Below are 57272 nucleotides of genomic sequence, written 5' to 3' on the forward strand. Positions count from 1 at the left end.
TTGATGCATGCGCACGCCTGAATCCCGGTAAAGGAGATGATCGAAGTGGAGGCAAAAAAGCTTTTGCGGGATAATTTTCCCTTGCTTGAAACGGAACGCTTGCGGTTGAGAAAAATCGAAGCCGATGATACCGAGGCGTTGTATTGCTGCATTACCGATCCCCTCGTTCGCCGCCATACGTCCTTCCAAAAAGGAACGCTGATGTTTCCTTCCCGACTGTTCCGGTACTTTGACGATACGTATTTCAGCTTGCGCGACCTTCATTTTGCCGTCGAACGGAAGGAACAGAAAGGGTTGATCGGGTTATGCTCCTTGCAATTTTGGGTACCCGAGACCGGAAAAGCCAGACTCGGCTATTTGATCTCCCCGGAATTTTGGAACAGAGGCTTTGCGACCGAAGCGGCCGGATCGGTCATCTCGTTCGGATTCGGCACGCTGGAACTGGAACGGATCGAAGCGAGATGCGCGATCGGGAATCCGGCCTCGGAGCAAGTGCTCCGGAAATGCGGTTTTCGCTTGAACGGGGAAGTCGGCGACCGGCTGAACAGCTACATGTTAAGCCGGAAGGACGCCCGTCCCCTAGTAGAGGGGCATTTGTTACACAAATGAAATATACTTGTGATCAATCCCTAATAGAGAGAGGGTACACTTATTACATGACCCCCTTTTGAATATATTTGTCTCTTTGGAATCCGGCATTTTGCTCGGGTTCCCTTTTTTTTCATCCCGGTTTTATAACGGGACGGCAACCCTTTGTTTATTTTTGTAATAAACCCATTCGGAAAATCCGATTTCCTTCAGGCGTTTGGCAACCTCGTCCCATTCGTCGGCTACGCGCTGCGGCGTATGAGCATCGGAGCCGAAGGTGACATCGACGCCGAAATGCAGCGCCCGCTCCAAAATGGCGTCGGAAGGGTACCATCCCCCGGAAAGCTTCGTCTTGCCCGAAGTGTTGATTTCAATCGCCACTTTATGATCGGCAATCGTCCGAAGCGTCTCGTCGATGGCTGCGTCTGCAGGAATATCGGAGAAAGCCGGGTAATTCCCCTTCATGGCGTCAATGTGCCCGAGAATCTGGAACATGCCGCTGCGGGCCGATTCCCGGATCAGCGCATAGTAGGTTTCTTTATCGGCAATCCGCTGCGCTTCGCTAAGCTTCTTCCAGCGGTTTTTATTGAAAATGCTGACTTCGTTTACGCTGTGTACGGAGCCGATGACGTAATCAAACGGATACTGGGACAACACCTCGCGGTAAGTTTCGGCGTGATCCGGAAAATAATCCGACTCGATTCCGAGCAGGACGTCGATTTTACCGGCGTATTCCTGCTTCAGCTTAAGCACTTCTTCCACATAACCCGCAAAATCTTTTTTTGCCATGGCGATGTGAGGAAAAGGATGATCTTCCGGATTTCCGAAATACGGGGTATGGTCGCTGATGCCGATGACCGATAATCCCGCGGCGATACCTGCCTCGACATAGTCGCGGATATTGCCGTCGGCATGGCCGCAGCGAAAGTGGTGCGTATGCAAATCAAATTTCATGCTGTCGCTCCTTCTTTCTGTTGGTTTTTTACTCGGAACTGATAAAATGGGTTTCCGGCATTCCTTTCAAATCGCCGAGAAACTGCTGCATGGCGGAGTTAACGTATCTGCTGGATTTGTAAATGACGCCGACAGGGTGCGTGACCTCCAGTTCTGGGATGGATACAACTTTGAGAGAGCCCTGTCTAAGCTCCCGAAGAATGGACTGTCTGGATATGATGGCGGCGCCGAGGTTGATCTCCACCATTCGTTTCACTTCTTCGCTGCTGGTGAGTTCCATGACGATATGAGGCTCGATTTGATGCGTTTTGAACACTTCGTCCACAAACCTGCGGCCGACCGTGTCGGGGGACAGCATGATTAACGGAACGTCCCGCAAGGAATCCAGCGTCGGGATCGCTTGGGCGGCCAGGGGATGGTTCGGGGCCACAACGAGTTCGAACGTATCGTAATACAACACGCTGGATAGCACCTGAGGATTGTTTTCAATCAGGTAACCGATGCCGATATCGACCAATCCTTGCTCCACGTTTTGATAAATGAGGCTGGAGGGCATCGATTGAATGGTCGTTTTGATCAGCGGGAACTGATCTTGAAAATAAGACAAGATCCTCGGCAAAATCTGGATCGCGATGGATGTCGTTGTACCTAGGACGATATGCCCTTGCGGCGTGTGATCCAGGTCGGACAATTGTTGTCTCAATTCTTCGACAATATCCAGTATTTGCTCCGCCTTTTCAAGAAATACTTGCCCGCGGTCGGTCAAAGTGACGGGTTGATTGCGGTCAACGAGCACGGTCCGAAATTCGTCCTCCAGGCTTTTGATCTGGGCGGAAACGGCGGGCTGGGTCAAATTAAGCAATTCTCCGGCCTTGCGAAAGCTCTTCGTTTTGGAGATGGTAATGAGCGTTTCCAATTGGCTGATGTTCACCCGGCATCCTCCTTTCCTAGGAATTTCATATTAATATTTAATTATAGAGGATTTTTCCCGGCTAAGGCAATGAGACCGAAAACGGCATGATTCGATTTTTGATGACTTATTTCTGGGAATAAAGTATAATATATTTCATCATATTACGGGACTTTCGTAGCGGGTTATGCTACTACTTCGAGATGAAAAGAGGCGTAATTGTGAAAGCAGAAGTAATTAATCCTTTTCTGGAATCTGCACGATCGGTAATTGAACAGGTAATTCAGGTCTCTCCGGCAACCGGGAACCTGGGTGTGAAGGATATTACTCCGGTTCAGGATCATATTTGGATCGAGATCGATATGACTGGCCATTTCAGCGGCATGGTTGTTTTCGGATTAAAAGAAACGGTAGCTCTGCAGATCGCATCCTCGATGATGGGAGGGTTCGTGCTGACCGAAATGAACGAAATCGGCCAGAGCGCCATCTCCGAATTGGGCAATATGATCAGCGGTAACGCCAGTACGATTTTGTCGAATCAAGGGTACGCCGTCGATATCACCCCGCCTCGAGTCATCAAACCGGAACAATCGGGCGGCGCGCCGCGAAAAGCGCTCTGCATCCCTTTGCTTATGGATGGAATCGGCGAGTTGGATATCCAAGTGATGATCTCATAAAAATACTGAAGGGCGGGACTTAGGGCGATGGCGCTTAACGATAAAGTGATCGTCGTAACCGGAGCTTCCAGCGGAATCGGGGCTTTGGCCGCGCAAATGCTGTCCGAACAAGGAGCCACCGTCGTCATTGCGGCAAGAACTGCGGATAAGCTTCAAGCCGTCAGTTCAGGGATGATGGGGCCTTGCCTGCAGGTGGAAATGGACGTAGGCAGCGACGCTTCGGTCGAAGCCGGTTTCGAGCGAATTTACGCCGAATTCGGCCGGGTCGATGTCCTCGTCAACAATGCGGGTTACGGCAAATTTACCTATTTTGACGAGATGCCGCTGCAGGAATTTAACGATATGATGAATGTCAATTACATGGGGATGGTGCGCTGCACCAAAGCCGTGCTTCCCGGCATGAAGAAAGCGCGCTCGGGTCGAATCGTGAACATTGCCTCCATCGCGGGCAAGATCGGCACCTCGAAATCGACGGCGTATACGGCGACGAAGCATGCGGTGCTCGGTTTCAGCAGCGCGTTGCGGCAGGAACTGCGGGAGTACGGGATTACCGTCTCCACCGTCAATCCGGGACCGATCGATACGCCTTTCTTCGATGTCGCCGACCCGGAAGGACATTATGTCGCCAATGTGGGATGGTTTATGATGAAGCCGGAAAAAGTGGCCAAAGCGATCGTATCCGCGGTTCGCTCCGGAACGACCGAAATCAACCTACCGTGGATTGCGGGAGCGGGAGCCAAGCTGTATCAGCTGTTTCCGCGTTTGGCGGACCGGCTCAGTTATCGTTTGTTAAACAAAAAGTAACGAAGCGGCTGATGATCAGCCGTTTTTTTAATTCCGGAAGCATGCTTCCATATACATATATCTATCGAAAAGTAAACAAAAACGGGGGAAAGATCATCATGAAATGGCTGAAAATGTTAACGGTGTTGTTGGCGGTAACTATGGCAGGCACGGGCTGCGGCAAGGGAGGAACGGTGAAGCAAGCGGATAACGAGCCTGCCCTTCAAGAGACGGTTTCGGACAATGAAGGGGAAGACACCGCAAAAACGGAGAGCTTAAAAGACAAGGATATACATTATGTAAAAAATGCCGTACCTTATCAGGCACAGCTTTTGAACGATGTCCTAAAGGAGATCAAACTGCCTGCGATGGAAGAAGGGTGGCATAACTATCCGGTTTCCACGGCGTCCATCGACGGACAGGCTTTGACCATGCTGGAATTAAAGCTGGAGAACCGGAAAGACGGTCAAAGCAAATCCGGCGGCATTCCGCTGAACATCCGCATTGAGCCGAACGACGGCAAGGTCTACGAACAATATAAAGAGCAAGGATTTACGAGCATGACGGAAGGCGGAAAAGAATATCTGGCCGCCCCGGACGGCCGGAAACAAATCGTTTTTATCGACGGAGATTACGTTTACGGCATGGACTCGGTTTCGCTGGTCATGAATTTCTCGGGATCGACCTATTCTTTGGATGAACTGATCGATATCGCGGAACGAATGACGACGGATTCGGAGTATAAGTCCTATTTTGAGCTTCATTTGGACAATTACCGGGTACCGGACTATTTTGTGAATGACGGAAAGGAAACGTTCCGGATCATGGTCAGCTATCATGACGATGCCGATTCGCAGTCTTTCCGCCCTGAAAGCCAATCTCTCCTGATTGCGAATAAATCGGCGAGGTTCGAGCAATGGACGCCGAAGACCGAGTTGGACAGGGATGTCTACGGGGAAGAAGTCACGCTGGCCGGCCGGCAGGCGGTGATGGATCCGAACTCCTACATTGTTCATTTGTTTAACGGGGATCGGCTTTATGAATTTTATCCTCCGACCGAGGTCAGTGAAACGTCAGGAGCCGTGATGTATGAGCAACCATCGAACTGGCAGGATGAAATCGCGAAAATGATCGAGTCTTTGAATCTGCCTCCTCAGGAAGATGCAGCGGGTACGGCTACGACGGAGGAAAAGAAGGGTGGCGCCGCATCCGTTACCCCGGATAAGGAGAGCGAAATGCGGAGAAACGCCGTAAACGAAGTGTATTCGGACGCGCTGCTCGACGACAGTGTTTTTGAAGAAACCGCGTTCGGCTTCATGTCCATAGGCCCGGAAATCAGCATCTCGGAAATGCAGGACGAGCTGTTTTCCAGGTATGTGGCGCTTGGGAAAGATTTGGACAAGCTGAAGCTTAACGATGCGGGCAAAGCGCTGCTCCCGGCCGAAGTGGCCGGGAAGATGGACGAACTCGTCAAGTTCGGCGGATACGACGAGAGCCGGGTCTTTTATTTGAAGGATGAAATCAAAGGAAAACCGACGCTGTATTGGGCTTTGGCGATGGTCCAATCTTATGAGGGTTACAAAGTAATTAACGTATACGACGCGGAGAATGCTCTCTTTTTGACGGACTTATAATTGTAATGTAATGGATCAAGCGCCCGTTCCGACAAGGGAGGGGCGCTTTTTTACTGCCCGTATGAACGGGTGCGGCGAAGACGGATTTGGTTGGATCGGGTTTTTCGCATATAATGGAAATAATTGATTTTTTAACGACAAAGGATGAACTTACAATGACGAAAACGACTTTTCCCGGACTCGGCATCACAGAACAGCTTGCGGCAAGACTGGCGGACTTCGGAATTACGGAGCCGTCCCCCGTACAGGCCGAATGCATACCCGCCGCGCTGAAGGGACGTGATGTGCTGGCCCAGTCGCAGACGGGAACCGGCAAAACGCTGGCCTATCTGCTTCCGTTGCTGCAAAATACCGATCCCGCGGCCAAATCATTGCAAGGCCTCGTGCTTGCTCCTACGCAGGAGCTGGCGATGCAAATCGTGCGCGAAGCGGAGAAGTACGGGGAGCCGCTCGGCATCCGGGTACAGGCTCTCATCGGCGGAGCGGCCATCAAACGGCAGCTTGAACGTTTAAAGCAGCATCCCCAGCTTATCGTCGGGACCCCCGGCCGGATTCGCGAGGTCGTCGCTTTGCGAAAGCTGAAGCTGCATACGGTACGGACGGTCGTCGTCGATGAAGTCGACCAGATGTTCCAATTGGGCGGCACGGCCGATTTGGAGCAGGTGTTGCGCGGAACGCTGCGCGAACGGCAGCTGATGTTCCTTTCCGCCACGATTAATCCGGAAATCCGGGCGCTGGCCGGCAAGGAAATGCGGGACGCCGTGGAAGTGGGAATCGAACCGGAAATGCGGACCTCGAAAAGCATTGAGCATCTGTATTTTATCAGCGACCGGGACAAGATCGATATGGTTCGCCGGGTAATCAGGCACTTTGATCCGGCAAGATCGATCGTGTTCATCAACAACACGGCGGATATCGCGGAGGTTGAAGCCAAGATGAACTATGTCGGTTTAAGCGCGGGCGCATTGTATGGAGATGCGGACAAAACGACCCGCAGCGTGACGCTCCGCAAATTCCGCGAAGGGAAAATCCGCGTGCTCGTAGCTACGGATGTGGCGGCCCGCGGCCTCGATATCGAAGATCTGTCGCTTGTCGTCAACCTGGATCCGCCGATCGATTCGGAGCACTACGTGCATCGGGTCGGACGTACCGGAAGGATGGGCCGCAACGGACTGGCCGTTTCGATACTCGCGCCGAAGGAACAGTTTATCATCCGTAAATTCGCCCGGGAGCTCGGCATTGAAATTGCCGAGAAGGCTTTATACGGCGGGGAATTGGTGGATCCGGAAGCGCCGGCGGCCCCTCGCAAAGGCGGACGTCCGTCCCCGGGAACCGAACGGGGAGATGAAGAAGCCCGTCGCGGAAGCTCTGCGGGAGTTTCCGGTAAACGCGGACCGTCCCTGAGCAGCATGATCCTCCGGGGAGCCGAAAAGGACGATGAAACCGGCCGGCGTCCGGGTGGGAGCAGCCAAGGGGCTTCCCGGAATGCCTCGCCTGCGGGAGCGCGGAAGAACGACCGCAAACCGAAGCAAGGCGGCGAGCAGAATCGCAAGAATAAAGGGGCGCCGAAGTGGCTGAAAGAGAAGCAAAACCGAAAGTAAAGAAAATGTTGGGGGGAGCCGATTTTGAGTGAGACGCCGGTATTGCAAATTGAAGAGCTGACCGGGGGTTATAGCCTGGGACGCCCGGTACTCCATGATCTTAACTTTGAAGTGCGGCCCGGGGAAATGGTCGGTCTGATCGGTCTGAACGGGGCCGGTAAAAGCACGACGATGAAGCATATTCTCGGGCTGATGACTCCGCATCGGGGCGGAGTGGCCGTCCGGGGGAAAACGCGGGAGGAGGATCCGGAGGCTTACCAATCCTCCCTGGCCTTCGTCCCGGAATCCCCGCTTCTTTACGAGGAGCTGACGGTTAGGGAGCATTTGGAATTCGCCGCGAGGGCTTACGGAGTGGGGGCCGATGATTACCGGACTCGCACGGAACGCCTGTTGAAGCTGTTTCACATGGAGGAAAAGGCGGACAGCTTGTCCATCCATTTGTCCAAGGGGATGAAGCAGAAGGTGATGATTATGTGCGCCTTCGTTGCCCGTCCTCCGCTGTACATCATCGACGAGCCGTTCCTGGGGCTGGATCCACTCGGCATCAGGTCCTTGCTTGACTTTATGGTGGAAATGAAAGCGGAAGGCGCGTCGATTTTGTTGAGCTCTCACATCTTGTCGACGATCGAAAATTATTGCGACCGTTTCATCGTTCTTCACCGCGGAGCCGTAATCGCCCAAGGAACGCTGAACGATATTGCCCGGCAGGCAGGGATGCCGGATGCCCCGCTTGAAGATATTTTCTACACTTTGGTCAAAGGCGGAGAGTAATGATGGAGCTTCGTGAGCTGCGCAGCCGGCGCAAAGCGTCCTTTTGGGGCAAAGTGCTTCCCTTTTTGCCGTATGTCTTCCAGAGCGGAGTAGCGGTTCTCTCTCTGCTGTTGTTGATCGTTTTTTCCGCATGGTATACGTCTTTTCTGCAAAATATCCCGCCCGGTTTGCCGATACAGTGGATCATGCTCGTTCTGCTGGGCCCTCTGACGGTTTATTCCGGATTCCGGACTTACATGCAGCCGGCGGACGTGATTTTTTTGCTGCCGCAGGAAACGGGAATGAAGCAATATTTCATGCCCGCCTATCGCAGCGGGATCATTTACAAAATGATCGGCCTTTATATCCTGTTATTGATTTTGTGGCCGCTATATATCCGTAGCGAGGCCGGCGTGCACCAGCCTTTATGGCTGATGATGCTCGTGCTGCTGCTGCTCAAACTCCTCAGCGGATACGGGGCGTGGCAGGAGCTTCGCATTTCCGTGTCGCGCGCCAGAACGGGTTACCGGTTGCTTCGGTGGTGTTTCATCCTGCTGATTCTGGCGGCCTGGTTGTGGCAGCCGGCGTGGAAGAGCGCTTTATTCATGCTGCTCGTCGGCATCAATTATATCCTTGCATTGAGGTTCCCGATGAAGCATGCGGTGCCGTGGGAAAACCTGATCGCAGCCGAAAAGGCCGGGGCCGCCCGGGTGATGCTGCTGCTCGGCTGGTTCGTGGACGTGCCTGCAGAAGGGCAGAAAGTCATCCGCAGACGCTGGCTGTCGGGGCTCGGAAACGGCATCTCATGGTCGCGCGAGGGCGCTTACCGCTTTCTGTTGACGAAGACGTTCATCCGCAGCGAGCTGCTCGGCATTCTTGTCCGGCTGGCCGTGCTGGGGATGCTGCTCGTCGCTTGGAACGGCAAAACCTGGCTGGGCGCCGGGATCTACCTGTTCTTTGTTTTTCTCGCGGGGACTCAGTTGTCCGTGCTACGGCATGTTCACCATGATACTCCGGCGGATTCCTACTATCCGATTCCGGCAGGCTCCCGCTTGCATGAGATTGTCAGATTGGCTTCGCGGGTGCTGCTGGCGATCGCCCTGCTGATGTGGCTTCCGATGTTCATCAGACCCGAAGGAAACTTGGCGCTGCTGTTCGGCAGCTTGATTGTGGGACTGATTCTTGTGTTCGGGATGAAATCGTCCTGGAAGCGCAAGTGGCAGGAGGAAGAGGAGTAACAGAGTTGTTGAGGGGCATTTTCCAAATGAATTAACGGGAAAACCTCCTTCTATTTAGTCAAAAAAGCGTGTGATCCTGAATTTAGAAGGAAAACCTCCCGCTAATTCGGCTCGTAACGCTCCATGAGTGCCAAAAGTGTCATAATAGCAGGAAAAATTCCCGTTAAATCACGCGTAACTACTAATTCGGATAGGTTAGCAGGAGAATTTCCCGCTAATTCGTCCAATGGGTCGGCGGTTTCGGACTTGGCACGTCCAAATGAATTAACGGGAGAACCTCCTTCTATTTAGTCAAAAAAGCGTGTGATTCTGAATTTAGAAGGAAAACCTCCCGCTAATTCGGCTCGTAACGCTCCAACAGTGCCAAAAGTGTCAAAATAGCAGGAGAAATTACCGTTAAATCCCGCGTAACTACTAATTCGGATAAGTTAGCAGGAGGTATTCCCACTAATTTATGTCAAAGGGTCGGCGGTTTCGGACTTGGCACATCCAATTGAATTAACGGGAAAACTTACTTCTATTTAGTCAAAAAAGCGTGTGATCCTGAATTTAGAAGGAAAACCTCCCGCTAATTCGGCTCGTAACGCTCCAACAGTGCCAAAAGTGTCAAAATAGCAGGAGAAGTTCCCGTTAAATTACGCGTAACTACTAATTTGGATAAGTTAGAAGGAGAATTCCCACTAATTCATCCAATGGGTCGGCGGTTTCGGACTTGGCAGGATATAGATATATGCACCACAAAAAATGACGGCGGCAGGGAGCAACCCTGGGCGCCGTCATTCTTATTTGTTCGTTAAAGCTTACAGAAATACCGTACGGGTGATAATAACCAGCAAGATAAAGAGTACGAGGATTACGCCTGTGCTGGTCCAGAGGCCACCGCCTCTTACTTCTTCAACTCCGCTCATCGTTCAAATCCCCTTTCCCACAGGATATATCGTTCTTACAAAGTTATCCTATGAGAGGATTGCGGCGAGCGCTTGGGCTGGTATAACCGTTTTTCCGAAAAAGGTTTATGCCTGCAAGTCCTGAACGCCACGGTAAATGAGATCGAACATGTCCTCCAGGTTTTCTTCGGCGATGCAGGAGAAGGCGATCCGAAGATCGGTATCTCCCAGTGCGATCGTCCCTACGCCGTATTCGCGGATCAAGTGCTGGCGAAGGGATTCGGCGTTTACGGTTTTCAGCTTGAGGCACATAAAGTAGCCCGAGTTAAACGGATAGTATTCCCAGACATCGCCGTATTTGCCGCTGTCCAGCAGCGCCTTGACCTTGTTCGCCCGGCCTTTCATTACGCCAAACTTTTGTTCTTTTTGCGCTTCGAATTCCGGGGATTTCAAGGCTTGAAGCACAAAAGTTTGGGACGGGTGCGCGCCGCTGGAGACCGTGGCCCGGATGATGCCGATCGTTTTTTGCTCAAGAGCGGCCAGCACGCCGGCATCTTCGGAAGCGTAAGTGATGAACCCGACGCGGAAGCCCCATACGTATTCCTCTTTCGTCGCCCCGTCCACCTTGACCGGCAAAATGCGCGGATGGCGTCCGGCCAGCTTGCCGAACAGCGATTCGGACATGGAATCCTCGAAGAACAGACCAAAATAGGCGTCATCGGTCACGGCGACGACATTGATCCCCGCTTCGGCGGCTTCCGTAATCACGGAAACGATTTCTTCGCCTTCCTTGCCTCCTGGCGTATATCCTGTCGGATTGTTCGGGAAGTTCAAAATGACGATAGCCTTCCCTTTGTCCTTCTGGGCGAACAGCGCCTCGCGCAGCCCTTGGCTGTTAAACTTCATATCCTCCGTAAAAAGAGGGAAGTTAACAATCTCGCCGTGACGGCGGATGCCGAAGGTCAGCTCATAGTTTTCCCAGTTTTTATCCGGATAAATGACGACATCGCCTTCATCCACAAACAGGTCCGCAACAATGCTTAGACCGTGCGTCAGCGCATTGGTAACGACAGGATTGCCGAATTTATGGCCTGCGACCGAAGGGTTCTCACGGATCATTTTTTCGCGCCATACCGTGCGCAATTCCGGCTTGCCTGCCGGAGGGGCATAAGGATACAAATCTTGCGGTTTATAGGCCGACAGGGTGTCCTGGATCGCCGGCAGGTGCATCGGAATGCCGTTTTCGGTGGCGATGCCGATCGTGGCGTTGTACTTCTTCGCATTCGCCGACGCTTCGGCGGACTGGCTTAAAATGCCTTCCTTAGGGAAATAGATTTCCTTGCCCAAGGTGGACAGCATTTCATACACATGGACATTGCCGGATTTCAGATTCTCGTTTAATTGCTCCGCGAGTGGGTTCATCACGTTTCATCCTTCCAATCGGTTTTGATAGGGAACATTCTGGCGTTTTGACTGCCTAACATTATACCATCTTCGTCCCATGACCGTCACCGCCCAATCGCGCATCCGCCCATTAATTTCCTTGATGCCGGGGGCAAAATTTTTTCATCAGCTCCACGGTTTCCGGATCAAGCTCCGCATCCCGTTTCTCCAAACCCTCGACCACCTTCGTAAATTTGTCTTCATTCATGTTTTGACCGAATTTGAATTTGGCGCTTAGCGCTTCCGGCACGATTTTGACGAGAGCGACGGCTTTCAACTGTCCCGTATACTGCGGATCATCGGCTCTTATAGGGTCATAACCGCCTTCCGGCTGAAGCTTCTCCATAAACAGGGACAAGGCGGCAGCCTTTTCCACCGGATCCTCCACTCTTTCGGCGTACCCGCGAATCATCACGCTTTTAAAAAAAGCCGAGGCCGGACAAGCCAAATGGGGATCGGTAAAATAGGAAGGGATAATCGCATACTCCTTCGCAACGGTAAAGCTGACCCTGGGGTCGCGCGCCAAATGCTTCATCTTTTCGCCCGCCAGGCTGCCGTGAAAATAAACGTTCTGTCCGTCGTATACAAAGTTTAGCGGCGTCACGCGGCTCCAGCCGTCCTCGCCGACGCTTCCGAGAAAGCCGAAGCTCATTTCCCGCAAAAACTCCGTAACCTCTTGCTCGTTTTCGATTGCAAACTCTTTTCTCCTCATGGGATGATTGTCCTCCTGTTCCGTATGTCCGGATACATAAACTTTTCGTTTGCCTTCCAGTCTATTTCTTCAATTGACATATAAAAAGAACCAATTTAGATTATTTTTAATAGTCCACTTTTGGAAGAGCGATAGAAGGAGGCCCGCAGAGCCATGCATTTTCCCATCCCGTTCAACGAGTTCAGCGAGCAGTATAAATACAAATATTTGGCGCTGTATCATGCCATTCGCGCGGCGGTGCGGGACGGCATTCTGCCCGCAGGATCCCGCCTGCCTTCCTCGCGGGAGCTTGCGGAAGCGTACGGCATGTCCCGGGGAAGCGTTGCCCACGCTTACGATCTGCTGCTTGCGGAAGGGTATGTGCATTCCGCCGTCGGAAGCGGGACCTTCGTGGCTCAGATCGCCCCGGTCGGGTCCGACCACGCCCCCAACAAGGCTGCGGACATTCGTTTGTCTCCATGGGGAAAAAGAATAGCCGGTTTAATGTCCCGGGGGGAGCGGGGAGATTGGAACGGAAGCGCTTCGGAAAGCGAAAGTATTGAGGGGGGAGGTGGCGGCGACGATGTGATCTCTTTCCTCGATGCCGGCCCTTCCGTCGCCGCGTTTCCGCAGGCCGCGTGGAAGAGCGCGCTCGCCCGGGCCGCGCGGGATCAAGGCGGGCGCGAGCCCGCGGAACCGCCGGCAGCGGGCGACCCAAGCTTGCGCGCCGCCATCGCCGCGCACTTGCGGCGCAGCCGCGGCATTGCGGCAGACGCGGAGCAAATCTGCCTGTTTAACGGCTCGATGCAGGCGATCGTGCTCCTCGCCCAGCTGCTGCTGGGCGAGGGCGAGCGGGCCGTCCTGGAGGACCCGTGCTATCACGGGATTGCCAGGGCGGTCTCCGCCTGCGGGGGAATCGCCGTCCCCGCCCCCGTGGACGGGGACGGCATCATCCCGCGCGATTGGGACGCGCGGGTCTTGTTCGCGACGCCCGGCCGGCAGTTTCCGACCGGGGCGGTGCTGTCGCCGGCTCGGCGCCGGGAGCTGCTCGCCTGGGCGGAGGCGCGGAACGCCGTCATCATCGAAGACGATTACGACACGGAGTTCCGCTGGGCCGGCCGCCCGCAGGAGCCGCTCAAAGCGCTGGACCGGGGCGACCGCGTCGTGTACGTCGGCTCCTTCTCCAAGACGATGTTCGCTTATCTTCGCATCGGCTTCGCGGTGCTTCCGCGCAGCTTGGTCGCCCCGGTCCTGCGGGCGAAAAGCCTGTACGAGCCGGTGCCGCCGGCCCGGCTCGAGCAGCGGGCGCTGGCCCGATTCATGCTCACGGGCGATTACGAGCGCCACCTGCGGCGGATGCGCCGGATTTACAGCGCCAAGCTTGAATTGTTCCGCGGCGAGATGGAGAAGGCGATGCCGGGCTTGTTTCAGCTCAAGCCGACGGATGCGGGGCTGCTCGTGTTTGCCCCGTGGCAGCGCTCCGAAGAAGAATACGCCGCCTTTCGCGAAGCGGCAAAGCTTCGCGGCGCCGCGTTCCGGGACGGCGGCATTTACCGGCTGACGCCCGGTCGGCCTGCAGCCTGCTTTAGCCTGGCCCATTTGGAAGAACATCAGATTATCGAAGGGGTACATCGCATGGAAAAGGCGTGGAAAGATATTTAAGAAATGACGAATTCGGAGTATAATTATGTATAACTATTCATATTCATGTTTGTCCTGACGACGGTAACATTCTAATATCGTTTCTTGGAGGTGATGAGATGCTTCATATCTCGCCGGCCTCGCTCGTTTTGAAACCCGCCTTCGCCAAAATTGTATGCGAACCGAACTGGAAGTGGCGTAAAAGGGAGCAGCCGCTGCAAAATTACGATTTATTTTATGTATGGAGCGGTGAAGGCACAGTCATTTTGAACGATCAGCCCATCCAGGTCGGTCCCGGGAGTTGCTTTTTGTTCCGCAAGGGAGACCACACAAGCGCAACGCATAATCCTCAGCGGCCGCTTGTCCTGACCTACATCCATTTTGACGTCGATGAACCCGTGTCCGAGGTGCCGCGGCCTTACCGCAAGCTGGAGGATACGCTGGATTTCGAGTACATGCTGTCCAGGTATGTCCGTCTCTTTTTGACCAAGGCCTATGGAGCCGAGGAGGAAGCGCGCCTGATTTTGAAACAGCTGATCATATTTTTGCTCCGCGAGGAAAAGGAGCCCTCCAGAGAGAAAAAAGTCAGCCACCAATTGAACGAAGTGATTCAGGAAGTGGCCAACTACTGCCTGCAGCATCCGGGTCTTCCGCACAAGGTCGAGGATTTGGCCGCAAGGGCCGGATTGTCGCCGAGGTATTTTTCCATCAAGTTCAAGGAAATTATCGGCGTCTCCGTTCAATCCTATATCATCAAAGCCCGGATTGACCGGGCCCAGCATCTGCTACTGCACGCGGGGATGAATGTCACCGAAGTGGCCGACGCGCTCGGATACCGGGACATCTTTTTCTTCAGCCGCCAATTCAAACAGTACACCGGGAAGAGTCCTTCCGAAATTCGCTGACCTATTTTTTTAAGATCCGGATGTTTCAACGGGGGTTCGGATGGGTAATAACCTCTTATAGCTATTTAGCTTGGATGGGAGGTGTTACGAAAATGAGTCAGAGACGGCGGATGCGTAGCCAGGGGTGGTCGGTTCCCGGCAGCAGCATTTTTCGTTACCGTGTCCGGCGGTTAAGACAGTTCGGACGGGTGGAAGAAACCTGGTTTTAATAAGTCGGTTTCAGGCGTAATTCCGGCAAGCGGAGTCTACGTTCAAATAGCATATGAAAAAATAATTTGACGGCCGGACGGGATCAATCCCGATCCGGCCTTTTCGAGTTGCGCCGGGTTTCCCCCGACCTTGGTCCAGTACGCATCCGGCCCTCAGACTGTGTTCGTTTTTTCTCAAGCAAGTATACTAATAACATCCGTAGCGAAAGGAAGTACATACATAAATTTACTCATTCTAAGGGGGAAAAGTAATGAAATATACGAAAAGCAAATATAAGCTCGGGGCTGTCGCGGCCACGGCTCTGGGACTAGTCCTGCTGGCGGGTTGCACCGGAATCGGGGATACGGCGAAGGAAGCCGTCGGCGAAGCGGCGTCAGCTCTGGAGAGCTCCGCGGAGAAGGCGGTCGATATGGAAGCGCTGAAGAAGGGCGAAACGTTGGAACTGTCCGCTTCCGCACAGGCGGGCTCGGCCAAGGAACTGCAATTGGATAACGCGGTGGGAAACGTGGAAGTGAATGAAGCGGAGGGAAGCGAAGTTACGGTCAAGGTGATCCTCAGGGCTCAAGCGATGCCGTTTAGCAAAAAGGATTTGCAAAGCGTATTCGACCAGGCGACCGTCTCCATCGAAGAGGACGGCAACGAGCTGCGCATCTTCGCGCATGCGAAGGAAAACGCCGACATGGATCTTTGGGAATGGGCGAAGAAAGAACTGAATTACACCAACTTTTCCGTCGATTATTCGATCGGTCTTCCTAAAAGCGTGAACAGCTTTGATATTCAAAATGACGTCGGGGATATCGTTCTCGGGGGGTTGGAAGGAAGCTACAAGGTAAATACCGATGTCGGAGAAATCCGGATTCAAGAAGCGGGGATTACCGGGGAGTCGGAAATCACCACGTCGACGGGCAGCATCGAACTAGGCATTGCCTCGATGGAAAAAGAGGGGGATTTGCGGGTGCGCGCGGATATCGGCAGCATTGATGTCGATCTGGCGGAATCCGTTCAATGCGAACTGAAAACCAAGGTCGACGTCGGCGATATCGACGGGGCGCCGAAAGGCACAAGCACCCGCGGCGACGGCGGACCGCTGCTTGCGCTGGAGGCTGCCGTAGGGTCCATTTCGGTGAAGTAACGGACCCCCTTTGCCTGAATTTACTATGAACGGGGGTAGAACCGCCCCAGCGGCTCCCCCATTTTGACTTTCCGGCCGACGTCCAGTTCGCGGGACGGCTCAAAGGAACAGTTCGAGGTCAGCAGCACGACGGTGGAACCGAATTCAAAATAGGCGAGATCATCGCCTTTATTCCAGCTTACGGCTTGATCGTCCGTATACCGGATGCTGCTTACGTTCATCGCGCCCACTTTGACGACGGCGATTTCGCCCCGTTCATGGGACATATATGTAATCAGTCTCTCGTTTCGGCTAAGCACATATTTCATATTTCGCATGCCGAAATCATTGACGGGGTACACTTTTCCCTTGATATGTTCGCTTTCGAGCAGCTTGCCCGTGACCGGAGCGTGAATGCGGTGATAATCGGTCGGACTCAAATAAAGGACAAAGGCATACCCGTGTTCGTAGGCTTGCGCGCGAGGCGAACGGTTGAGCAAATCCTGCAGGGTATAATCCTGGCCCTTTACGTTGAAAATCGTGCCGGAGCGGATTTCCCCCATAAACGTAATCAATGCGTCGACCGGGCTGATCAGCCCATCCGCCGATTCATGAATCGGGCGCATCCCGCTTTTCAGCTTGCGCGTAAAAAATTCATTCAGGCTGCGGTATTCCCGAATTTCCTTCTCGGCTTCGCCAAGCGGAATACCGTACGATTTGGCGAACCAGGGAATGATGTGACGGCTCGCTTTCGAATGTGAGAACCGGCCCATCAGCCTGGAAATCCATTTCCGGGAAGTCAGTTCAGTCATCCATTTCATCCAGTTTGCGGCCAAGATCGCATCCTCCTCACACCATGTTCAACAGGCCCAAAAAGCTCAATAGCCACTTCCGCTTATATTGACACAGAATAAAGCCGAAATCAATATCCGAACACTTTTCGAAAAATTAGACTTGATTATTTGGGAACATCTGGAGTATAGTAAACCCAATCGCATAAGGGATACGGGGGCTCGAGGAATCGGGCTGAGATGGCAGCATATTCCGCTGCGGACCGTCAATCTGAACTGGATAATGCCAGCGTAGAGAATCTGTCGTCCCGGAATCGGTGGAATGGATGCACGAACTTCATTTCATCATTCCCCCGTGGACTAAAACGACCGTCTGAGCTTATTCAGCCGGTCTTTTTTGCGTCCAAAAATTTATTTTTTTACCCGAAAAGGAGAGAGGAAACATGCAGCAACATTCGAATCAAACCGTGCAACCGCAAGGGCGGGGTTCCGCGGGAGGAAAAGGCTTGAAATTGAGCGACGTGCTTGTGACCGTGCTGCTCGCGCTGGTGATCGGCGTGGTGTACCATTTCTGGAGTTCGGTGTACAACCTGTTTTCCCCGCTGTTTTTTCAAGCGGACGAATTGGTGTACGGCATGTGGTTTATCGCAGCGACGCTGGCATTCCTGCTGATTCGCAAGCCCGGCGTGGCTCTGCTCGCCGAGCTTGCCGCCGCGCACGTCGAAGTATTGTTCGGCAGTGCTTGGGGCATTCAATTGGCGCTTTACGGCCTTCTTCAAGGCTTATGCGCGGAGCTCATTTTCGCGGCGTTCCGTTACCGGAACTATTCCGGTTTTGTCGCAGCTCTCGCAGGGATCGGTTCGGCTATCGGCTCATTGCTCATCGATATCGTTTACGGTTATGTCGCCGATTACGAGACCTGGGCGCTGCTTGCGAAATACGGCATGCGGGCCGTCAGCTCGGCGTTGATCGCAGGTTACTTGGCATACGCGATCGCCAAAGCGGTGGAGGCGACGGGCGTGACTTCCCTGCTTCGGCCTGCGGCGGCCAAAGATTATGCGGCTTTGGATGAGTAGGCCATGAGCGGCGGATTACTTCAAACCGTCCTTAGCCCGGAGGAAGCCGGGGAAGTCGTAACGCCAGACCCGGAATACGCCGCCTCCGTACGGAATTTGAGGCTGAAATTCCCGGACGAAAAGACGTTTGTATTCAAGGATTTCTCGTTTGCGGTCGAACGCGGGGAAAAAGTGCTGCTGCTCGGCCCGAGCGGCTGCGGCAAATCGACGCTGCTTCAGGTGCTGGCCGGTATTATCCCCAAGCTGGTGGAGATCCCGATGAAATGCGAGGAGCAAATGCTCCCCGCTTCCTGGGGGGTGCTGTTTCAGGATCCGGACACCCAGTTTTGCATGCCTTATGTGGATGAGGAGCTTGCTTTCGTGATGGAAAACCGCAGCATTCCAAGGCGGGAAATGCGGCCCAAAATGCAGGAAGCGCTAGATAAGGTAGGGCTGGTCCTGGAGGACCTTCATCTTCCCATCGCGTCGCTATCCCAAGGCATGAAGCAAAGGCTGGCGCTGGCGTCCATCCTGCTGACCGATCCGGAGGTGCTGCTGCTTGACGAACCTTCCGCCCTGCTTGATCCCGAAGGCCGCAAGCAAATTTGGGAAGCGGTACGGCAAATCGCGGGGAACCGGACCTTAATCATCGTCGAACACAGGATCGAGGAAGTGCTGGAACAGGAACTGGTCGACAGGGTCGTCCTGTTCGATCCGAACGGGCGGTGCCTGGGGCAAGGGGCCCCGGCGGAATTGTTCGCACGCTTCCGAAAGGAACTCGAACAATACGGAATTTGGTATCCGGGGATTTGGGACCGGTATTTGCAAAAACGGGAACGGCAGGCAGGTCATCCGCAAGGGGTGAATGATCCGTCGCTTAAAAATCAGCCTGTCCCTCCACACGGCGAAAGCCCGGGGTCGCACAGAGAAGCGCGGGACAATGCCGAGCGCTCCCCGCTCATCGAGCTGTCCGGTTTCCGGGGGCTCCGGCAGGGCAGAGCGGTAATCCGGGTGGACCGCGCCGAGGTGTATCCCGGCGACTTCATCGCCGTGACGGGTCCCAACGGAGCCGGGAAAAGCTCGCTGCTGCTCAGCCTGATGGGCTTGCTGCCGTCCGAGGGGCAATACCTGCTTTGCGGAAAACCGATGGGGGCAAAAAAGGTTAGAAAACGAACCGTCATGGCGGCTTCGGAGAAAATCGGCTTTGTTTTTCAGAATCCGGAATTCCAGTTCGTCGAAAATCAGGTGGAAAGGGAAATCGCTTTTTCGCTGCGGGAGGAAGGGGCTTCGGAGGAGGAAATCGGCGCGCGCGTCCTTGAAGCGATGGAGCGGTTCGGGCTCCGGGGGTTGGGAAAGCGCCATCCTTATCAATTGTCGCTCGGGCAGAAGCGAAGGCTTAGCGTGGCGGGTACGGCGGTGACGGATAGACCGGTGATGCTGCTCGATGAGCCGACATTCGGGCAGGACGCGGCGAACACGTTCGCGATCCTCGAACTATGCGAACAGCTGTGCAAAGCCGGTACCGCCGTGATTATGGTGACGCATGAAGAAACGATCGCCGATAAAATCGCGACCCGAAAATGGGAAGTCAGGGACGGGGTGTTGACCGAATGAAACAGCTGCTGGCCCCGTCGTATCAAACCTGGATGCACCGCGCCAATCCCGTCTCGAAGCTTGCGCTCGTCGTTTTGCTCTTTTTTATCGGCTTGTTTACGCACCGTCCCGATTTCATGCTGTACCAAGCCATTGTATTCAGTCTGCTGCTGTTTTTCTTGAGCGGATATGCGGTATGGAAAATGGCGGTGATCGCGCTGTCGTTCGGTCTCCTGTTCGTTTCCTCCTCTTCGACGATGATTCTGTTCGGGCAGGGGGAAACCCTCTGGTGGAAATGGGGATTGATTGCCGTTTCCGAGGAAAGCTTTTACCGCGGCCTGCATATCGGGTTGAAGTCCGTAACGTTTGCTTCGGAAGGTCTGTTGTTTGTGCTTACTACGCCTTCCGTCGCCCTATTCTACGCCCTGATGCAAAAAGCAAAGCTTCCTCCCAAATTCGCATACAGCTTTATGGCCTCGATCAGGCTTTTGCCGATGGTATGGGAGGAGTTTCAGGTTCGCCGGAACGCGCTAAGAATCCGCGGATCCCGCCGGAAAGGCCTGCGCGGCTGGATCGCGGGCTTTAAGCTTTATGCGGTTCCGCTGCTTGCCCAAAGCATCCGGAGAGCGCACCGGGTAGCCGTGGCCATGGAAGCGAAAGCGTTCGAAAGCCGTCAAAAGCGGACTTATTACTACGCCTCCGTTTTTTCCAGGTACGATATCCTGGTTGCCTTATGCTTTTTGGCGGCCGCGCTGCTGGCCTTTTTTCTCGGCAGCCGCATCCCGCTGTTTCATGTGGATGATGTCAGGATGTAAAGACACGGTCCGGAGCTTGCTCTAATGATGTTCCTCAAGCCCCGGAGGTCTGCAGCAAATGCCTTGCAAATGCCATCGGATTCCGGTACGTATCATACCAGACCTCATCCATGCCGGCTTTTCGGAAGCCGTAACGCTGGTCTCTGCCGTTGCATTCGATAAGGAAACAACGGCCATCCGCGGTAATTCCGATATCCATGCCAAGATCGGCAAGCAGCGGAAGCCGTCCCGACAAATACCGCGCCGTGGTCAAAGCCAGATTGTAGCAATCCGCGAGCACATGGGAAGAGGCCGCGGGCGTCAAAATTCTGGGAATGATGTGCTCGGCCGGAAACGCGCTTCCTCCCTGGGCCAGATTGGACAAAAAATGGCCGGGAGCCGAAATCTTCGCATACATCCCGGTAATCCCCCAATTCCCCGTAAGTCCCCTTTGGACCGTCACCCGAACGTCCAGGGGACGTCCTTCAATTTCCAAGAGGGGCAACCTCTCCTGAACGAGGTAGGGGGTTTCCGCCATACGCCGCATCGCCCAGCCGGGGAGAGCGGGCCGTCTGCCAAGACGGACCGTTCTCCATCGGCTTTTTGCCTTTACCGGTTTATGCAGAAGCCTCCACCCCTCCTTATCCTGACGAAGACGCATAATTCCGCGTCCGACCGACCCGCTCGCCGGCTTCAAGATCAGGTCGCCGTAACCTGTCGTCATCCGTTCGATATTTGCCCGCGAAGCGGGAAATGTAGCGGGTTGCGATTGCGAAAGGCGCGGATGCTCGGCCAGCAGGCTGTGAATGATGTCCTTTCCGTATCTGTTGTTGAAGTTGTATATCACAATTCCCTGTTTTTGCAGGCGCTCCAGTTTGCGTAAAGCGGAAGGCCCCTTATAGATGGCGCGGTTATGAATGACTCTCGGCGTTTCCATCCGCGTTTTTGTGAACCTGTTCTTGTTTTGCACATAAACGAGACATGTTCCCGAAACGGGATCGATATCGTCCAGACACAGATACACAGGTTTAAGATCATAGCTCGGGGCGGCTGTTTCGTATAGGGACAGAGCCTCCTGCCCGGTCTTGCCACTCCCCGCTCCCCGGTGCGTATTGGCATTTAACAGAATGCCGACATAATCGGGTGGCACGGTGCTCCCTCCTTTTTCCGGTCCGTCATTATTCATGCTCCCGCCTTGTTCTCTTCACAGTATGTGGTTTGCCCCGGTTGAGCATGGACGTATGGGGCTGGTTAACAGCCTGATTTATAGTCACAAAAGGAAACGGCATCCCGTATAACTACAAGATAGGATAATAGATCGGCAGACGAGGAGTGAAAGCCGTGAATCGCCCGAAAGTCGCTGTCGTCACCCCGGGCTCGTTTGTCATTCCGTCGGGAAGAAGCAGCTCGGTGGAAAGAGTCGTCGAAAAAATCGTCCCGCTCGCAGCGGACCGGTTGGAAATCCGTGTTTTCGGCAAAAGGGATAGGCATGCGGATGTCCAGGAAAAGATCGGCGACGTCCCTTGCATCAGAGTCGCGGAAGGAGCCGAATATTACCCGTCGGTTCTCTCCCATCTCGGATCATGGCAGCCGGATGCGGTCGATGTCCATAACCGGCCGCTCCTGGCTTTCCGGATCAAGCAAAGGTTTCCCCGCTTCAAAGTCATGCTGTCCCTGCATTCGACAACCTTTATCCAAGTCCACGGTGCTTCGGGTTCGGGGATGATGAATAAGCTGCGCGCGCTCGATGGAATCAGCGTGAACAGCGATTTTTTGCGGAAGGAGGTGCAGCGCCGTTTCCCCGGTCTTTCGCTGCCGGTGCATATCAATCATCTCGGGGTAAGTCCCGAGGATTTCTTGCCCCGCTGGACGCCGGCCGGCGAAGGGCTTCGCCGGGCGAGGCTGGCGGAGTTTGGCTGGAGCGGACGCAAAGTGGTGCTGTTTGTCGGCAGATTGATCCCGGAAAAAGGAGTGCACGCCCTCCTTCAAGCAGTTCCCCATGTTGTAAGAAACCATCCGGACGCTCTATTCGTTATCGTCGGCAGTGCCTATTACAACAGGCCCGGCGAGACGAAGTATGTACGGACCCTGAAAGGGCTTGCGTCCAATTGGCCGGACCATGTCGTTTTTCGCCCGTTTACGCCTTATCCCCGGGTCGCGGACTGGTACAATCTCGCGGATGTCGTCGCCGTTCCTTCGGGCGGAGAGGAGGCTTTCGGGCTCGTGAACGTGGAGGCGATGGCTTCCGGGGTTCCCGTCATCGCCTCCGATGCCGGGGGCATTCCGGAAGTGGTGGAGCATGGCCGTTCAGGGCTCCTGATCCCTTCGGTTCAACTCGAAGAGGGATTGGCGACCGGGATCGTAAAGCTATTGGGCGACGGGAAGCTTCGCCGTAAAATGGGACTGTCCGGAGCGGAAGCTGTCCGAAGCCGCTTCAGATGGCAACATACCGCCGACCGCTTTGTGTCGATATTTTCTGCCGATTAAGCAGGATGCCCGCGGGTCCGAGGCCCCGGCATTCTGCTTGTTTGCTGAATTGGGCCCGTACCATGGGAAGTCTGTACGTTTGCCGTTACATAGGGAGAAACGCCGCATAAGCTATCCTATATTCCGACCATTATGAATAACTGGGAAGGGTGGACCCTGATGGATAAGAGAAGACGGCTTAGCACCCGGAAAAGACGGCCTGCCCGCCAAAAAACAAAGCGGAGCAAAGCGTTCTTTCAATGCGATCCCAAGCCGGTCGTATCTGTCATCATTCCGGTTATGAATGAACAGCGAACACTGGCCGAAGTGATCCGGGAAGCCGCCGGAGTGCACCCCAAGACCGAGATCATTGTCGTGGCGAACGGTTGTACGGACGGGAGCGCCCGGCTCGCAAGAAGGCTAGGCGCTATCGTCCTTGAATTCAAGGAACCGCTTGGACACGATGTCCCGCGGGCAGTCGGAGCCCGGCATGCCAAGGGTGACGTATTGCTGTTCATCGACGGGGATATGATTGTTCCGGCTAAGGACTTGCGGCCCTTCGTGGCTGCGGTGTTATCCGGGACGGATGTGGCATTAAACGATTATGACGGACCGGTTCAGACGCAGGATGTTCATCTGGTCGTTAGCGCCAAGCATGCGTTGAATTCCTTCCTCGGCAGGCCCGATATGAAGGGAGCCTCATTGACTGCGGTACCGCATGCGCTCAGCAGACATGCCGTCCTGAAGATCGGGTTCGAGGCACTGGAAAAGCCGCCTTTAGCCCAGGCGTCCGCCGTACTCGGCGGGCTGCAGATCCGGGTTGCGCACTCCGTGAACGTGAGGCGGTTGAATCGCCCAAGGACACGTTCCAAACAAGGAGATTTATTGACCGTACTGGTGCTCGGCGATCATTTGGAGGCTGCCGAAATGCTCATGAACCGGCTTGGTCCCCGAGGCGGATTTTCCGATCTCGGGCGGCTTCGTGAAAGGGCGAGGTGAGCGAATAAGTGAACAGAGCCGAAATCGTCAGAACACGAAAGAGACGCCGGAAGGCGGTCTTACCCGGTAGCAGGAATAAAGCATCCCGGCAAGCCCGAAGGGGCGGACCCGCCGGTCCCTTCCGGAAGGGCGGGCGCAGGCGCCGTCCGGTGCAGAGAACCGAAACCCGGACTTCGTCCATCGTAAAAACGGATTTTACTTCCGCTTATTTGGCCGGAGCGCTAGCTGGTGCCGAGGCGCTGCGATGCCACGGAGCTTTGGGCGAGCCTGCGCTCCGGAGCCGATTTCAAACCTTTTTGGCGGAATGGTTTGCTGAACAAAACGCGGGAACCCCTCCGCCCTATTCCGTCGCGCTGGCGCTATGCTCCGCCTATCAGAAGGGTTATGCGGCAGCCAGGGGAGAAAGTGAACGGATTTACGGCGTTCCGGTGCCGTTGTCGTTGAAAGCTTCCGCCGTCATTACCGCCTGCAATGAGGAAGAGACGATCGGAAAGGTGATCGATGAGCTGGAACGGTTGCCGTTACATGAAATTATCGTTGTCCTGAACGGGTGTACCGACGACAGCTTTTCCAAGGTGGCGTCTCGAAAAAACATCATTCTGGCGAATTTCCCCGACCGGCTCGGGCATGATGTCGGACGTTCCGTTGGAGCGGCTCTCGCGTCGGGAGATTCGATATTGTTTGTAGACGGTGACATGGAGGTGCCCGCCGAAGAGCTTGGCGCTTTTTTGTACGAAAGGGAACGGGGAGCGGATGTCGTGCTAAACGATATATCCCGCTATCTACCCAACTATGACCGGCAGGATGAGGTCACGAGATGCAAGTTGTATTTGAACCAGTCGCTCGGCCGGCCGGATTTGCGAAGCAACTCGATGACCGCCGTTCCCCACGCCTTGTCGAGGAAGGCGATTGAGACGATCGGGTCCGATGTGCTCTCCGTCCCGCCGAAAGCGCAGGCCTTGGCGATCCTGGAGGGACTGACGGTATCCGCTCCTTGCTCTGCGGATGTGATCAGCCGCAACCGGCTTCGGGCAGGAAACTCCGGAGCGGGCAACAGCGTACTTTTGCTTATTTTGGGCGATCATCTGGAAGCTTTGAATGAGGCGATACGCCGCAAAGGGGCGAAATTGAGCTGGGAGACCCCACCTCGCCCCCAATTGGCGAAAGAGAGGAATGTACGATGAGCAGCGGAGGATTGACCAGCATTATCATTCCGACATATAACGGTCTCGACCTGCTGTCAAACTGCATAGACTCGATCCGCGAACATACGGATTCCCCTTACGAAATTATCGTCGTGGATAACGGGTCGAATGACGGGACGAGGGAGTATTGCCGGCGTGAGCGTCTGATCCTGATCTCCTTACCCGAGAACAGAGGGTTCCCGGTAGCCTGCAATAAAGGGATGGCGGTCGCGGCCGGAGAACAGATGCTCTTGCTCAACAATGATTGCAGGGTTACTCCCCATTGGCTTTCCCAGCTTCTTGCCGCTTTGAACAGCGCCGAAGATGTCGGGATGGTCGGGCCTGTAACGAATTATGCGAGCGGGGAGCAGCAAATCGAGACCGGTCTTGGCGGCATCGACGAATTGATGGAATTCGCGCGGACATTTAACCGGACGGATGTTTCGAAATGGGAGGAAGTGAAACGGCTGATCGGGTTCTGCCTTTTATTCAAGCGAAACGTGTACGAGAGGCTAGGACCTTTGGATGAAGCATTTTCTCCAGGCCATTACGAAGATGACGATTATTGCTTCCGGGCCGTGCGGGAAGGCTTCCGGCTGCTTATCTGCAAAGATACTTTCATCTATCACGAAGGCAGCGCGAGCTTCAGGGAAACGGGGCCGCAGGAATGGAAGACGCTTATCGAGAACAACCGCAAACGGTTTATGGATAAATGGGGAATCGATCCCCGGCAGTTCATACAAAAGGAGGAGAGTCCGTGAAAGGCGTCATATTGGCGGGAGGAACAGGCACAAGATTATTCCCTTTAACCCGGCTGATTAACAAGCATCTGCTTCCGGTCGGCGAGTGGCCGATGATCTGCTACGGGATCGAGAAACTCAGGGAGGCCGGGATAACGGACATCTTGTTGATCATCAGCAAGCAATCCGCCGGATTATATACCGATTTTTTGGGCAGCGGGAGCGGCATGGGCGTACGGCTAACCTATAAAATCCAGGAGAATGCCGGAGGGATTGCCGAAGCTTTGGAGCTCGCCCGCGGTTTTATCACTCCGGGGGACCGGTTCGTCGTTTTGCTTGGCGACAACCTGTTTCTTGAGAGCCTGAAACCTTTCGCCGACAAATTTGCCGGGCAGCCCGACGGGACGGCAAGGGTGCTGCTGAAGAAAGTAGACGATCCGAAGAGATACGGGGTTCCGGTATTTGACCCGGATCATCCCGAATTGATTTCCTATATTGAAGAAAAACCGGTGAAACCCAAATCCGATTACTGCGTGACCGGCATCTACATGTATGATGAGCGGGTATTCGAGCACATCGCGGTTACAGGGCCGTCCGCCCGAGGCGAGCTTGAAATTACGGACGTCAACAATCTGTACGCCGGCGAAGGAAAACTCGAATACGACATTCTTCACGGGTGGTGGACGGATGCGGGAACGTTTGAATCATTATACGATGCCGCGGAGCGGATGAAGGATGCCGGGCCCGATAAGAAGCCTTGATAGCGGGAGGGTAACAGATGAGAAACAATCCGGGCAAAAAAAGGAGCAGACGAAGAAGGGGGCTAAGAAGGCTATCGCCAAAGTTTGCGCGTCTGAGAAAATCGGTTTACCGCGGCCGGGGGCGACCGGGCGGACGCAAGTTCGTCCGGTCATACCAGGAGAAAGCCGGCCCTTCGGACCTGCACGAAAGCGGGCTTGATGTTCATCCGGATTCGGGATCGTCAGATTTCCCCCAGGGGAAATGCACAGCCGAAGCGGAAGAGCAGCAACATTCCGCCAGCGTGCTGGAGTCTTCGCTGAGGGATGCATATGAAGCCGGTTACCGTGAAGGCTTCTTCGAAGGCGGGGAGGGCATCGTGACCCGTTTGCTCCCGCCTTATATGATCCTGCCCGGCGTGTCGGCCGAAAACTTGATTGACTCGGGAATCCGGCATCTCTCTCCGGAAGCGATGATTCCGCTGCTTCCTCCGCGGGATGTCGCCCGCGCGCTGCAGGATGCGATGGATAACGGCCGTCCGCTGTCCGTCGTCAGGCTCGGCGATGGAGAGCTGTTAACGCTGGCCCACGACACGATTCTGCCGTTCGAAGAAGTACGGAAGCGGGGACCGTTCCTTCCTTACAGCGGGGTAGAGCTGCCTGCGCATCCGATCCGCGAGGCGCTCGCAGACGCTTTGCGGAAGGCGGATATCATCGGTGTTCCGCAGTCGCGGCATCCCTCCTTTCAGGGCTTGCTGTTCCCGGTTTTCAGTTACTATGGCCTGAATCCGGCAAGCCTTCGCCTTACCTCCTCCACGGTGAATTACGCGTTGGAGGAAGAAGGGCTGCTGCTTCCGTTGCTTCGGGGCAGGAAGGTGCTCATTGCCGGCAACCGGGCGGAAGGACTTGCGCATGCATTGCAGCGGCATGACGTTGAGATCAGCGGACTCGTTACGCCGATCCGGGGCGTCAACGATACGGAATCCGCCGTTCAGGCCGCCTCGGGCTATTCCTTTGATATCGCTTTGGTGGCGGCGGGAATCGCTGCGGTGCTGATCTGTACGGAAATTGCGGGCCGGTTAGGGAAGCCGGCGCTCGATTTCGGCCATTTGGCGAATAAACTGGAGAGCGGCGCATGACGGATAGCTCCGCCAACGGACAAGGAGGGGCGCATGAAAAGGAGCAGGCGATTTTCATCAAAGGTCATCGGGAATGCGGGAACCGCTACCCCGCGGCAATCGAGGCAAGCTCTATTTGAAAAGGGGTACAAAGCAGGTTATGAGAAGGGAAAAACGGCCGGTTATGACGATTTTGAACAGCTTTTTGACGGGACCAGCATCATTATTCCGACTTACAACAAAAAGGATTTGCTGCTGCAATGCCTGAACAGCATCGAAGCCTGTACTTCCTTTCCATACGAATTGATCGTCGTTGACGACGGCTCGGATGACGGAACGTCGGAAGCATTGCGGACAAGAAACAGCATCCGGATCGCCGTGCATCAGCGCAACATGGGCTTTGCCGGAGCCGTCAATACCGGATTGATGATGGCCAAAGGGCGAACGGTGCTGATTTTGAATAACGACGTACTGGTTGCGGAACATTGGCTCGATAATATGCTCGATTGTCTGAACAGTTCCCCGGATATCGGCGCCGTCGGACCCGTAACCAACTATATCGGCGGAGAACAACAAATAGAAGTTCCCTACAGGGATCTCGGAGGAATGAGGGAATTTGCCGCCGCCCGTAACCGGAAGGATCCGATGAAATGGAGCGAAACGGACCGGCTGGTCGGCTTTTGTTTGTTGATGAGGCGGGAAGCTTTGCTGCAAAGCGGTTTTTTTGATGAAGGGTTCCGCGTCGGCAACTATGAGGACGATGATTGGTCGGTACGTTTGAGACTGCTGGGCTGGAGGCTATTTATCGCGGGGGATGCGTTCATCCACCACCTGGGCAGCGAAACGATGAGAACTCTCGACGCACGGCATTTTGCCCGGACCAATCAGGAGAACATGGACTACTTCCATCAAAAATGGGGCCGGGTCCACGAACGATTCGAACAAATGGAACGGACGCGAAAGGAACGCGGCGGGCCGCCGTCAGCGGGGCAAGCTCCCCCGGCGGAAGGCTGCCCCGTCCAAGTGCTTGCCAGCAGCGGCGAGGGCCATTTGTATTGGCTTGAGCGAGGGATGAAATACAGGATCAAGGGAGCCGAGAAGGCAGACATCACCGTATTGCATCCTTCGGCTACCGCCACAAGGCTATCGCAGCGAACGCTTCGGACTCTGCCGCTTGGCGGGGAGTGGAGTCTGGAGGAAGCGGTGCTGGCGGTGTCGGAGGCATGGCGAGCCGATCGGCCGCTCGGTGAAGGAGCCGTAGTCCGCCTCCCCGATGGCCGGATGTACCAGATAGACCGGGGTGAAGCCCGGTTTGTCTGGTCCGATTATGCGGCCGAAGCGTGGGGGTTAAAGGACAGGGCAAGGGCGGCGGCGCCCGAGGAGCTTGCGGCATATCCGGAAGGCTGGCCCGTCCTGCCGCCGATCCGGTACGCTTCTCCCGTATTGTGAGTCTTTAAATGGCCGGAAGAGATACCCCGTCGTAACACAGAACGGCGCCCCCGCATATGCTGAACCAGTAGAATGCCGGGGCGTTTTTGCGGGTTTACGAGTTTACGGGTTTATTCAATGAAACGTCCGGATTCTTAGGTCAAATGGAGGGGCTGGAAAGTGGAGCAGAAAATTACGGACATTATTATGCATATGGGGCACTCGCACCAGCAGTTGGCCCGCGTCATTGACGCCGAGCGCCATGTCACCGTCAGACTGTCAGAAATCGTTAACGCGCTTCCCGATCAAGAGCCGAATTTCGAAGGCGTAGAGGGCTTGATGGAAAATTCGTCATCCATCAACAAAAGCCTGATATCCTACTTGAATTCGATCGCCGATCTGCAGGAGGCCATGGCGGAAAATTTGACGCATGTCATGAAGGAGTTAAACGGCTCGGAGGAAGAGTGAGTAGGCGATACAAGCGCAACCAACCGGAGGTGACGAAATGAGCAGGGAACATGCATATCTCAACATATTGGACGCTATGGCCAAAATCCAATGGAATGTGTCGATGATTCTCGAAGCTAAGGCGGTGGAAGCGGAAAAGGTGAGGAACTGGAGCTTGAATCATGTGCATCCGAATAGCTTCGAGGACCATGAAAGCCAGGTTTCCAAACCGATCGGGGTCCATGACGAAATCGTGGAGATCATTGAAGGATTGACCAAAATGTCGAACGGCCTTTGCAGCAATTTGCGCTCGCTGCTGTCGTCGAGCGAAGGCGGCGGAGATGGTTCGGACGGCTTCGGGGATTTGTTCGGCGGCGCGGGATTCGGTGACGGAGACAAGGAAAAATGATGCCGATACCTAGTCTCCGGAATGAACGGGATGCCAAACTCCAGGTAATTCTCTCCATTTCAAGAAGCCAAAATGCATTAGCCCGGATCTTGGATAGCATCGCCGACGTGTCGGGGTATTCCGAAGAAACGGCTCTTGCGCTGGCGCATCATGTGGACCGGATGACTCGGTATCAGCAAGCCATGGCGTCGATGTTGATGAATATTAAGCTGAACCGGCTAAACACCGGGACTCCTTCAGCCCCGTGGCTTAATCCGGAAAAAGATGTCGCTATCGAATCCAATATTGAGGAGGCTGATCAATGAAATGGCGCTGAAAAAAAGACGTTCAGCACTTCGCGGAAGAAAAAGGGGGATCAAGCGGCCGGGACGAAAGGGAAAACGCCTTAAGTTAACCTACGGCAAAAAGAGATCTGGGCGGCGGAAAACGCTGCGCAACAGACGGCTTGTCCGCGGGAAAGTCAGACGCAGAGGTACGGCCCGGCGGCGCAGGACTGCAGTCCAAACGCCGGTTCCCGTCCCTGTACCCGAAGGTGTCGGTCAGGACGCCCTTTTTCAAGAGGGGTATAACGAAACGTATCAGGAAGGCTTTAACGCCGGGTTTGCCAAAGGCTTTGAAGACGGGCACAAGCTGGCTTATCAGCAGCAAGAGTTCAAGTAAAGGCGGATCCAGGTTAGCTCTCCGGAGTAAAACAGGGCTTCTTCCCGCAAGGGGGGGGAGTCCTGTTTTTGATTGGAAATAAGGTGATAAATGGGACAAGCACAGTCTATTCTTTAGGGACCTTTAGCGCCGATTTTGGATGAAATATTTCGTGCACATATCCTGCAGGTTGGAGAGTAGCAGGCAATTCTGTATGAAATATCGTACACAATTCAGCATTTTGGCGAGAAACAGGCAGTTCTGTATGAAAAATCGTACACAAATCCGCGTTTTGGCGAGAAACGGGCAGTTCTGTATGAAATATCGTACACAATTCCGCGTTTTAGCGAGTAACAGGCAATTCTGTATGAAATATCGTACACAATTCAGGATTTTAGCGGGAAACAGGCAATTCTGTATGAAAAATCGTACACAATTCAGCATTTTAGCGAGAAACGGGCAATTCTGTATGAAATATCGTACACAAATCCGCGTTTTGGCGAGAAGCAGGCAATTCTGTATGAAATATCGTACACAAATCCGCGTTTTGGCGAGATATAGGCAATTCTGTATGAAAAATCGTACACAAATCCGCGTTTTGGCGAGAAGCAGGCAATTCTGTATGAAATATCGTACACAATTCCGCGTTTTGGCGAGAAGCAGGCAATTCTGTACGAAATATCGTACACAAATCCGCGTTTTGGCGAGAAATGAGCAATTCTGTATGAAAAATCGTACACAAATCAGCGTTTTGGCGAGAAACGGGCAGTTCTGTATGAAATATCGTACACAAATCACAACTCCGCTTATGAACATATAAGGGAGGGTTGAGCGTGAGTTAGAGGGAGACGCCGCGAGGCGTTTTTTTTCGTTAACAGGCTCAATTTCGGGCATCTCCCCGGACAAACCGGGACATCCGCCAATTTACGCCGCGACAGGGTACTTATCCCTACCGGTGGATTAGCCCTCCGCATATAGTTATACAGTCAAGAGATTAACCCATAGATAGGATTGAATGCCGTGAACAGAGCAACGATGCGTGCTAAAAAATCTGCCCGGCAAGCCGCATATCGGCAGGGATGGAACGAAGGGTACCGGTATGGGGGGTGCCAGGCAATCATGGAACAAACCCCGGCGGCCGATGCCCCAAAAGGGCATCTCCGCATCCTGTATGTGCAGCAGGGGTTCGAATCCGTCGATTATGGGATGATTCGCGCCCTTCGGTCGATGGCCGGGGAGCTTGAGGTCTCCAGTCCTGAGGAAATGATGCAAAAAGCCGATCAATTCAATCCGGATCTCGTGGTGGTCATGAACGCCATGCACGTATTTCCCGCCGAGCACAGCGAGCATATCGACCTGATTCGCAGCCGGGGCATCCGCACCGCGGTCTGGTTTGTGGATGATCCCTATTTTACCGACCAGTCGCTCCCGCTTGCGAGACACTATGACTATGTCTTTACGCACGAGCTCTCTTGCGTTCCGTTTTACAGGGAAGGAGGCTGCAATGAGGTTCACTACCTGCCTCTAGCGGCGGATCCGGAGATGTTTCTTCCCATGGAGGCTCCCCGTTCATATCAGTCCGATATTTGCTTCATAGGAAGCGCCTTTTGGAACCGCGTCGCTTTATTCGATGAGTTGGCCCCCTATCTGGCAACAAAAAGGGTCATGATCATCGGCGGTCTATGGAGCAGACTTCAGCAGCAGGGGCTGCTTGGTCCGCATATTCGGGAAGGTTGGGTCGGGCCGGAAGAGACCCGAATCTATTATAACGGGGCGAAGATCGTAATCAATATGCACCGCCCTACCGAAGCGGGTCAGGATAACGCGAATACGGCCAATTTGTCCGGCCTTTCGGTCAATCCCCGCACCTATGAAATCGCCGCCTGCGGCACCCTGCAGATTACGGATGTTCGCGAGGATCTTCAGCGGTATTACCGGCCGGGTTATGACATTGAGACATTTGGCTCGGCGGAAGAACTGAAGCAAAAAATTGAATATTATTTGGCGCATGAGCAGGAGCGTGTCGAGATGGCCTGGAGATCGCTCCGGACAACGAGGGAACGGCATACCTACAATGATCGTGTTGCACGAATGCTTGCCGTCGTAAAATAAGGAAATCCTCCAAGGAGAGTGGAAATGTTGGCGAAACAATATCGCGAGGCAGAAACCGCAAGAAAAAAGGCTCTGAGAACAAGACAGCCGAGAGCGGCAGTACCTGCTCCGAAAGCCGCACCGACAAGGCAGCTAGGCAGAACGGCCGGCTTTCAGGAAGGCTTCGACGAAGGATATTTGCGCGGGAGAATGGATGTATTGGCGAGCAGGCCGGCCCCTGTCTTTCCGTTAAGGCAAATTCATGTCATGTATATCACTTCAGGCAAAGAGTTTCCATATTCGCCGGTTGATGAAGGGATCCAAGAAACCCTTCGTTCCCTTGCCGCCACCGTTACGGTCGCGAATCCATCTCAGCCCGTCGCCCAACTGGCCGCCGAGCTCAGACCCGATCTGGTACTGGCGCTGGACGGGTGGAATTTGCCTCTCGAGCAAGTCGACGAAATCCGGGGAATGGGGATCAGAACGGCGCTCTGGCTGACGGATGATCCCTATTATACGGACGTTACCGAGAAACTCGTGATGCATTACGATTATATTTTTACATTGGAATTGAGTTGCGTTGATTTTTACCGGCAAAAGGGTTGCGCAAATGTCCATTACCTTCCTTTCGCCGCTTATACCGGCTATTACCGGCCGCTTCGCGACCGGGCGGCAAACCCGCGCAATATCTCCTTTGTCGGCAGCGCCTTCTGGAACCGGGTCGACTTCTTCAGACCGATCATCAACGATATGATGGATCGGGGGCTTTACATCAACGGCTTTTGGTGGGATCGCCTGTTTGAGCCCGGCACTTACCCCGGCAGAGTGGAAATGGATAAATGGATGGGCCCTCAAGAGACGTCGGAGATTTACAGCAGCAGCAAAATAGCGATCAATTTGCACCGGTCATTCAACGATGCTTCGGTAAATATCAACTCCGCGATGATCGAAGCGTTGTCCCCGAATCCGAGAACGTTCGAAATCGCGGCCAGCGGCACGCTGCAAATCGTGGACGCCCGCAGCGACCTGGCCAGATTTTATACGCCCGGCGTAGAAATAGAGACCTTCGGTTCGCAGGAGGAGTTGCTTGGAAAGATCGACTTTTATCTGAACCATGAAAAAGAGCGCCGCGATATTGTGCTCCGCGCGTTGGACCGGACTTTGCGCGAACATACGTATGCCCACAGATTGAACGAACTTTTATCGGTCGTCTTCGGTTAATCCCGCCGACACTCTCCATAAAGAGGAACGGAAGAATCGGACTTATATAGCACTCTCAAATATATGATAATGCCCGTACTATAGCTGTACCTGTCAAAGCGGTAGACGTCACATATAATATCGTATACTTCTTCCAAACCTCTTTATAGAACGGAGAATGCTCATGAAAGTTGTCATATTGGCGGGAGGGCTGGGCACCCGGATCAGCGAAGAGACCCAAACCAAGCCAAAGCCGATGGTCGAGATCGGCGGTAGGCCGATACTTTGGCATATCATGAAAATTTACAGCCATTACGGGTACAACGAGTTCATCATCTGCCTTGGATATAAGGGAGAAGTCGTCAAGGAGTATTTCGCTAATTATTTGCGCAATCATTCCGATGTGACCTTTGAATATCCAAGCGGAAACTCCAGGTTTTATAATACGCAGGCCGAGCCGTGGAAGGTGACTCTGGTCGATACGGGCAGCGAGACGATGACGGGTGGAAGAATCAAACGGATACGGCCGTATGTCGGCGACGAGCCTTTTATGCTGACTTACGGCGACGGGGTATGCGATGTTCCTTTGAAGGATCTCGAGGCATTCCACAAGTCCCACGGCAAGCTGGCCACCGTAACCGCCGTACAGCCCGCAGGCAGATTTGGCGCGCTTTCGATCGAGGAAGACGGAACCGTCAATCAGTTCAACGAGAAAATGAAAGGCGACGGCAAGTGGGTAAACGGAGGATTTTTTGTATTGCAGCCTGAGGTTTTCGATTATTTGACGGACGATACCACGGTTTTTGAACAGGAGCCGCTCATCAATCTTGCCTCGGGCGGACAGCTTCGCGCTTACAGGCATGACGGCTTCTGGTATGCGATGGATACATTGCGGGATAAAAACCACCTGCAGTCCCTTTGGGACTCCGGGAAAGCTTCTTGGAAAGTATGGTAAGGAGCGATAAGAACCGCTGTAATGACACTTTGATGGCAAGGTGTCTTACGGCGGTTTCTGTATTTGAAGATCAAGTTCTGACCCGCTTCAAGTTTCGTTCCAACAAGAAAAAGCGCGGGTTCCGGGGACATTGTCCCCTTCGGAATCCGCGCTTTTTTTTGCGTTTATGCGTCGTAGGATCGAATACTTTCATTCACGTATTCGACTTCTTGGTCCGTCAAATCGGGGAACAGCGGGAGCGTAACCAGCTGTTTCCAGACGGATTCCGCCACCGGGGTATCCCCTGCGTCATACTTCATGAACAAAGGTTGCATCGGTAGCGGCATATAGTGAACCCCCGTCGACACCCCTTGAGCCTGCATGTGGGTAATAAAGCGTTCCCTGTCCTGTACCCGCACGATAAAAGCCCAGTAAGAGGAGTCCTGTAAATGATAAGGGATCGCGGGGCGGATGTAATCCAGGTCCTTCATGGACTCCAGATATTCCCCGATGATCCGTTCTCTCCGCCGGTTCATGCCGTCAAGCTTTTGCAGTTGAACGAGACCGATCGATGCCATCAAATCATTCATATTATATTTATAGCCGATATCCGAAATTTCGTAATACCAGCCGTTCGTATCCGGATTCCCCAGCTCCGCTTCTTCGTAACGAACCCAGGTGTCTTTGTTGATGCCGATCCACCGGGAATGCCGGAGCGGCTTCAGCAATTCGGCGTCGTCGGAGGAGATCATTCCTCCGTCCCCGGTCGTCATGCACTTTTTCTCTTCAAAGCTAAAGCAGCCGATATCCCCCCAAGTTCCCAGCGGCTTGCCTTTATATTTGCCGCCGGCCGTGTGGGCGCAATCTTCGATGACTTTAAGCCCCCGCGATTTCGCCCATGCGACGAGATCGTCCATCGGCACCGGATGGCCGCCGAAATGAACCGGCATCACGGCGACGCAATCCTTGTCGACTTTTCTTTCCAGGTCCTCGAGACTGATGCCGAGGGTCTTCTCATCGACATCGACAAAGACCGGGATCAGCCGGTTGTACAGGACCGCCATCGCTGTTGCCGCAAAGGTCAGGGCGGGAACAAGCACTTTTTTTCCTTCCGGAAACCGGTAAGCGGACAGAGCAAGATGAAGGGCGGCCGTGCAGGAGTTGACCCCTACCGACGCTTTGGCGCCGATATATCCGCTCCAGCGGCGTTCGAATTCCGTTACCTTCGGACCCAAACCAAGCCATGCGCTGGTAAACGAATCCTGGATGCTTTCCAGTTCCTCCTTGCCGACGGAAGGTTTAAACAGTCTGACTTTCATGTCCGACCCGCCTTTCAATTTGTATCATTTTGTTTAAATAACTTCAAAAACATCTCCCGTTTGATTCTCGATGTGACCATTTCCCTCTCGGGAGGGGTGTTTGTCCCCGGCGGCGCCGGAATCCAGCGGATCACGCCGTCTTCCTCCGTTCGGACCAGCGGCTCCCGCTTGATTTGTTCGGCCCCCAAGTCGCGGTGCATGCGCAAGGCGCGCTGATTATCCGCAAAGACGTGGAGGTAACCCTCTTCAATGTCAAGCGCTTCAATGGACCAGAGGCCGAGGGTAATCAAAGCGTAAATCATGATGTTGCCGAATTTCCCTTTTCTCCCCCGGAGCAGGTTGTCGAATTCGCATGTCTTCTTTTCCTCGTCGTAATCAAACAATCCGATTTGACCCACAGGGGTGTTTTCTTCGTCATCCACAAAGAATAAGATCCGCTGATCATCGTGGAGCACATGTTCCAGCCATCGGCGGGTACTTTCCTCGGACACCGGAAAACGGGTCGCGAACCATTCGGAGTAAGCTTCTCTCCATTCGGCCATCGCTATGATTTCGTCCCTATTTTGGAGCGTATCGAACGTAATCGGCCGTAATCTGCCGCGGATCTTGCCCTTGACGGGGATCGGGATGCAGCTGGAGTCAATGGAACTTGCGGGGGTTTGTTTTAGAGTCCGCAATATTTCACTCATTTTGAACAATCCCTTCCGTTTCGCTTTAAGCGTAACCGTTCAGCTTGGCGAATCTTTCAAAAACTTTGTGATCCAATTCGGCAATCTTTTGCGCATACTTTGATTGGGACAATTGCTCGGAATGGAAGCGCAGGTAGCTCAGCGGTTGAACGAGATAGATCGCATGGCCGCGGGTCATCAGGCTGAACCAGGTAGCCATATCCACCGCAAACAGCACCTGTTTGCCGGCGAGCACGCCGAAAGGCTCAAGAAGGTCCCTTCTGCGGAACAGAGCCGTCGTCGGTTCGCCGATATAGTTGGTTTGGTCTTGAAGCATTTCCCGGGTCAATACTCGGCCGTCAATCACCGTATCCACGGGACGAACAAGCTTGAAAGTGCCCAGTGGCGGGACGAAGATGCGTTTGCCTTTGCTGTCGATGACCCTTCTTTGGGAAGTAACGAGAACGACATTGGTGTGGCTGAGAATATGGCGCATCATAATTTCGATTTTGCGGGGGTGGAACAGATCATCGTCGTTTAAATAGTTGATATACTCGCCGTTGGCAAGATTAAGGATTCGCTGCTGGTTGGGGAGCGGGCCGATGTTCTCCGAGTTGCGATAATAGCGGATCGCCGAGCCCCGGGGGTGCGACCGGTGTTTTGCGACGATTTGCTCCGTCAAATCGTTCGTGCTGTTGTCGCTGACGACAATTTCGATATTGGGATAAGTTTGCATCAACGCGCTGGCCAAAGCCTGCTCGAAATAATGCGGACGGTTATGGGTCGGGATCAAAATACTAACCAAGGGGTTCATTATCATCTCTCCTTTGTTTTTTGCGCCTGAATCCGTTTGAATTCATCAAGCGAAGGAAGGGAAAGGTCCCTTTCCGAAATGACCGGTTTCAGAATGGGCCAGGTGATACGCAGGCTTTCGTCATTCCAAATGACGCCGCCTTCATGCTGCGGAGCATAAGGCTGGTCGACTTTATAGACGACCTCGCAATCGTCGGTCAGCGCACAGAAACCATGGGCGTAGCCTTTGCCGATATATACCATCCGATGGTTGTTTTCCGTCAGCAAAATGGAGTCCCATTGACCGTAGGTCGGGGATCCGGGCCGCAGATCGACGAACACATCAAAGATCGCTCCCCGGGTGACCCGAACGAGCTTGGTCTCCGAGTAAGGTTCGTGCTGCAAGTGCAGTCCGCGAATCGTGCCTTTTCTTTGCGAGTAAGACCGGTTTTCTTGGACCCAATCTCCTGTCAACCCATGCTCCTTAAAAATCTTCCGGTCATAGATGCGCGTAAAATGTCCGCGGTGATCATGATTGGGACGGAGGATGATTTCGTAAACCCCCTGCAGTTTGCAAGGCTGAATGATCATCCTGCCCTCCCCCCCTTTCGAATATTCATTGATTTGCCGGAGGCTGAATGCTCTCATGTCTTCTTTCAGGTGCCAGGCTTTGTACCAAGCCACGGTTTGGGCTACGGCGGGGCGGAGACTCCAGCGCGGCCGCCAGCCAAGTTCCTGTCTGGCCATGGAGCTGTCCAGGTTCAGGTACATGGCTTCATGGGGATTGGCTTCGTTCAATTCGCTGGTGAACGAGGCTCCTTCTCCCCATTCCTCGCACAGAATGCCCGCAAGCTTTTCGACGGAAGCCGAGCTTGCATAGTCCGGTCCGAAATTCCAGCCCCGCGCAAATGGAGCTTTGGATTCCGTCAGCTTTTGAGCCAGCAGCAGATATCCCGACAATGGCTCGAGAACGTGCTGCCATGGACGGATGGCCTTCGGATAACGCAGCCGGATCGGCTGCTTCTCCAATATGGCCCGGATCCCGTCCGGAATCAGACGGTCCTTGCTCCAGTCCCCCCCGCCGATGACGTTGCCGGCTCTCGCGGTGGCAATCGGAACGATCGGTTCGGAGGAACCCGAAGGGTGAAAGAAGGCACGCCGGTAACTATCGGTAACGATCTCCGATCCGGCCTTGCTGCCGGAATAGGGATCTGCACCGCCCAGTCGGTCGGTTTCGCGGTACCCGTACGCCCACTCCCGGTTGTCGTAACACTTATCGGACGTGACATTGATGACGGCCGAGACCTCCGACCCGCGCTCGATGGCCTGCCTTACCGCTTCCAGCAGGTGGACCGTTCCCATAATATTGACGTCAAACGTGGCGACCGGGTCGTCATAAGACTCCCGGACAAGCGGCTGGGCGGCCATATGAATGACGATATCCGGATCCGTTTTGCACAGCGCGGCCGTTAAGGCATCGAGGTCGCGGACATCACTATAAAAAGAAGTGATTATATCATCCATGCGGCAAATCTCGTAAATGCTGGGCTCGGTGGCAGGCTTAAGCGAATATCCGGTAACCTGTGCGCCCATGGAGTGCAGCCACAGACTTAGCCAGGTACCCTTGAACCCCGTATGCCCGGTTAAAAACACCTTTTTCCCTTTCCAGAAGCCGGGTGACGGTTCCGGCTTTTCGAGCGCCATTCCTTGTTTCCTCCCTTCCATGTACTGATTATTGTTCAAATAAATGAAGATAGCTGATCGTTCATAGGCATCATATGGTGTAGAGAAGCCCCACGAACCTGGCAAAAAACTACGGGACTATTAAATTTAAAAAATATGTATTCATCCAAGCACGAGGCTGTTTTATGCATAGAATAGCAGCGAGAAAGGAGGGATTACGGATGAATGATTTGGAAATCAGACTGCAGCAGATTTCTACGATGCTGCAAGGATATGTACAGAACGAAAATCATCCGGTCGGTAAATTGTTCAGAATACTCGGGGAACTTCAATCGAATACAGAAGCAGTCCAAAACGGCGGTGGCGATTCGCAATCGTTGGCCCAATTCCAACAGCAGATGAATGCGCTGAACCTGGATGACGAACAAAGAAGAGAGCTTAGCACTGCGCTTGCGTCCGCGGCTCGCGAAGAATCGGCAAGCTCACCTTTGGCTGCAGCCGGTTTCAGCCCGCAAATTCTGAACGATCTTACGAGCCAACTGAACAACATTCACAATCTGATCAGAGATCCGAACGTGAACCCGGAAACGGCGCTTTCCGCAATTCGCCCATTCTACAACCAGCTCAGCTCGGTTCTCGGCAACTTTGCGGGATCATTCAATCTGAATGGTAACGCGCTTCTCGGCAATTTGCAGAACCTGCTGAGAAATCAAAGTCAGATTCGCTTGTAACGGTTTGATACGGGAGGTCCTCTCGAAAGGTGCTCATGCCCTTGCGAGAGGTCCTTTTTTATTGATGGCTTGTTCGGATTAAGTTCCCGCTTACGGAGCCGCAAGCATTGCATGCGCCCGAATTTTATGGCTCGTATTTGTGCGCCTGCCGTGCCATTCCACGGCTCATGCCATAAGGTAATGTAGTCGAACATATCGCAGATAAAGGGGCTTGACGGGAGGAGAGAACGTGTTTGGAAGCGCGAAGAATCTTTTTTTTGAATCATCTGTCATGCTATATCAACAGCCTGGGTGACGCCTTAAGCCAGCACGGCCACAAACTGCATTATCAGTCGTCCTGGAACCGGCGGGAAATCGAAGCGGCGATTGCCTACTTTCGGCCGGAGATTCTGATTACGGTCGGCTATGACAAACCGATGGCCGAGTTTCCTTTGGAAGTCATTCCCGACTGGTGCGAGAAATACGGCATGCTCCAAATCTATTGGGCTACGGAAGACAAAATCCATTTCGAAAGGCTGTCGCAAAAAGCGGTTCGGCGGCTGAAACCCGACCTCGTCTGGACGATTCATCCCGATTGCGTCTCCCTGTACAGAGACATGGGGATGGCGTCCGAGTTTCTGAACTTTGCTTTTAATCCGCGCCTTTTCCCGGGGAAGCCGGCCGCAGGGACGGAGCGGTATGACATCGCTTTTGTCGGAACGACGCACCTGGAGACGAAGACGTACCGTTATGACAGCTTGAAGGAGCTGTTGTTTCCGCTGGTCGCTTCACCGGAGGACGTTCATGTTTGGGGCGGTAACTGGAGGGAAAACGCTTCGCTGCTCAAACGGGAATTTGGCATGGCTCTTCCGGCCTCCTGCATCCACGGATTTCTGCCGTATAAAAGAACGGCGGGGATCTATCATGACAGCAAAATTATGCTTGGCGTGCAGAATGCCAGGGACCAGGTTACCCAGCGTACGTTTGAAATTCTCGGCTGCGGCGCATTCATGATTGCCAGCCGGACGGAAGAGTTGGAAGGGCTGTTCGAGCACGAAAAAGAGATCGTGTTTACGTCGGGGCCCGACGAGACATTGGAGCTTGCCCGGCACTATTTGAAGCATCCCGAGAAACGTACCGCCATCGGCCGCCGGGCAAGAGAAAAAGTGTTGTCAAGACATACGTTTTCCGGCGAGTTGAGACGCGTTTGGCCTGGCGTTGAACAATATATAAAGGAAAAGAGAGGTATCGTTCTATGATTGAATTAGTACCGCTTGCCCGTCAATTTCAATCGATTCTGCCCGAAATGGTGGCGGCAATTACGGAAACCATCGAATCCGGGAAATATGTGCTGGGCCCGAACGTCAAAAAGCTGGAGAGCGAAATTTCAGGCTATTTGGGGGGTTCCCATGCGGTCGGGGTTGCCAACGGCACGGATGCCTTGGTGCTGACATTGGACGCCCTCGGAATCGGCCCCGGGGACGAGGTGATCACGACCCCGTTTACGTTTTTCGCTTCGGCGGAAGCGATATCCCGCGTCGGGGCCGTGCCGGTATTCGCCGATATTGATCCGGACACCTACTGCATAGACCCCGCCCGTATTGAAGAAAAAATAACGCCCGCCACGAAAGCGATCATTCCGGTTCATTTGTTCGGCCAATCCGCCGATATGGATGAAATCATGGATATCGCGGATCGCCACGGCCTGAAGGTCATCGAAGATGCGTGCCAGGCGTTCGGCGCGGAATATAAGGGTCGCCGCGTCGGAAGCATCGGCCATGCGGCCTGCTTTTCGTTTTTTCCGACCAAAAATTTGGGCACCGTCGGCGACGGCGGATTGATCGTCACTTCCGACGATGAGCTTGCCCGGCGGCTTCGGCTTCTTCGCCAGCACGGCAGCGACAAGAAATACTATCATACCACCCTCGGTTATAACAGCCGTTTGGACGAACTCCATGCGGCCATCCTCCGCATTGCCCTGACGAAAATCGACGACTGGAACAAAGAACGGATGCGTCTGGCCGGACGATATCGCGAGGCGCTGAAGGAACTTCCGTTTCTTGCGATTTCTCCGGAACAGGGAGACCGGACGCACATTTACCACTTGTTTTGTGTGGAGTCTGCGCAGAGGGAAAAGTTGCTGGAAGCTCTTCAACACCAAAACATTCAGTCGGGTGTGTACTACCCTCGTCCTCTTCATTTACAGGAAGTCTATGCGCATCTCAATTACGGTCCCGGTGATTTTCCGGTTGCCGAGCGTCTGTCCGAACAACTTTTTGCCCTGCCTATAGGCGCTTTCCTTTACGAAGAGGAGCAGGATCAAGTGATCGCCGCTTTACGCACTGCGAAAGGGGAAACCCGGCCATGATCAAATTCGGTTTGGTCGGCTGCGGAAGAATTTCCGATCGGCATATCCGGTCCCTGGCCGCATGCGAAGGCGCGGAGCTTGCCGCGCTGTTTGATGTTCAGCCGGAACGCATGGTTGCGGCTGAGGAAGAATATGCTACATTATCCGGGAATAAGGGCGAGATAGCCAAGTATACCGAAATGGGACAGTTGCTTCAGGACCCGCAGGTTCAGGCTGTCATCATCGCGACCCCATCGGCTTTGCATGCCAAGCTCGCGAACGAGGCCATCCGCAGCGGAAAGCATGTCTTGCTTGAGAAACCGATGGCGTTATCCTTGGCAGACGCGGATGAAATCATCAGCCTTGCCCAAAAGCATGGGGTCATCGTGCAAGTGTGCCATCAATTAAGATACAAAAAGGTAATGACCCAGGTGAAGGATTTGATCGATTCGGGAGCGATGGGGAAATTGTATCTCGGAGTCGTATCGATGAGGCTGCAGCGGTCCGCCGCCTATTATGAAGCGGCCCCTTGGCGGGGGACTTGGAAACAGGACGGCGGGATGCTGCTGAATCAAGGAATTCATCTTATCGATCTTTTGCAGTGGTATTTGGGAGATGGCGAGAGGATTTACGGGAGCTTGCAACGGGGCTTGCTTATGAAGGAAACCGAGGATGTCGCTGCGGGCGTCGTGAATTTCCAAGGGGGCGCGATCGGGATCATAGAAGCCAACACCGTGACTTATCCGGGCAATTACGACAATGGCATTACCTTGTTCGGGGAAAAAGGAACGGTAAGTATCGGTGGCATCCGCCTGGATGAAATCCGCAAGTGGTCGTTTGCGGATCCGGAAGTCCCCGAACCGGTTATGGACCATGCCGGGGAGGAGCATGTGAGAATGTACAAACGGTTTATCGAGGCGGCAGAAAATGGAGCGGTAGTAGGACTGCTAGATGCGAAGGAAGGCAAAAAGGCGCTGGAGTTGATCTTCGCCTTATACGATTCGGCGCTGAAAGGCCGCAGTGTGCCAATCCCATTAACATCTTTTCGTACGGAAATGATGTCCGATCTGGAGGTTGGATTATGAGCTATACTTTTGGCCGGGTGCTGGTGACCGGGGGGGCCGGGTTCATTGGTTCCCAGCTTCTGCTTAGACTTCTTCCCATTTCAGAACATATTACGGTGATTGACGATTGTTCGACAAGCCGGCGCGAGAACGTTCCTTCTTCGGACCGGATTACCTTTTATGAGACGTCTTATGTTAACGAAGAACTGTTGGAACGGGTGCTTCCCGGAACGGCCCATATTTTTCACCTGGCCTGCAGAAACCTCGTGATGTCCGCGGAAAATATGGACGACGACTACCATGTCAACTTGTACGGGGGCTATTTGTTGCTCAAAAAGGCGAAGCGGTTATGCCCGGATTTGCAGCGGTTCGTTTATACGTCCACGGCATCGGTTTACGGGAATGCCGAACAATTTCCGACTCCCGAGGGATGGTATCAAACAACGGTCCCATACGCGGCGAGCAAATTTTCCATGGAGCATTATTGCCAGGTTTACTTCAAGATGCATCGGCTGCCGGTTTCGGTGCTGCGGTTGTCGAATGTTTACGGTCCCGGCCAATTGACGACGAATCCGTATTGCGGGGTCGTTGCCAAATTTTTTGAAGAGGCGGAGCTTGGGAAACCTTTCACCATCTTCGGGGACGGGACGCAAACGCGCGATTACACCTACATCGACGATGCGATCGATGCGCTGTTGGCCGCGGCAGTGCTTCCGGAGGCGATCGGCAACGTCTTTAATGTCGGGACAGGGACGGAGACGACCGTGGCCCGGCTCGCGGAACTGATCTCCGAAATGGCCGGTCAGTCCGTAACGGATATTGACTGGAAACCGAAGCGAAAGGTGGACGTCGTCCACCGCAGATCTTTGGATTCCAGGATGTTGCAGGAAAAGCTTGGATGGAGGCCGCAGGTGGATCTCGTATCCGGTCTCAGAAAGACGGAACAGTGGAGAAAAGGAGGGAAGCCGCCGGAATGAGGATCTTTCACGGAACGCTGGAAATTGCCGGGCAAATGGGCATTATGTGCGGCGAATTGAAAAAGAGAGGACACCTTGCCACGGGCTATAACACGTATCATACCTACTTGGGGTATCGGGATCATTTGATCAACACGACGATCGAGGAACTGGGGAGCACGAGCCACCATCTTATCAATTTTTACGACGTATTTCATTTTCATTACGCGACAAGCCTGCTGAGCGGATATAAAGATTTGGAAATTATTAAGGAAAAAGGCAAAAAAATGGTCATGCACCATTGGGGCAACGACGTCCGTTTTCATGAGCAGGCACGGGAAAACAACCCTTACGTCTTTACGGGCGACTCTCCTCCCAACGAAGTGATCGACCGGCGCTTGACCGAAATATCCAAGTATATCGATGAAGCCATCGTGCAGGATTATGAAGTTTACGATTATGTGCGGCCTTATTACAAAAAAGTTCATGTCATTCCAATCTCCATCGATCTGGCCCCGTTTACGCCGGCTTATCCGGGCGGGAGGATCAAGCGGCCGCTGATCGTGCACGCCCCGACGCAGCGGGATTTCAAAGGAACGGCGGCCATCGAGGCGGCCATTCAAGAGCTGAAAAAGTCCTATGACTTCGAATATAAACGGATCGAAAAATTGAACCATGAGCAGGCGATTCGGATGTACCGCGAGGCCGATCTGGTCGTCGACCAGATTCGGTGCGGTTCTTACGGCTTGCTCAGTGTGGAAGCGATGGCGCTCGGCAAACCTGTGATTACCTATATCCGAAGCGATTTGGTCGAGAAGTTCCCTGCCGAGCTTCCGATCATGAACGCCAATCCGGATAACGTCGTTACCGCCATTCAGGTGTTTTTGGAAAACCCGTCTCTTTATGAGGATCTGGGGAGAAAGGGCAGAGCATATGCGGAAAAATATCACGCCAAGGATGTCGTCGTGAATCAAGTGGAAGAAGTGTATGCCAATCTGCCGTCATAAATGAAATGAGATCGGAGGTTTACCGATGAACACGTTGGAAAAATCGATGTTGTTTATTCCGAACCGTTACTCTGTCCATGGGAAAGAGATGTTCGTGTCTTTTAATATTGCGGTCATTCCCGAAGACATGGAAGTCCTGTCCATGAATCTGATCGTGCCCGTCAGCGCTCCTGCCACGGGAAAGCTTCATCTGCGGGAGATCCAACAGGGCTGGGACGAACAACATATATGGACGGCCCGGCCGTCTTGCACGGAAATCAAAGATTTTGTCCTGATTTCGGGGGGCATGCAAGGCGGGTTCGATGTGACCCGGTTGTCTAAACCTTGGCGGTTTGGCAGCATAGACAATCACGGGGTTTACGTAAGCTTGGAATCCGACGATGCCGCCTCCTTTTTGCTGGAGGATCCCCCTTATTTGCTTGTCTCCACCATTTGATTCCTTAAGGCGCATCGCACGGGAAGGGCTGCTTGAAGTGAAGCGGAAGAACCGCTTGCCTTCAGGCAGCCCTTTTTCATGCAAAAAAAGGCGGACAGCCGTTGCTGCCCCGCCCTTTTTATTAATAAACGATCCCTGGATAATTGACCCTCTGGTAGATCCCCTTAACGAACGTGTAAAGCCGGATGTACTCGGTAACCCTCTCTTTATATACCGATTCGAGGGTCTGGTTCGGAAATTGATAGACAAGGAACGAGTTGGTCATATAGTTTTGCTTTTCCGGGAGCCCGAAATTAAAGTAATCGAGATGATGTGAGTCGCTGTAAATCATGCCTTTTCCGAAAGTAATTTGAGTCCCCAGATGATAGAATTTCGCGAATCCCGACGAATTTTGAATCCAACTGGTATTGTAGCTGGTATTCCCCGTATAGTTTGGGTTTAATGCCACGACGTGAAAACCGAGCTTGTGCCATTGAATCACCCCGTTGGCTCCATAGTTGGGCAGCCACATGCTGAGCTGATTCCGGGAGGCGATCGCCCCGTTTACCCATTTCACAAGGTCTTCGTCATTGGTTTGCGGAATGATGGATTCCCTTTGCCATAAAAATCCTCTGAAGTCCAGTTTGTCGTGCAAATCGGTTCTCTGGTTCCATTTTGCATTGAATTGGTCGATCCACCAGACGATCGCCGCAAAGCGGTCGATATTCGACGAAAAATTCAGGTTGCGTCCCTGCACTTCTCCGAAAGCCTTTTGAAATTGGTGCGGATAAGGAATGGATACCCAAACATCCAGTTTGTCTCCCTTGGCAAGCCGGTGTAGGGCAGTCAGGTTGGCATCGGGAGCGAAGAGGGTGTCGATCCACTCCAGCCAGTCGTTTTTATCCGAAGGATCGCCGAAGCCGACATACAGCGGGTACATGAAATGGTTGTTATCTCTTGTACGGATCCCGTTGAAAATGAACCCCTTGAACATGTTGTCTATCGGCTGGCCGTTCAACACGTAATTCGTGTAATAGCGCAATTGATCTTCCTTCCAAGTCAGAGGCATTTCGTTCAATAAATCTCCGCACGGTATCATGCATACCTGGTTTTTTAACTGATAGGCCTGCGGTGATAAATACCCAACAGCCGACGCAGGAATCATTTTTTCACACTCCAGCCATAATGGTTTTTGTTCTTTTAACAATAAATAGTATGTTTTCAGAAATAGGATTGACCTAGACGAAAATCCAATTTTGTCCTGAGCACTGGCAACCGTCTCTATAAATGAATAAATCATAATGTCGGAAGGATGCAGTCATTTATTCGAGGGGAGGAGCAATATGAAGATCGTTCATGCGCCGACCGAAATCGCGGGTCAAATGCAGACCATCGTGAATGGGCTTCGGCTGGCGGGACATGAATCCTGCGGTTTTAACTGGTTCCTCAGCTATTTGAATTACAATGGCGGAATCAACATTACGGATGCTTACGAATTAATCCGAATCGTGGATCCGATTGCCGGGCATGCGGACGTGATCCATTTCCATAACGGAAATACTTTTCTGGCCAACAATTTCGACTTGCCTCTCCTGCATGCGAACGGAAAAAAGATGATCATGCACCATTGGGGCAATGATGTCCGCTCCAAAAGGACCACCGCCCTGCTCAATCCTTACCCTGTTCCCCCCAGTTATTTTCCCGATGAGCGGATTCATCAAAATCTTTTATTTTCGAGCAAGTATATCAAACATGCCATTGTTCAGGATTATGAGCTCTATCCGCATGTCGCGGATTATTACGAGCATGTTCACGTTCTTCCCCTGGCTTGCAGGCATGAAGAAATCCCATTCGCTTATCCCGCCAAGGATAACCGGAATCCCGTCATTATCCATGCTCCCACAAACCGGGAATTCAAAGGTTCCGAATACGTGGAAAAAGCTATCGAGGAGTTGAAGGGGACAAAGACGTTCGAGTACCGTGCTATCGAGAAAATGAGCCATCAGCAAGCGATGAAAGCCTACTTGACGGCGGATATTATCGTTGATCAGATTTTGTGCGGAACTTACGGCATGTTGAGCGTTGAAGCGATGGCAATGGGGAAACCGGTTGTTGCTTTTGTAAGGGACGACGTAAAGGCAAAGTTTCCGCCTGAGCTGCCGATCGTGGTGGCGAATCCGGATAACATCAAATCCGTGCTTTCCACGCTGATCGATAACCCGGAAGCAAGATTTAACCTCGGTGTGGCGGGGCGCCATTATGTGGAGAAGTACCATAGCGTAAATTTCATCATTCCCAAGCTGCTGGACATTTATCAAAGCGTAAAGGGGGGAGAGTAGATTGATTCCGGCAAAAATCATGCACGTCCCGCTGGAAATCGCCGGCCAGGTCGGGCTGATCTGCGAGGCTTTGAAGAAAAAGGGGATCCATGCCGTCGGTTTTGACTATTTTCCGAATTACTTGAATTATAACCGGGTGATCCCCACCGATTCCTACGAGCTCATAAAGTTACTGGAATACAGCATTTTGAACTACGATCTGTTCCATTTCCATAACAGTTATACGTTCATTGAGGATAAGCGGGACATTCGGATGATCAGGGAGAACGGCAAGGCGGCAATCATGCATCACCGGGGTAACGATATCCGTTCGCATATGCGCGCAAGGGCCTGGAACGGATACCAAAACCCGTATGTAAATACGGAATCTTCATTCCCGGAAGAAGAAATCGAACGAAACCTGAAGTTTTTTGCCAAGCACGTATCGGCGGCGATAGTCCAGGATTATGAATTATATCCTTACGTGGCGGATTATTACGCGGCGGAAGGAAAAAAAGTGTACGTGTTGCCCAGATTGTTCATCCCATCCTCCGTAACTCCGATGGAGACGGCCCTTCGAAAAAAAGAGCCGCCGCTGATCGTACATGCGCCGACTCACCGTGAGTTTAAGGGAACCAACCACATTATCAAAGCGGTTGAGCAATTAGGGAAAGAGATCCCGCTTCGTTTCAAGCTCGTGGAAGGAATGGGTCACGACGAGGCCATGGCTTTGTATAAAGAGGCGGATATCGTGATCGACCAGGTGCTTTGCGGCGCATACGGCAATCTGAGCGTCGAAGCGATGGCCCTCGGGAAGGCGGTCATCTGTTACATCCGTCCGGATCTCGTGACGAAGTTTCCGGCCGATTTGCCGATTCTTTCCTGTAATCCCGACACGCTGTATGACGGCTTGAAGCAGCTGGTACTTCATCCGGAGCTGAGGGAACAACGGGGAAGACAGGGGATTGCCTATGTCAAAAACCACCATGATGCGGATCAAGTGATTTCGCAGCTGATCGCGATATATGAAGAAGTTTTGGGAAGGAGTTTACGGTAGATGGGCGAAAGCGCAGAGATTCTTTACGGAAAAAACGTGACGATCGGCGATCACGTCATCATCGAACCCGGGGTGGTGATCGGGGATGATGTCGCCATCGGAAATTTCGTCGTGATCAAGCAAGGTACGAACATCGGACGCGGGGTGCAGATCGGCGATTTGTGCGTGCTTGGAAAAAGGCCGTCCTCCAATCCCAAAATGTCTTTAAAACCGCCCGCGGAACTGCCGCCGCTGATGGTCGGCGACCGCGTCAAAATCGGCTGCAGCGTTGTGATCTATTGCGGCGTAGCCCTCGGGGAAGATGTGTTTGTAGGCGACATGGCCAGCATCCGGGAACGGGTCAGCATCGGAAGCAGCAGCATTATCGGACGCAATGTCATCGTAGAACCGAAAACGGAGATCGGCAGCCGGGTTACCGTTCAAACGTCATCGTATATCACCAGCGATATGGTGATCGAGGACCATGTTTTTATCGGTCCATGCTGCTCCACCTCCAACGATAAATACATGGGTCTCGGCAACTATCGCCATCAAGGTCCCGTTATCCGGCGTCATGCCAGAATCGGAAACAACGCCACCCTGCTGCCAGGGATCACGATCGGCGAACATGCGGTCGTCGGCGCGGGAGCGGTCATTACGAAAGATGTCCCTCCCGGAGAAACGTACGCCGGCAATCCCGGAAAACCGATCAAACCAAAGAATTAGCTATATTATGAACCGAGGAGGACGTATTTATGACCGGCAACACGAGGGATTCGATTCAAACCATTGCCGTGATCGGGCAAGGATATGTCGGGCTGCCGTTGTCCCTGCTTTTTATCTCCAAGGGTTTCACCGTGTACGGGGTAGACAAGGACCTTGGAAAAATCGGGGCGCTGTGCCGGGCCAAAAGTTACTTGCCCGATGTGACGGATGAGGAACTCGAACAAAGTTTGAAAACGGGGAGGTTTCACCCGACGGATCAAACCGATTGCATCACCGGGGTGGATGCCATTATCGTATGCGTACCTACGCCGCTCAATGCAGAGCATTCGCCGGACCTGACCATATTGGAAAGGGCGGTAGCCGACATCAGCCGTTATCTTCAAAAGGGTCAGCTGGTTATACTGGAAAGCTCCACTTATCCGGGAACGACGAGGGAGGTCGTAAAACCTCTTCTCGAACAAGGAAGCGGGTTGAATGCTGGGACTGATTTTCATATCGGTTACTCTCCCGAAAGAATTGATCCCGGGAATGAAGACTTCAAGGTAGAACAAATATCCAAGGTGATAAGCGGTTTGACTCCGGCATGCCTGGAACGGGCGGGGGATTTGTACGGAAGAGTGTTCGATAGTGTGGTGAATGTCTCGTCACCGGAAGTTGCGGAATTCACAAAGCTGCTGGAAAACGCCCACCGGCTGATCAATATCAGCTTTATTAATGAACTCGCAACCATCTGCGATGAGATGAACATCGATATTTGGGAAGTGATTGAAGCGGCCAAGACGAAGCCTTTTGGTTTCACCCCTTATTATCCGGGACCGGGGATCGGCGGACACTGCATTCCGGTCGATCCGCTGTACTTACAGTGGAAGGCGCAGAAGCTGGGGAAGACAAGCAAATTTATCGAAATCGCCGACGAAGTGAACCGGAACGCACCGCATTATATCGCAGGCAGGGTGGAGGCGTTGCTTGCGAAGCATCAAGCCCCGAAGCAGGCTAATTTGCTCATCTACGGTGTTGCGTATAAAAGGGATATTAACGACGTGCGTGAATCCCCCGCCCTGGATTTGATTTCCCTGCTTATACAGTCGGGACATCAAGTAAGCTACCATGATCCTTATATTGATGAGATCGAAGTAGGGGGAGAGATTTACAAAAGCGTCGATTTGAACGAGGAAATATTGCGAAATTCCCATTGCGTCATCATTGTAACGGATCATACCGTCATTCCGATCGACAAAATCGCCGCATACGCTCCCGTCGTTTTTGATACGCGAAATGTGACGGACAAATTGGAAAATACATCGCATATATACCGGCTCGGAACCGGAACAGGAATGATTGCACAGGAGGCAGCTTTCATAAATACGCAAAAATGAGCAGTTCACTTGGAGAGTTGACCCAATCAGGTAGCTGGAATGAAGCATAGGTTATACAGTCGGACGATAAGTCAGACGGGGTTATGACGAAAGGAGGTGAATTCATGGCTCTGATCTTGGATGGTTTCACGACGACGGCAAACACGGTGATTACTGCGGATACGGGGGCGCCTCCGGGGTCCCTGCCTACGCCGGCGATCGTTGTGCCGAAAGACCCGGAAATGCCTTTTATTAACGGAAACGGAACTTATATCTTCTCTCCGTTCGACGGACCGGGATCGACCGTTACCCTTGTGTCTACCTTCACGGTTCCATCAGGGCTTCTCCCGATCTTTACGGTAGGTTTGCCAATTACGGCATTTTTCGCTTATGCGGCGGACGAAACGGCAACTTCCACGGTTACCCTGGAAGCAATCAACCTGTTAGGTATCGTCGTTCTCACCGTGCCGATTATCACAGGCCTTGCCAACGGAGGAAACAAACAAAATGTGGCGATTGGTTCGGGTGATACGCTCTTGCTTGCTTCGCTCGGCCCATTGTCAGCCCTTAGATTTACGGTGACAACAACAGTAACGGCGCCTACCGAAGTGCCTTATCCTTTTGGTGCCGCAGGGGAGTATCTTGGCGAACTGCGCGTTCATGCTTTAGCTGTCGTGTAATATAAGGATGGAGAGGCTGCCGGGGGATCGGACTCCGGCAGCCTCATGTTTATTTTTGACCTCAATACGTAATCCCGGGATATGTTGTTTTTCGATAGTTTCCCTTGATGAACGCTTGAAGCCGTTCATAATATTCAGGCCGGGTTTCCAGAATGTTTGCAAGCCTTAGATTAGGAAACTGGTAAACGAGCAGGCTGTCGGAAATATAGCCGTTTTTCTCCGGAAGTCCATGGTTCAGGTAATCAAGAAAGTGAGTATCGTTGTATAGAATGCCTTTACCGTAAATGATCTGGAACCCTGCGCCGCAGGTTTTGGCCATTGTTGCGGCATGGTCGATCCATTCCACGCCAAAACCGGCGTTTCCGTAATAATTGGCATGGACCGCGGCATCGTCAAAGCCCAGCATTTTATGCCTTAAGGAACCATATCCCCCGTAATGCGGCAGCCAAATCGAATGGTAGCCAAGTGATGCAATGAGTCGGTTGGTTTGTTGCACCAAAGGTTCGTCGTTTTTGTCGATGGACTCCCTTTGCCAAAGAAAGCCGCGAAATACAAGGTTTTCGAAACGTTCGCCTTGTTGATTTAAACGTGCCAGAAACCGGCTGATCCACCATTCAACCGCTTCATACCGATCCTCGGCGATTTGAAAATTCAATTCCGTGCCTTGTACTTTTCCAAAATTCGTTTGGCGCATATGCGGGTAGGGAATCGATACCCAGATTTCGAGCGGCCGGTCCGCAAGGATGCTCAAAGCATCCCAATTGCGGTCAGGAGCGAAAAGGGAATCGATCCAACCGAGCCAATCACTTTGGTCTGCCATGGAGCCGTATGCCGCGTACATCGGATACATAAACCGTCCGGACCGCGATCCGAGTCCGTTGAAGAGAAAGCCTTCAAACAGCGGTTCGGGATCATGCGGTTGGATTGCATAATGAACATACGGTGCAAGATCGGATATGGTCCAAGAGGAGAATGTTTCCGGGGAAAGCCCCCCCAACGGGAGAACGCAGATATGTCTCGTCAATGTCTTGTCACTTCTCTTTCAGGAAGTATCGATATATGTATATGGTGAAGGGGGAGGAGCAGAATTGAAAATTGTTCACGCTCCGATGGAAATCGGCGGGCAAGTCGGACTCTTTTGCAAAGAATTAGCCGGAATGGGGCATGAGGCGGTCGGATATCATTATTTTCGGACGTTTCAGAATTATACGGAAAATATTGAGCTCACGGACCAATATGAATTGATGAAAAATTTCGGGGAAGCACTGGATTATTTTGACCTGTTTCATTTTCACTTCAATATGACCATGATTCCCGGTATGGATGATCTGAAGCTGATCCAACGTGCGGGAAAGCCGATGGTCATGCATCATTGGGGCAATGACGTCAGAATGCGAAGCATCGCCTCGCTCCATAATCCTTATGTCCGGATCGGCAATTCGCCGAAAGAGGAAGACATTGTGCGCCGATTAACGTTCGTCGGAAAATATGTACCGGTGGGTATCGTGCAAGACCGAGAAGTATTTGAATACGTGAAGCCATACTATAAAAAGGTCGTCATTCTCCCGCTGGCCATCGATGTCGAACGTCATCCTCCCGCTTATCCGAGTGAAGATGAAGCATGTCCTTTGATCGTTCACGCCCCTACGGACCCGCTGTTTAAAGGAACGGTGGTGATCGAGGAGATCATCGGCAAGCTGAAGTCGGAATATCCTTTACGCTATATGAGGATCGAAAAGCTGGGCCGTCAAGAAGCGTTGGCTCTTTACCGCCAAGCGGATCTTATCGTCGACCAGATTCTGTGCGGATCCTACGGATTGCTTGCGGTTGAGGCGATGGCGCTCGGGAAGCCCGTAATCGCTTATATCAGGGATGACCTGCTGAACGCGTTTCCCGGGAATCTTCCCGTTTGCAACGCCAGCCCGGATACCCTTTACGATGTGTTGAAAACATTGCTTCAATCAGGTTCCTTACGCAGGCAAAGAGGAATCGAAGGCAGAAAGTATGCGGAACATCATCACGACATTCGGGTTATTGGCCCCCAATTGCTCTCGATATACAGTCAATTGTAATTTTCCCGGCGGTTCCGATGTCAAAACTTTTCAGGATACCGTCGCCCCCGACGAGCCATTCTATAGCTGCAGTCATCATAGCTATGGAAGGGGAATGTTCATTCGATGCGTATGAAGAAAATGATTAACTTGTCATTGTCCGCTGCGCTTTTAGCCGGGATGGTCGGACTTACGGCCTGCGGTACCAGAACCGACAACAACAATGTCCGGACGCAGAGTGTTCGGAACCATGACGGACGCAATTATGACGTGAATTCTCTGCCCCAAGGAAACCGCAATTTTTCCCGGAGTGCCGGCAGCGGCCAAAACCAGCGCATTCGTTCTTTGACGTACAGCCCTTCGCTAAGTAATAAGGTTGCCGGGCTGAGCGATGTTCGAAGCGCTCATGTTGTCGTAACAGGCAATGATGCTTATGTTGCGCTAACGCTTCACGATAGGGCCGGAACTACGGGGACCGGAACGAATCGGACCGGAACGAATCGGACCGGAACCACGGGAACTGGAACTACCGGAACCCCCGGAATTACAGGAACCACAGGAACCACAGGAACCACAGGAACCACAGGAACTACCCGTACAGGAACTCTGGGTACGACATCCCGCATGTCCGGCATGTCGACAGGGCTTGGTAACACGACAGGCACGACGAACTACGGCGGTCCTTACGGTGCCGGATACGGAACCCGGGGAGCGGGAGATGACGGCCTTGGCCGCGGCTTTAACGGACGGTCGGGCGTTGTGGGCAATTTATTCGGCCTCGGCCAAGGAGGCACGACCGGTCGGAACACGACGGTTCCTAACGGTACGACAGGCTATGGGATGGGGAACTACGGCACGACAGGGAACGGCTATGGTTACGGCACAACCGGGCACGATTACGGTACCGGCGTAGGGGCCGGTACGATGAGAGGCGCGGGAACGGGTACGATGAGAGGCATGGGAACAGGCACGATGCATAACCTGGGGAACGGAACGACGGCGGGAAGAGTGACGGACTTCGTGCCGCAGCATGTGAAGGATGAAGTATCCAGAGTCGTGAAACGGTCCGCTCCGCACATTCGTAACGTATATGTATCCGGCGATACGGAATTCGTAAACCAAGTCGGAACCTATGCGACTCATTCCCGCGGGGGAGCAACGCTTCACGGATATATCGCGGATTTCGAAACCATGATTAATCGTGTTTTCCCTCACCGCACCGGAACGATGACCGGCCCGAACGGTTATGCGCCAACAACCCCTAACCGCATGCACAATACTACGACAGGCGGAGCGGGTGGAGCCGGGTTTACGACCGGTGGCTATTCCGGGGGAGTAACCCGCTAACGAAAAGAAAAAGACCGGGGCGCCTGCTTCGGTCTTTCTTATTATGGCTTTAGCCAGTTGAGCTCGCGAAGCGTGCGAAACAAAAAACCACCCGCTATGCGGGTGGAGGGATCTAGGGTTTGACCAACAAGACCATTCCCATAAAATTGAGATGTTCAGGCTCAATAATGAAAGGAATGGTCTTAGATGGCAAACAAGAGCTATAGCCTAGCTCACACGAAGTGGATGTGCAAATATCACATCGTGTTCACCCCGAAGTATAGACGGAAAGAGATCTATAATCAAGTGAGGAAAGACTTGATCGAAATATTCAAGCGTTTATGTAAATACAAGGGAGTGGAGATCATAGAAGGTCACATGATGCCAGATCATGTACATATGTTGGTGGCAATACCTCCAAAAATCTCAGTATCATCATTCATGGGATATCTAAAGGGAAAGAGCTCACTAATGATATTTGAGAAGCATGCCAGCCTGAAGTATAAATATGGAAATCGGAAATTTTGGGCGGAGGGATACTACGTCAGCACGGTGGGCTTGAATGAGGCCACTGTCGCAAAATATATACGTGAGCAAGAGGCACATGATCAAGCAGTTGATAAACTGAGTGTAAAAGAGTATGAAGATCCATTCAGCAGAAACAGTAGCAAGAAGAAGTAAACCAGTTTAACTGGTAAGTGAAAGTGACAAATAACACTGAGCCTGAACAACTTTATTGTCAGGCTAGCGTCTTTAGGCGCAGTTTGGCAACGAGGGGTTATACCCCAAGAGCAAACCACCCGTTGGACGGGTGGTTATGATTTTAAGGGATCAGACGGCCGTCTACCCATACTTTCCGCAATTCCAGATCCTTGTCGACGAGCAGCAGATCGGCGGCTTTGCCGGTTTCAACCGAGCCGGTGAGATGATCGATCCGAATCAATTTGGCGGGATTCAAGCTCGCCGCTTCGGAAGCCTGTTGTACGCTGAGACCGATCTCCTGGACCAAATGACGGAATCCGCGAATCATCGTCAGCGTACTCCCGGCTAAAGTGCCTTCGCTTTCTTTTAAAGTGCACACATTGTCCTTGACGATGACGGGAAGATCGCCCAGCATATATTCCCCGTCCCCTAGACCCGCTGCAGACATGGCGTCCGTAATCAAAATCAGATTATGGTCGGTTTTGACGCTGGCGAGAAGCTGGATGCCGGCCTTATGCACGTGAATTCCGTCCGCGATAATTTCGGCACTGATCCCCGGTGTACTGAGGATCGCACCGGCAGTTCCTGGTTTGCGATGATGAAGCGGCGTCATGGCATTGAACATATGCACGGCGTGGTGTAGTCCTACCTCGACGGCAGCCATGATTTCTTCATACGTCGCATCCGTATGGCCCGCCGCGGCGGCGATGCCTTTTCTGCGAAGGAAGCGGATCAAATCATGCGATCCTTCCCGTTCCGGAGCAAAAGTGACTTGTTTGATCAGCCCCGGATACTGGGCTTCCCAAGCTTCCACCCAGCTCCGGTTCGGTGGCACGATATGCGCCGGATTTTGCGCTCCCGGCCATTTGGGGCTGATGAACGGCCCTTCCAGATGCACCCCGGCCAATTTGGCATACGGCATTTGGCTTTCCATATACCGATGAACTTCCTCGAGCACATGCTCGATTGTTTCTTTAGGCATCGTCATCGTTGTTGCCAGCATGGAAGTCGTACCCTGGCTGCAATGAAGCTTCGTAATCGCGTCGAAAGCGTCTTTGCCCGGGGCGGAGAAATCCTCCATCATTCCGCCGTGCACATGGATGTCGATAAATCCGGGCAATACGTAGGCGCCGCCGGCATCGACGGTTTCATAATCCGCGCCGCTTCCTTCTGCCAAGGCTCCCGAAGGCGATCCTACGTAAGTGATGATTCCGCCTTGCACCAAAACCGCGCCGTCCTGAATGATACCACGGGGGGTAACAACGTCTGCGTGAATAATCAGAAAATCCGTTCCGCTCATTAAACAAGACCCCCTGCCGCCTGATCAAGCACGACTACGACATTGGGATGGGTTTGAAGAAAGGATGCTGGACATTGGGTCGTAATCGGCCCTTTAAGAGCTTTTGCCACGATTTCGGCTTTATCCGCGCCCTTCGCCATCAGAAGAATTTGTTTCGCTTGCAAAATCG

The 57272-nt window shown here is 53.2% G+C and carries 58 protein-coding genes (2 of these 58 running past the window's edge); 43 read left to right on the plus strand and 15 right to left on the minus strand.

Annotated elements, in window-relative coordinates; all coding sequences use genetic code 11:
- A protein-coding gene (locus ACSFXJ_RS06020; protein WP_435924298.1) for a potassium channel family protein crosses the window boundary here: on the plus strand, window positions 1-4 show its final stretch. The gene continues 680 nt to the left of window position 1, outside the view; the window shows 4 of its 684 coding nt (coding positions 681-684); its start codon lies off the left edge, out of view; its stop codon occupies window positions 2-4.
- 41 nt (window positions 5-45) lie between these two features.
- Window positions 46-609 carry a GNAT family N-acetyltransferase gene (locus ACSFXJ_RS06025; RefSeq protein ID WP_435924299.1) on the plus strand — a complete coding sequence of 188 codons (564 nt, stop codon included), beginning with the start codon at window positions 46-48 and terminating at the stop codon, window positions 607-609.
- A 123-nt stretch (window positions 610-732) separates the two neighbouring features.
- Here the strand turns inward: ACSFXJ_RS06025 and ACSFXJ_RS06030 are convergent, their stop codons facing one another.
- Both ACSFXJ_RS06030 and ACSFXJ_RS06035 read right to left on the minus strand, forming a co-directional pair.
- Window positions 733-1542 carry a histidinol-phosphatase gene (locus tag ACSFXJ_RS06030; RefSeq protein ID WP_435924300.1) on the minus strand — a complete coding sequence of 270 codons (810 nt, stop codon included), beginning with the start codon at window positions 1540-1542 and terminating at the stop codon, window positions 733-735.
- A 28-nt stretch (window positions 1543-1570) separates the two neighbouring features.
- Window positions 1571-2473, minus strand: coding sequence for a LysR family transcriptional regulator (locus ACSFXJ_RS06035; RefSeq protein ID WP_435924301.1), 903 nt, complete (start codon window positions 2471-2473; stop codon window positions 1571-1573).
- Between the two features lie 200 nt (window positions 2474-2673).
- Here ACSFXJ_RS06035 and ACSFXJ_RS06040 point away from each other — a divergent pair, with 200 nt between their 5' ends.
- The 6 genes from ACSFXJ_RS06040 (at window position 2674) to ACSFXJ_RS06065 (ending at window position 9135) form a co-directional block, all read left to right on the plus strand.
- Window positions 2674-3129, plus strand: coding sequence for a chemotaxis protein CheX (locus ACSFXJ_RS06040; protein ID WP_435924302.1), 456 nt, complete (start codon window positions 2674-2676; stop codon window positions 3127-3129).
- 27 nt (window positions 3130-3156) lie between these two features.
- Window positions 3157-3933, plus strand: a complete 777-nt coding sequence (locus tag ACSFXJ_RS06045) for an SDR family NAD(P)-dependent oxidoreductase (protein WP_435924303.1) — start codon at window positions 3157-3159, stop codon at window positions 3931-3933.
- Window positions 3934-4031: 98 nt separating this feature from the next.
- Window positions 4032-5546, plus strand: coding sequence for a hypothetical protein (locus tag ACSFXJ_RS06050; RefSeq protein ID WP_435924304.1), 1515 nt, complete (start codon window positions 4032-4034; stop codon window positions 5544-5546).
- A 155-nt stretch (window positions 5547-5701) separates the two neighbouring features.
- Window positions 5702-7147 (plus strand): DEAD/DEAH box helicase, encoded by a 1446-nt coding sequence (locus tag ACSFXJ_RS06055; RefSeq protein WP_435924305.1) that lies wholly within the window; start codon window positions 5702-5704, stop codon window positions 7145-7147.
- A gap of 24 nt (window positions 7148-7171) precedes the next feature.
- A complete protein-coding gene (locus ACSFXJ_RS06060; protein WP_435924306.1) occupies window positions 7172-7918 on the plus strand; it encodes an ABC transporter ATP-binding protein in 747 nt (248 codons plus the stop codon).
- On the plus strand, window positions 7918-9135 hold the full coding sequence (locus ACSFXJ_RS06065; RefSeq protein WP_435924307.1) for an ABC transporter permease: 1218 nt from the start codon (window positions 7918-7920) through the stop codon (window positions 9133-9135). The genes ACSFXJ_RS06060 and ACSFXJ_RS06065 overlap by 1 nt, the downstream gene beginning before the upstream one ends.
- Window positions 9136-9935: 800 nt before the next feature.
- Here the strand turns inward: ACSFXJ_RS06065 and ACSFXJ_RS06070 are convergent.
- The 3 genes from ACSFXJ_RS06070 to ACSFXJ_RS06080 all read right to left on the minus strand — a co-directional run bounded on the left by ACSFXJ_RS06070 (window position 9936) and on the right by ACSFXJ_RS06080 (window position 12177).
- Complete coding sequence (locus ACSFXJ_RS06070) at window positions 9936-10043, minus strand: sporulation protein YjcZ (protein ID WP_435924308.1); 108 nt, start codon at window positions 10041-10043, stop codon at window positions 9936-9938.
- Between the two features lie 105 nt (window positions 10044-10148).
- Window positions 10149-11444, minus strand: coding sequence for an aminotransferase class I/II-fold pyridoxal phosphate-dependent enzyme (locus ACSFXJ_RS06075; RefSeq protein ID WP_435925687.1), 1296 nt, complete (start codon window positions 11442-11444; stop codon window positions 10149-10151).
- A 112-nt stretch (window positions 11445-11556) separates the two neighbouring features.
- Window positions 11557-12177 carry a pyridoxamine 5'-phosphate oxidase family protein gene (locus tag ACSFXJ_RS06080; protein ID WP_435924309.1) on the minus strand — a complete coding sequence of 207 codons (621 nt, stop codon included), beginning with the start codon at window positions 12175-12177 and terminating at the stop codon, window positions 11557-11559.
- A gap of 153 nt (window positions 12178-12330) precedes the next feature.
- On the opposite strand from ACSFXJ_RS06080, the gene ACSFXJ_RS06085 reads away from it, so the two are divergent.
- The 3 genes from ACSFXJ_RS06085 to ACSFXJ_RS06095 all read left to right on the plus strand — a co-directional run bounded on the left by ACSFXJ_RS06085 (window position 12331) and on the right by ACSFXJ_RS06095 (window position 16044).
- Window positions 12331-13818 (plus strand): PLP-dependent aminotransferase family protein, encoded by a 1488-nt coding sequence (locus tag ACSFXJ_RS06085; protein WP_435924310.1) that lies wholly within the window; start codon window positions 12331-12333, stop codon window positions 13816-13818.
- Between the two features lie 98 nt (window positions 13819-13916).
- Window positions 13917-14702 carry a helix-turn-helix domain-containing protein gene (locus ACSFXJ_RS06090; RefSeq protein WP_435924311.1) on the plus strand — a complete coding sequence of 262 codons (786 nt, stop codon included), beginning with the start codon at window positions 13917-13919 and terminating at the stop codon, window positions 14700-14702.
- Between the two features lie 460 nt (window positions 14703-15162).
- On the plus strand, window positions 15163-16044 hold the full coding sequence (locus ACSFXJ_RS06095) for a hypothetical protein (RefSeq protein ID WP_435924312.1): 882 nt from the start codon (window positions 15163-15165) through the stop codon (window positions 16042-16044).
- 23 nt (window positions 16045-16067) lie between these two features.
- On the opposite strand, the gene asd is transcribed toward ACSFXJ_RS06095, so the two are convergent.
- Window positions 16068-16859 (minus strand): archaetidylserine decarboxylase, encoded by a 792-nt coding sequence (asd, locus tag ACSFXJ_RS06100; protein ID WP_435924313.1) that lies wholly within the window; start codon window positions 16857-16859, stop codon window positions 16068-16070.
- 398 nt (window positions 16860-17257) lie between these two features.
- Between asd and ACSFXJ_RS06105 the strand changes: the two genes are divergently transcribed.
- The 3 genes from ACSFXJ_RS06105 to ACSFXJ_RS06115 are packed head-to-tail and all read left to right on the plus strand — an operon-like array spanning window position 17258 to window position 20277.
- Window positions 17258-17890: an ECF transporter S component gene (locus ACSFXJ_RS06105; RefSeq protein ID WP_435924314.1), complete on the plus strand. Its 633-nt coding sequence runs from the start codon at window positions 17258-17260 to the stop codon at window positions 17888-17890.
- Window positions 17891-17893: 3 nt separating this feature from the next.
- A complete protein-coding gene (locus ACSFXJ_RS06110) occupies window positions 17894-19483 on the plus strand; it encodes an ABC transporter ATP-binding protein (RefSeq protein WP_435924315.1) in 1590 nt (529 codons plus the stop codon).
- Entirely contained in the window at window positions 19480-20277 is a 798-nt protein-coding gene (locus ACSFXJ_RS06115) for an energy-coupling factor transporter transmembrane component T family protein (RefSeq protein WP_435924316.1), read from the plus strand. The genes ACSFXJ_RS06110 and ACSFXJ_RS06115 overlap by 4 nt, the downstream gene beginning before the upstream one ends.
- A gap of 34 nt (window positions 20278-20311) precedes the next feature.
- On the opposite strand, the gene ACSFXJ_RS06120 is transcribed toward ACSFXJ_RS06115, so the two are convergent.
- Window positions 20312-21406 carry a YheC/YheD family protein gene (locus ACSFXJ_RS06120; protein WP_435924317.1) on the minus strand — a complete coding sequence of 365 codons (1095 nt, stop codon included), beginning with the start codon at window positions 21404-21406 and terminating at the stop codon, window positions 20312-20314.
- 191 nt (window positions 21407-21597) lie between these two features.
- On the opposite strand from ACSFXJ_RS06120, the gene ACSFXJ_RS06125 reads away from it, so the two are divergent.
- The 14 genes from ACSFXJ_RS06125 (at window position 21598) to rfbF (ending at window position 34669) form a co-directional block, all read left to right on the plus strand.
- Window positions 21598-22743, plus strand: coding sequence for a glycosyltransferase family 4 protein (locus ACSFXJ_RS06125; protein WP_435924318.1), 1146 nt, complete (start codon window positions 21598-21600; stop codon window positions 22741-22743).
- 159 nt (window positions 22744-22902) lie between these two features.
- Window positions 22903-23721: a glycosyltransferase family 2 protein gene (locus ACSFXJ_RS06130; RefSeq protein WP_435924319.1), complete on the plus strand. Its 819-nt coding sequence runs from the start codon at window positions 22903-22905 to the stop codon at window positions 23719-23721.
- A gap of 149 nt (window positions 23722-23870) precedes the next feature.
- The gene (locus tag ACSFXJ_RS06135) at window positions 23871-24905 is read left to right on the plus strand and encodes a glycosyltransferase family 2 protein (protein ID WP_435924320.1); all 1035 of its coding nucleotides are present in this window, start codon (window positions 23871-23873) and stop codon (window positions 24903-24905) included.
- Window positions 24902-25666, plus strand: coding sequence for a glycosyltransferase family 2 protein (locus tag ACSFXJ_RS06140; protein WP_435924321.1), 765 nt, complete (start codon window positions 24902-24904; stop codon window positions 25664-25666). The genes ACSFXJ_RS06135 and ACSFXJ_RS06140 overlap by 4 nt, the downstream gene beginning before the upstream one ends.
- Complete coding sequence (locus ACSFXJ_RS06145) at window positions 25663-26406, plus strand: sugar phosphate nucleotidyltransferase (protein WP_435924322.1); 744 nt, start codon at window positions 25663-25665, stop codon at window positions 26404-26406. The genes ACSFXJ_RS06140 and ACSFXJ_RS06145 overlap by 4 nt, the downstream gene beginning before the upstream one ends.
- Before the next feature lie 17 nt (window positions 26407-26423).
- Window positions 26424-27521 (plus strand): GT-D fold domain-containing protein, encoded by a 1098-nt coding sequence (locus tag ACSFXJ_RS06150; protein WP_435924323.1) that lies wholly within the window; start codon window positions 26424-26426, stop codon window positions 27519-27521.
- A 33-nt stretch (window positions 27522-27554) separates the two neighbouring features.
- Window positions 27555-28949, plus strand: coding sequence for a glycosyltransferase family 2 protein (locus ACSFXJ_RS06155; protein ID WP_435924324.1), 1395 nt, complete (start codon window positions 27555-27557; stop codon window positions 28947-28949).
- 159 nt (window positions 28950-29108) lie between these two features.
- Window positions 29109-29396 (plus strand): nucleoside-diphosphate sugar epimerase, encoded by a 288-nt coding sequence (locus ACSFXJ_RS06160; RefSeq protein WP_435924325.1) that lies wholly within the window; start codon window positions 29109-29111, stop codon window positions 29394-29396.
- Between the two features lie 37 nt (window positions 29397-29433).
- Window positions 29434-29784 carry a restriction endonuclease subunit S gene (locus tag ACSFXJ_RS06165; protein WP_435924326.1) on the plus strand — a complete coding sequence of 117 codons (351 nt, stop codon included), beginning with the start codon at window positions 29434-29436 and terminating at the stop codon, window positions 29782-29784.
- Window positions 29781-30089: a hypothetical protein gene (locus tag ACSFXJ_RS06170; RefSeq protein WP_435924327.1), complete on the plus strand. Its 309-nt coding sequence runs from the start codon at window positions 29781-29783 to the stop codon at window positions 30087-30089. The genes ACSFXJ_RS06165 and ACSFXJ_RS06170 overlap by 4 nt, the downstream gene beginning before the upstream one ends.
- A gap of 1 nt (window position 30090) precedes the next feature.
- The gene (locus tag ACSFXJ_RS06175) at window positions 30091-30444 is read left to right on the plus strand and encodes a hypothetical protein (RefSeq protein ID WP_435924328.1); all 354 of its coding nucleotides are present in this window, start codon (window positions 30091-30093) and stop codon (window positions 30442-30444) included.
- Window positions 30445-31458: 1014 nt separating this feature from the next.
- Window positions 31459-32535 (plus strand): CgeB family protein, encoded by a 1077-nt coding sequence (locus ACSFXJ_RS06180; protein ID WP_435925688.1) that lies wholly within the window; start codon window positions 31459-31461, stop codon window positions 32533-32535.
- 24 nt (window positions 32536-32559) lie between these two features.
- Entirely contained in the window at window positions 32560-33735 is a 1176-nt protein-coding gene (locus ACSFXJ_RS06185; protein ID WP_435924329.1) for a CgeB family protein, read from the plus strand.
- A 163-nt stretch (window positions 33736-33898) separates the two neighbouring features.
- A complete protein-coding gene (gene rfbF, locus ACSFXJ_RS06190) occupies window positions 33899-34669 on the plus strand; it encodes a glucose-1-phosphate cytidylyltransferase (protein ID WP_435924330.1) in 771 nt (256 codons plus the stop codon).
- A gap of 164 nt (window positions 34670-34833) precedes the next feature.
- Here the strand turns inward: rfbF and ACSFXJ_RS06195 are convergent, their stop codons facing one another.
- From ACSFXJ_RS06195 to rfbG, 4 genes are read right to left on the minus strand one after another with little or no spacing between them, the layout of a single operon-like run.
- Window positions 34834-35967, minus strand: a complete 1134-nt coding sequence (locus ACSFXJ_RS06195; RefSeq protein WP_435924331.1) for a DegT/DnrJ/EryC1/StrS family aminotransferase — start codon at window positions 35965-35967, stop codon at window positions 34834-34836.
- 14 nt (window positions 35968-35981) lie between these two features.
- The gene (locus tag ACSFXJ_RS06200) at window positions 35982-36656 is read right to left on the minus strand and encodes a GNAT family N-acetyltransferase (RefSeq protein WP_435924332.1); all 675 of its coding nucleotides are present in this window, start codon (window positions 36654-36656) and stop codon (window positions 35982-35984) included.
- Between the two features lie 25 nt (window positions 36657-36681).
- The gene (locus ACSFXJ_RS06205) at window positions 36682-37449 is read right to left on the minus strand and encodes a glycosyltransferase family 2 protein (RefSeq protein ID WP_435924333.1); all 768 of its coding nucleotides are present in this window, start codon (window positions 37447-37449) and stop codon (window positions 36682-36684) included.
- A gap of 2 nt (window positions 37450-37451) precedes the next feature.
- Window positions 37452-39131, minus strand: coding sequence for a CDP-glucose 4,6-dehydratase (gene rfbG, locus ACSFXJ_RS06210; protein WP_435924334.1), 1680 nt, complete (start codon window positions 39129-39131; stop codon window positions 37452-37454).
- A gap of 200 nt (window positions 39132-39331) precedes the next feature.
- Between rfbG and ACSFXJ_RS06215 the strand changes: the two genes are divergently transcribed.
- From ACSFXJ_RS06215 to ACSFXJ_RS06245, 7 genes are all read left to right on the plus strand, one after another.
- The gene (locus ACSFXJ_RS06215) at window positions 39332-39841 is read left to right on the plus strand and encodes a hypothetical protein (protein WP_435924335.1); all 510 of its coding nucleotides are present in this window, start codon (window positions 39332-39334) and stop codon (window positions 39839-39841) included.
- A 233-nt stretch (window positions 39842-40074) separates the two neighbouring features.
- Window positions 40075-41079, plus strand: coding sequence for a CgeB family protein (locus ACSFXJ_RS06220; protein WP_435924336.1), 1005 nt, complete (start codon window positions 40075-40077; stop codon window positions 41077-41079).
- Window positions 41076-42188, plus strand: coding sequence for a DegT/DnrJ/EryC1/StrS family aminotransferase (locus tag ACSFXJ_RS06225; RefSeq protein ID WP_435924337.1), 1113 nt, complete (start codon window positions 41076-41078; stop codon window positions 42186-42188). Before ACSFXJ_RS06220 ends, ACSFXJ_RS06225 begins: the two co-directional genes overlap by 4 nt.
- Entirely contained in the window at window positions 42185-43252 is a 1068-nt protein-coding gene (locus ACSFXJ_RS06230) for a Gfo/Idh/MocA family protein (RefSeq protein WP_435924338.1), read from the plus strand. The genes ACSFXJ_RS06225 and ACSFXJ_RS06230 overlap by 4 nt, the downstream gene beginning before the upstream one ends.
- Window positions 43249-44208: an NAD-dependent epimerase/dehydratase family protein gene (locus ACSFXJ_RS06235; protein WP_435924339.1), complete on the plus strand. Its 960-nt coding sequence runs from the start codon at window positions 43249-43251 to the stop codon at window positions 44206-44208. Before ACSFXJ_RS06230 ends, ACSFXJ_RS06235 begins: the two co-directional genes overlap by 4 nt.
- Complete coding sequence (locus ACSFXJ_RS06240; protein ID WP_435924340.1) at window positions 44205-45194, plus strand: glycosyltransferase family 4 protein; 990 nt, start codon at window positions 44205-44207, stop codon at window positions 45192-45194. The genes ACSFXJ_RS06235 and ACSFXJ_RS06240 overlap by 4 nt, the downstream gene beginning before the upstream one ends.
- 25 nt (window positions 45195-45219) lie before the next feature.
- A complete protein-coding gene (locus tag ACSFXJ_RS06245; RefSeq protein WP_435924341.1) occupies window positions 45220-45630 on the plus strand; it encodes a hypothetical protein in 411 nt (136 codons plus the stop codon).
- Window positions 45631-45751: 121 nt separating this feature from the next.
- On the opposite strand, the gene ACSFXJ_RS06250 is transcribed toward ACSFXJ_RS06245, so the two are convergent.
- On the minus strand, window positions 45752-46678 hold the full coding sequence (locus tag ACSFXJ_RS06250) for a DUF4855 domain-containing protein (RefSeq protein WP_435924342.1): 927 nt from the start codon (window positions 46676-46678) through the stop codon (window positions 45752-45754).
- A 274-nt stretch (window positions 46679-46952) separates the two neighbouring features.
- Between ACSFXJ_RS06250 and ACSFXJ_RS06255 the strand changes: the two genes are divergently transcribed.
- The 5 genes from ACSFXJ_RS06255 (at window position 46953) to ACSFXJ_RS06275 (ending at window position 51724) form a co-directional block, all read left to right on the plus strand.
- Entirely contained in the window at window positions 46953-47948 is a 996-nt protein-coding gene (locus tag ACSFXJ_RS06255; RefSeq protein ID WP_435924343.1) for a glycosyltransferase, read from the plus strand.
- Window position 47949: 1 nt separating this feature from the next.
- Window positions 47950-48984 carry a glycosyltransferase family protein gene (locus ACSFXJ_RS06260; protein ID WP_435924344.1) on the plus strand — a complete coding sequence of 345 codons (1035 nt, stop codon included), beginning with the start codon at window positions 47950-47952 and terminating at the stop codon, window positions 48982-48984.
- Complete coding sequence (locus ACSFXJ_RS06265; RefSeq protein WP_435924345.1) at window positions 48985-49689, plus strand: DapH/DapD/GlmU-related protein; 705 nt, start codon at window positions 48985-48987, stop codon at window positions 49687-49689. It begins immediately after the preceding gene.
- Between the two features lie 29 nt (window positions 49690-49718).
- Window positions 49719-51065 (plus strand): nucleotide sugar dehydrogenase, encoded by a 1347-nt coding sequence (locus ACSFXJ_RS06270; RefSeq protein ID WP_435924346.1) that lies wholly within the window; start codon window positions 49719-49721, stop codon window positions 51063-51065.
- A gap of 104 nt (window positions 51066-51169) precedes the next feature.
- Window positions 51170-51724 carry a hypothetical protein gene (locus tag ACSFXJ_RS06275; protein ID WP_435924347.1) on the plus strand — a complete coding sequence of 185 codons (555 nt, stop codon included), beginning with the start codon at window positions 51170-51172 and terminating at the stop codon, window positions 51722-51724.
- A 61-nt stretch (window positions 51725-51785) separates the two neighbouring features.
- On the opposite strand, the gene ACSFXJ_RS06280 is transcribed toward ACSFXJ_RS06275, so the two are convergent.
- A complete protein-coding gene (locus tag ACSFXJ_RS06280; protein ID WP_435924349.1) occupies window positions 51786-52748 on the minus strand; it encodes a DUF4855 domain-containing protein in 963 nt (320 codons plus the stop codon).
- 64 nt (window positions 52749-52812) lie between these two features.
- Here ACSFXJ_RS06280 and ACSFXJ_RS06285 point away from each other — a divergent pair, with 64 nt between their 5' ends.
- The 3 genes from ACSFXJ_RS06285 to tnpA all read left to right on the plus strand — a co-directional run bounded on the left by ACSFXJ_RS06285 (window position 52813) and on the right by tnpA (window position 55782).
- The gene (locus ACSFXJ_RS06285) at window positions 52813-53796 is read left to right on the plus strand and encodes a glycosyltransferase (protein ID WP_435924350.1); all 984 of its coding nucleotides are present in this window, start codon (window positions 52813-52815) and stop codon (window positions 53794-53796) included.
- Window positions 53797-53901: 105 nt separating this feature from the next.
- Window positions 53902-55122 (plus strand): YhcN/YlaJ family sporulation lipoprotein, encoded by a 1221-nt coding sequence (locus ACSFXJ_RS06290; RefSeq protein ID WP_435924351.1) that lies wholly within the window; start codon window positions 53902-53904, stop codon window positions 55120-55122.
- Window positions 55123-55308: 186 nt separating this feature from the next.
- Window positions 55309-55782: an IS200/IS605 family transposase gene (tnpA, locus tag ACSFXJ_RS06295; protein WP_025848656.1), complete on the plus strand. Its 474-nt coding sequence runs from the start codon at window positions 55309-55311 to the stop codon at window positions 55780-55782.
- A 142-nt stretch (window positions 55783-55924) separates the two neighbouring features.
- Here the strand turns inward: tnpA and nagA are convergent, their stop codons facing one another.
- Both nagA and nagB read right to left on the minus strand, forming a co-directional pair.
- Complete coding sequence (nagA, locus tag ACSFXJ_RS06300) at window positions 55925-57103, minus strand: N-acetylglucosamine-6-phosphate deacetylase (protein ID WP_435924352.1); 1179 nt, start codon at window positions 57101-57103, stop codon at window positions 55925-55927.
- Window positions 57103-57272, minus strand: the end of a protein-coding gene (nagB, locus tag ACSFXJ_RS06305) for a glucosamine-6-phosphate deaminase (protein WP_435924353.1). The gene runs 559 nt beyond the window's last position; only the last 170 of its 729 coding nucleotides appear in the window; its start codon lies beyond the right edge, outside the window; it ends in the stop codon at window positions 57103-57105. Before nagB ends, nagA begins: the two co-directional genes overlap by 1 nt.

The organism is Paenibacillus salivarius, assembly GCF_051307165.1.
Classification (GTDB): Bacteria; Bacillota; Bacilli; order Paenibacillales; family Paenibacillaceae; genus Fontibacillus.

Bases quoted from the DNA above. Each gene is read 5' to 3' on its own strand.
- tnpA (WP_025848656.1), top strand. From the start codon at position 55,309: ATGGCAAACAAGAGCTATAGCCTAGCTCACACGAAGTGGATGTGCAAA.
- ACSFXJ_RS06230 (WP_435924338.1), top strand. From the start codon at position 42,185: ATGATCAAATTCGGTTTGGTCGGCTGCGGAAGAATTTCCGATCGGCAT.
- ACSFXJ_RS06205 (WP_435924333.1), bottom strand. From the start codon at position 37,449: ATGAACCCCTTGGTTAGTATTTTGATCCCGACCCATAACCGTCCGCAT.
- nagA (WP_435924352.1), bottom strand. From the start codon at position 57,103: ATGAGCGGAACGGATTTTCTGATTATTCACGCAGACGTTGTTACCCCC.
- ACSFXJ_RS06180 (WP_435925688.1), top strand. From the start codon at position 31,459: ATGCGTGCTAAAAAATCTGCCCGGCAAGCCGCATATCGGCAGGGATGG.
- ACSFXJ_RS06130 (WP_435924319.1), top strand. From the start codon at position 22,903: ATGGATAAGAGAAGACGGCTTAGCACCCGGAAAAGACGGCCTGCCCGC.
- ACSFXJ_RS06050 (WP_435924304.1), top strand. From the start codon at position 4,032: ATGAAATGGCTGAAAATGTTAACGGTGTTGTTGGCGGTAACTATGGCA.
- ACSFXJ_RS06070 (WP_435924308.1), bottom strand. From the start codon at position 10,043: ATGAGCGGAGTTGAAGAAGTAAGAGGCGGTGGCCTCTGGACCAGCACA.
- ACSFXJ_RS06030 (WP_435924300.1), bottom strand. From the start codon at position 1,542: ATGAAATTTGATTTGCATACGCACCACTTTCGCTGCGGCCATGCCGAC.
- ACSFXJ_RS06105 (WP_435924314.1), top strand. From the start codon at position 17,258: ATGCAGCAACATTCGAATCAAACCGTGCAACCGCAAGGGCGGGGTTCC.
- ACSFXJ_RS06110 (WP_435924315.1), top strand. From the start codon at position 17,894: ATGAGCGGCGGATTACTTCAAACCGTCCTTAGCCCGGAGGAAGCCGGG.
- rfbG (WP_435924334.1), bottom strand. From the start codon at position 39,131: ATGGCGCTCGAAAAGCCGGAACCGTCACCCGGCTTCTGGAAAGGGAAA.
- ACSFXJ_RS06090 (WP_435924311.1), top strand. From the start codon at position 13,917: ATGCTTCATATCTCGCCGGCCTCGCTCGTTTTGAAACCCGCCTTCGCC.
- ACSFXJ_RS06265 (WP_435924345.1), top strand. From the start codon at position 48,985: ATGGGCGAAAGCGCAGAGATTCTTTACGGAAAAAACGTGACGATCGGC.
- ACSFXJ_RS06175 (WP_435924328.1), top strand. From the start codon at position 30,091: ATGGCGCTGAAAAAAAGACGTTCAGCACTTCGCGGAAGAAAAAGGGGG.
- ACSFXJ_RS06255 (WP_435924343.1), top strand. From the start codon at position 46,953: ATGAAGATCGTTCATGCGCCGACCGAAATCGCGGGTCAAATGCAGACC.
- ACSFXJ_RS06165 (WP_435924326.1), top strand. From the start codon at position 29,434: ATGAGCAGGGAACATGCATATCTCAACATATTGGACGCTATGGCCAAA.
- ACSFXJ_RS06250 (WP_435924342.1), bottom strand. From the start codon at position 46,678: ATGCCTCTGACTTGGAAGGAAGATCAATTGCGCTATTACACGAATTAC.
- ACSFXJ_RS06075 (WP_435925687.1), bottom strand. From the start codon at position 11,444: ATGAACCCACTCGCGGAGCAATTAAACGAGAATCTGAAATCCGGCAAT.
- ACSFXJ_RS06270 (WP_435924346.1), top strand. From the start codon at position 49,719: ATGACCGGCAACACGAGGGATTCGATTCAAACCATTGCCGTGATCGGG.
- ACSFXJ_RS06215 (WP_435924335.1), top strand. From the start codon at position 39,332: ATGAATGATTTGGAAATCAGACTGCAGCAGATTTCTACGATGCTGCAA.
- ACSFXJ_RS06195 (WP_435924331.1), bottom strand. From the start codon at position 35,967: ATGAAAGTCAGACTGTTTAAACCTTCCGTCGGCAAGGAGGAACTGGAA.
- ACSFXJ_RS06080 (WP_435924309.1), bottom strand. From the start codon at position 12,177: ATGAGGAGAAAAGAGTTTGCAATCGAAAACGAGCAAGAGGTTACGGAG.
- ACSFXJ_RS06245 (WP_435924341.1), top strand. From the start codon at position 45,220: ATGAACACGTTGGAAAAATCGATGTTGTTTATTCCGAACCGTTACTCT.
- ACSFXJ_RS06140 (WP_435924321.1), top strand. From the start codon at position 24,902: ATGAGCAGCGGAGGATTGACCAGCATTATCATTCCGACATATAACGGT.
- ACSFXJ_RS06275 (WP_435924347.1), top strand. From the start codon at position 51,170: ATGGCTCTGATCTTGGATGGTTTCACGACGACGGCAAACACGGTGATT.
- ACSFXJ_RS06200 (WP_435924332.1), bottom strand. From the start codon at position 36,656: ATGAGTGAAATATTGCGGACTCTAAAACAAACCCCCGCAAGTTCCATT.
- ACSFXJ_RS06095 (WP_435924312.1), top strand. From the start codon at position 15,163: ATGAAATATACGAAAAGCAAATATAAGCTCGGGGCTGTCGCGGCCACG.
- ACSFXJ_RS06065 (WP_435924307.1), top strand. From the start codon at position 7,918: ATGATGGAGCTTCGTGAGCTGCGCAGCCGGCGCAAAGCGTCCTTTTGG.
- ACSFXJ_RS06290 (WP_435924351.1), top strand. From the start codon at position 53,902: ATGCGTATGAAGAAAATGATTAACTTGTCATTGTCCGCTGCGCTTTTA.
- ACSFXJ_RS06115 (WP_435924316.1), top strand. From the start codon at position 19,480: ATGAAACAGCTGCTGGCCCCGTCGTATCAAACCTGGATGCACCGCGCC.
- ACSFXJ_RS06225 (WP_435924337.1), top strand. From the start codon at position 41,076: ATGATTGAATTAGTACCGCTTGCCCGTCAATTTCAATCGATTCTGCCC.
- ACSFXJ_RS06045 (WP_435924303.1), top strand. From the start codon at position 3,157: ATGGCGCTTAACGATAAAGTGATCGTCGTAACCGGAGCTTCCAGCGGA.
- ACSFXJ_RS06235 (WP_435924339.1), top strand. From the start codon at position 43,249: ATGAGCTATACTTTTGGCCGGGTGCTGGTGACCGGGGGGGCCGGGTTC.
- ACSFXJ_RS06055 (WP_435924305.1), top strand. From the start codon at position 5,702: ATGACGAAAACGACTTTTCCCGGACTCGGCATCACAGAACAGCTTGCG.
- ACSFXJ_RS06240 (WP_435924340.1), top strand. From the start codon at position 44,205: ATGAGGATCTTTCACGGAACGCTGGAAATTGCCGGGCAAATGGGCATT.
- ACSFXJ_RS06170 (WP_435924327.1), top strand. From the start codon at position 29,781: ATGATGCCGATACCTAGTCTCCGGAATGAACGGGATGCCAAACTCCAG.
- rfbF (WP_435924330.1), top strand. From the start codon at position 33,899: ATGAAAGTTGTCATATTGGCGGGAGGGCTGGGCACCCGGATCAGCGAA.
- ACSFXJ_RS06155 (WP_435924324.1), top strand. From the start codon at position 27,555: ATGAAAAGGAGCAGGCGATTTTCATCAAAGGTCATCGGGAATGCGGGA.
- ACSFXJ_RS06185 (WP_435924329.1), top strand. From the start codon at position 32,560: ATGTTGGCGAAACAATATCGCGAGGCAGAAACCGCAAGAAAAAAGGCT.
- ACSFXJ_RS06150 (WP_435924323.1), top strand. From the start codon at position 26,424: ATGAGAAACAATCCGGGCAAAAAAAGGAGCAGACGAAGAAGGGGGCTA.
- ACSFXJ_RS06085 (WP_435924310.1), top strand. From the start codon at position 12,331: ATGCATTTTCCCATCCCGTTCAACGAGTTCAGCGAGCAGTATAAATAC.